This window comes from Lichenihabitans sp. Uapishka_5 (assembly GCF_033947565.1).
In the GTDB taxonomy this organism is placed as follows: domain Bacteria; phylum Pseudomonadota; class Alphaproteobacteria; order Rhizobiales; family Beijerinckiaceae; genus Lichenihabitans.
This window is the reverse complement of sequence record NZ_JARPVX010000009.1, coordinates 1-54856: the sequence shown is the minus strand read 5'-3', so window position 1 is coordinate 54856 and position 54856 is coordinate 1. Positions and strand designations below refer to the sequence as shown.

Here is a 54856-nt window from a genome sequence, read left to right as displayed (position 1 = left end):
CCACCAGGATGTGCCGGGCAGACACCTCGGCTCCGGTGTCGAGCCCGATGCGGTTCGGGCCCAGCACCGTGGCCCGGTTGGCATGGATCGTCACCCCGGCCTTGACCAGGTTGGCGCGGTAGATGTCGGACAAGCGCGACACCTCGGCCTCCTTGCCGGCCACCAGCTTCGGCCAGGAGAACCGCGCGGCCCCGACCTCCCATCCGAAGCCGGCCGCATCCGCGAAATCGTCGGCAAAACGGCTGGCATAAACATAAAGCTTCTTCGGCACGCAGCCGCGGATCACGCAGGTGCCCCCGAGGCGGTAGGATTCCGCCAGCGCCACGCGGGCTCCGTGATTGGCGGCGATGCGCGCCGCACGGACGCCGCCTGAGCCGCCCCCGATCACGAAGAAGTCGACGTCGTGCTCCGCCATACCGCCCTGCCCTCGACCGGAGCCCGGCCCCGCTGCTTCAGAAATCCTGGCCCTTGGCCTTCATCTCGTCGTGCACGCGCTGCATCATGTAGCTCGACAGCGACTGGGTCCAGGTCTGCATCGCGACCACGACCTCGTCCAGCATGGCAGGCTGCACTTCGACGTATTTCATGCCGACCGGCGATTTGAAGAAGGCGGCCGCCTGCTCGAGCTCGTCCTGGCTCATGTGCCGGGCGTAGATCTTGGCCGCGATCTCGGTCATCTCGTCACCCTTCTTGGTGAAGTCGGGCTCGAGCTGCTTCAGCACGATCTGCAGGTTGTCCTTCAGCTCGGGCCGCGTGCGGGTCAGCAGAGGCACGATCTGACCCGACAGCTGCGGCACCATCGGCGTGAACGAGCGCGACATGCCCGAGGCGACCACCAGGGCGCGACCGGCCGCAACAGCGGCGGCTGGCGGCTCGGGCTGCCCGACGTCCGGCACGGTCGGAGCCTGGGCGGCGGGCGGCGGGGCGGCCGCAGGCGCGGTCTGGGCCTGCGCCGAGGCTGCACCGAGCAACAAGGCCACCGCGACGCCGCGGCCCAGGGTGGCGAAAACTGACTGCATCACATCATGTCCCATTCTTGACTGAAGGGTCGATCACCCGCGTTCCGCCCGCCGTCGCGAGCACCACCGCGGTGGCCAGACCGATAAAGAGACCGTGCTCGACGACGCCCGGCACAGCCAGCAAGGCGGCCGCCAGCGCTTCGGGCGCCGGGATGGCGCCAAGCGGAAGATCGAGGATCAGATGGCCGCCGTCGGTGATGAAAGGCCCAGATCCTGTCTTGGCCGGACGCAGGCGGGCCTCGTCGGGCAGCCCGAGACTGCGGCAGACCTCGGCCACGAGGCGGCGCGTGGCGCCGAGCCCGAAAGGATTGACCTCGACCGGCAGAGGAAAGCGGCCGAGGGTTTCGACCTGCTTCGACGCATCGGCCACCACCACCATGCGGTGCGCCGCCGCGGCGACGATCTTCTCACGCAGCAGGGCGCCGCCACCGCCCTTGATGAGCCGCAAGGCGGGGTCGAATTCGTCGGCTCCGTCAACCACGAGGTCGAGTTCCGGCATCGCATCGAGCGTCGTCATCGGAATGCCGGCCGCCCGCGCCTGGGCCTCGGTGGCTTCCGAGGTGGCCACGCAGGTGATTTTCAGCCCTTGACTGACCTTCGTGGCCAGTTGCGCGACAAACAGCGTCGCCGTGGAGCCGGTGCCGAGGCCGAGCCGCATACCGTCCTGAACGAAGTCGAGCGCGCGGGCGGCCGCGAGCGCCTTCAGGTCGTTCTGGTTCGCCTCGGGCATGAAAGGCATCTCATCGGCATCGCGCCAGCGGGTGGTCACGGGGTCCGACCGGTATCGCCTCCCGCCCGAAAAGGCAATTCGCGCCGGCCGGGCTGAAAGCCGCGAGGACGAAGGGGAGATCGCCCTCTCGCCCGATCGGCCAGCCGGCCAACCGGCCAACCGGCCACCGCAGCACGTTCGCCTTTGTCCGGTTGGCGCAGGGCTTCAAAGGCTTCGCGGTGCCTGAACAACAGCCGTCGAACCGCTTCATGTTCCATTCAGCCGCAACGCCTTAGCTTCGGTTTCGTCGAGACCGGCCCGAGCAGACCTCCGGTCCACCTTCATCACCCAAGGGGCGTCCCATGTCCTTCATCAAGACCACCATGGCGGCCGGCATTGCGGCCGCGGTTCTGGCTGCCGGCATCGCAGGCAGCGCAACACCGGCGGCGGCCGGCGGCTGGGGCGGCCCCTTCGCGGGTGGCCTGATCGGCGGCCTCGCGGCCGGAGCTCTGCTGAGCGGCGCGACCCGGCCGGCCTACGCCTCGGGCTACGGCTATGGTTATGCGCCGGCCTATGGCTATGCCCCGGTGCAGGCCTATGCTCCCTGCTACCGCGAACGCACGCCTGTCTACGACGCCTATGGCACCTTTGTCGGCTACCGGCCCGTGCGGGTTTGCGACTGATCTTGCTTTCGCGGTCGCGGCGTCTTCGAGCGGGTGATGGTCCCCGCGCCTAGCAGCCGCATCGCGTCCGAACTTGCGGTCGGGCCACCTGGCTCGACCAAGAGCGAACCCTCCGGTTAGCGCCCCACCGGAGGGTTTTCGCGCGTCCGCCCGGCGTCACTTGGCCGGAGGGGTACACACCACCGATTCATTCAGCACATAGCAGATCGACATGGTGCCGGTGCGCAGGTCGACCCGGAAGACACCACCCTCCCGCTCGTGCCGCGACGCCACCAGCCCATATTCGCTTTGCGCCTGGCTGCCGCCGCCTTCGCCCGGCGGGTAGCACAACGTCGTGCCGACCGCGGCCTTGGCGTCCTTGGCATCGGGACTGGCCTCGGCCGAAAGGCCGTATTGGCAGGCCGACATTTCCCCCGTGGCCTTGTCGACCCGGTACACGCGGTTGAGGTCGGTTTCCGGCGCCGCCAGGAACTCGTAGCTGGCCGCCTGCGCGGCCCCGAGCCCCGCCCCAAGCAGCATCGCGCCCCAAGCCAGCAGGGCGCCCCATCGTTTCAACAGCCTGACACGCATGCGACCGGACCCCTCGAATCAGCGCGATCATTCCGCAAACGCGGCCGCGGTTCAAATCGCGTGTTTCCGGCGCCGCGCTGTGCCATAGGGCGGTCACAACCTGGAACCCCGCATGACCGCTCCCCTGGTGCTCTTCGATCTCGACGGCACGCTGGCCGAAACGGCCGGCGACCTGATGGCGGCGCTGAACGTCGTCCTCGGCCAGGAAGGCGTGCCGCCGCTGCCGGTCGAACAAGCCAGGATGCTGCTCGGTGCCGGCGGCCGTGCCCTGATCAAGCGCGGTTTCGCGACGGCGGGGCGCAGCTTGACGCCCGAGCAGCTCGAGCGGCTTTTCGCCGACTTCCTGCGGGATTACGAAAGCCACATCGCAGCCCGCTCACACCTGTTCCCGGGCGTCGAGGCGGCGCTCGACCGGTTGGAAGCGGTCGGCTACGCCTTCGCGGTCTGCACCAACAAGATGGAGACCACGTCGCTGATGCTGCTCGACGCCCTCGGGGTCACGGGCCGCTTCCGCGCGATCTGTGGGCAGGACAGTTTCGCGTTCCACAAGCCGGACGCCCGAACCCTGCCGGCCGTGATCGCGCAAGCCGGCGGCGCGCCGAACCGCGCCGTGATGGTGGGCGACTCGATCACCGATATCGCGGCCGCCAAGAACGCCGGCATCCCGGTGATCGCGGTGGATTTCGGCTATACCGACGTGCCGGTGCAGGACCTCGGCCCGGACCGGGTGATCTCTCATTTCGATGCGTTGCTCGAGGCCGTGACGGCGCTGCTGCCGCCCGACGCCGTTTCGGCTTGACGGCAACCGCCCTCCCCGCGTAAACGCTCCGCACCGCACATCGGCGCGGGCGCGTAGCTCAGCGGGAGAGCACTCCCTTCACACGGGAGGGGTCACAGGTTCAATCCCTGTCGCGCCCACCATTATTTCAAAACCCATAGATGGACCAAGAGCACGTTGATAGTGCCTCCGCGTGTGTCTGCGCGGATAAAGTCTGGCAAGCTATCGCTCTGTCTATCACGTTGGCAGGTTATGATAAGAAAAACATTTGCAGCTTGCGATTGACGCAAGTCACATTACGACACCTTAAGCTTAGCGTTTTTCAGAACGCAACTCAGACGCGCCAATCACTAGATTGTATTGATTTTTATCATACAACGGCTTTAAGTGTACTGATTTGCAGAGTTTTCTTTAATTAGGTCCTGTTTGATCATCGAGCGCTCATAGCTAAGTCGAAAGAACCCAGTTCAACTGCCACAGTTGACGGGAGAGCAGTTTACTGAAATTTGTTCAGCTAGGTCAGGGGAACTTCGCATTGCGTTTATTTAAACACCCGCTCTTGCGTGATGAACGCGTTCTGATCGCTCTTGCCCTGCTCCTAGGCTTCATAGGCCGCAGCCTCTGGGCGTTGCACTATCACAATGGGATGGGCGAAGCCCAAAATGCCGCTATCGGCCTTGCCACAAATGGCTACATCAGCGACGTATATCGCCCCAAGGGCACAGTTTTTTGGCCAGACGGCCTGCCGTCTGCACATTTACTGCCAATTCCGATTGGGATTGCAGCCGCGGTGTACAAAGTTACAGGCATAGAAACGGCGGCATCTACGGTGCTTTTAACCCTGATTGCAATCGCAACCACTTTCACCGGATATCTGCTGCTCTACCGTTTATTTAAGACATTGGGCCTGACTAAGTTCTTCCGTCTTGGCGCAATGTTAACTCTTTGCCTTGTGTTGTTGAACGCTCATCTCGAAACAGAGGACTTCAGGTTTTGGGAGGGTGGTTATGCGGTCGCTGGCATGGCGGCTTTTCTGTTAATGCTCTATCAAATGGATGGACAGCTTCGCATATCCTGGATGAGCATTGCCGCAGTCGCTCTTCTGAACGCACTTCTTTTTTTCATCAGCCCGCAGTTTGGTATTGGCGGATATGTATGCCTCGCGCTTTTTTCGTTCCGCAGATTAACGAAAGCCCGATGGGCGACGATGGCAGTGGCATGCATCGCTGCCTTAGCTCTGTTCATCGGGCCCTGGGCCCTACGTAACCAACGTGTCATGGGACATCCAATTCTCCTTCGAAGTAACCTCGGCCTCGAGCTTGCGCTGGCCTTCAATGATAATGCGCTCAATCCAGATCAAGGTGAGGGCTTCAAGGATCAGCTTTTCAGCATCCATCCGAATGCAGATGATAACAGCTATGCCCGCATGCGTTTGGCAGGGGGAGAGGTTGCTTATGCAAACCTACTTGGAGCGCAGACCTATGAGTGGGTGAAACAGCACCCTTTTTCGACAGCTAAGCTCGCAGTCCAGCATCTTATAAGCTATGTATTTCCCCAGCCCTGGATGCTCACTATATACTACGCTAGAGGTCCGAATTTTTTCGACTACATCAGAATTGCGATTTTTTGGTTAGTCTCTTTGTTTGGTTTGGCTGGTTTATTTATTTGCCTAGTCCAAGATTGGAGAAAATTTCAATATATTGCTGCTATGATAATAGTGTCTAGCTCCCCCTATGCAATAGTCCAGCCCATACTACGATATCACTATAATCTATTTGGTTTGCTGATTTTCTTTTCGTTCTTTTTATTTGAATCTATCTATTCGAAAATACGCTCATCTCCGCTGAGCTATAGACCGTAGTCTCCTTCACTACTTCACTCTTAGGTTGAGCTGCGTTATTAACGAAATTAATGTGCCTGAAAGATTATGGGAATGGAACAGGCTTGATGACGCCCCACAAAGGCCCGCTTGTGTAAACACGAGGCGCTCAATAGTGACATTCTAAGGAAAGCTCTTGAACACGGATCAGATCGTAGCAGCCATCCTAGCCGCGGCACAAACCGCAGCCGATGGTCACAACCGCGCCGACACCTACGTCACAAATTTTCGCATTATGCTGGCAAAGCTGCGGGAGGGTAATGTCCCGAGCAGCGAGGCAGCGTTGCAGGCCGTCGAGCCCGGTAGCGATTTACCGGCCGAGTGATCGAGTCGGTGACAATCCAAGCTGGATTACTTTCATGCATGTCGTGCTCACAGGGCGGCAACGTCGCCGGCCGCTGGAGCTTCCGCCCGAGGCATTAGTCTTGGGCAAAAGCGCGCGCTATGATCACGGCGAAGCTAATTTAAATCGGTCACCAGAGTGCTCGGTGGACGTGGCGTCATAACCTGCAGCAGCAGGAGCGCGCCGCGCTTTTCTGGCCCGGCCAGCACCTCCCAGGCCATCCAGGAAAGCGGCAGCACCTTCGGGGCCGGCATGCGGTTCGGCTTCTGACGCGCGGGCCTCAGCGCGGCCGATCGCCTTCCTGCATGGCGGCAGCCTTGCACATGAAGACGCCAGGACCTGGCGTGGTCGCCGGCCGGTAGATGTTCGACGCGGTGTCGACCCGCACCACGGCGTCATCCGGACACCGGCGTTGTGCCGCCGCAGCGGTCGAAAACCGCAAGCCTCCATTCACCACGACATCGGCCAGAGGCGAGCGCGGCAGGTCGGCCGCGAAACTGCGCGGCACCGTCGGCGCGATCGGATCGCTGATCATACCGGTGGCCTCGGGCCGGCTGGCTACAGGCGCACAGGCGGCCAGGGCCAAGCCCAGCGCGCCCGCGATGCCGGCTGTCACCACGCGGATCGAGGCGCCGCCGCCGCGCATCAGCTCTTGCGCGCCACCGTGAAGCGCGCCGCCTCGCTCAAAATGGCGGTACGCTCGCCGAGGCCGGTGGCCACCAGCGCCTCCTGGGCCTCGCGGGCCAGCAGGTCGCGGCGCGCCTTGGCGGCTTCGAGGCCGAGGGCCGCCACGAGGGTCGCCTTGTTACGCCCGGCATCCTTGCCGGCCGCCTTGCCGAGCGTGGCGGTGTCGCCTTCCGCGTCGAGGATGTCGTCGGCCACCTGGAAGGCGGCGCCGAGGGCCCGGCCGTAGCGCAGGAGCGCCTCGCGCTGTTCGGGCGTGGCGCCGCCCAGGATGGCGCCCGCCTCGACGGCGAACAGCAGCAGCGCTCCGGTCTTCATGGATTGCATCTGAAGCACGAAGTCCGGGGTGTGCGGTTCCGTGCGGCGCTCGGCCTCGAGGTCGAGCGCCTGGCCGCCCGCCATGCCGCCGAGCCCGGAGGCGCGGGCCAGCGCCAACACCAGATCGGCCCGCACCTGCGGGTCGGGGTGGGTTTCGGGCCCTGCCACGACATCGAACGCATAGGTCAGCAGCGCGTCGCCCGACAAGATCGCGGTCGCCTCGTCGAATGCCTTGTGGGCGGTTGGGCGGCCGCGGCGCAGGTCGTCATCGTCCATGGCCGGCAGATCGTCGTGCACCAGCGAATAACAATGGATCATCTCGAGGGCCGCGCCGGCCCGCAGCGGCCCGACACCCTCGACCCCGAACAGGCGGGCGGTCTCGACCACCAGGAACGGCCGCAGCCGCTTGCCGCCGCCGAGCGTCGAATACCGCATGGCCTCGAGCAGCCGGCCGGGGCGCACCACCTCGCCGGGCAGTCCCGTCGGGGCCAGCAATCCGTCGAGCGTGGTCTCGATGGCGTCGGCCACGGCCGTCAAGCGGGATTGGAACGCGGTGTCGATGCTGTCGGCGGTCATGGACGCTCCTCTTCGGGCGACATGGGAACGCGCCACGCGGGCGTTATTTTCCCCCCGGCCGTCGAGGTCAAGCGGCAGGCGCGCAGCACGAGTGGCCAACCGCCCTGCCCCTTGCTAGAAGCCCCGCAGCGGGAGGCATGAATGCGGCAGGCCACGGTCAAACGGAACACGCGGGAAACCGACATCGCGGTGTCGGTCAACCTCGACGGCACCGGCACGGCCGACACCGAGACCGGCATCGGCTTCTTCGACCACATGCTCGACCAGATCGGCCGCCACGCGCTGATCGACCTCACCGTGCGGGCGCGGGGCGACCTGCAGGTCGACGACCACCACACGGTGGAAGACACCGGCCTCGCGCTCGGCCAGGCGGTGCGCGAAGCGCTGGGCGACAAGCGCGGCATCGTGCGCTATGCCGACGTGCATCTGCCGATGGACGAAACCTTGACCCGGGTGGCGCTCGACTTTTCGGGCCGGCCCTTCCTGGTGTTCCGCACCAGCTTCGACCGGCCGAAGATCGGCAGCTTCGACACCGAGCTCGTCCGCGAGTTCTTCCAGGCCTTCGCCATGCAGGCGCATGCGACCCTGCACATCGAGACGCTTTACGGCTTCAACAACCACCATATCGCCGAATCCTGCTTCAAGGGCCTGGCACGCGCCTTGCGAGTGGCGGTCGCGGTGGACCCGGCGCAGGCCGACCGCATCCCGTCGACAAAGGGCACATTGGGGAGCTGAGCCGATGGCCCTCTACACGGTTCACGTCCCCGAAACGGCCGGCGATGGTTTTGCACGCGGCGAGGCCACGGTGCTGGTGCGCGAAGGTTTTAGCCCAAGCGCTTGTTTGTTTGGATTCTGCTATCTCGTGTGGCACCGGCTATGGGCCGCCATGGTGGCCTATGCGGTCCTTGTGGCGGCGATCGCGGCTTTGGCGATTGTGATGCATCCGCCGTTGATCGGCCTCGTGGCATTGCTGGTCCTGATGCACCTTTATCTCGGCGCCGAGGGGCCGGACCTGCGTCGCTGGGATCTGGCGCGACGCGGCCTCGCCCTGCGCGACATCGTATCGGCACCGGACCTCGAGACGGCCGAACGGTTGTTCTTTACCCGGCAGCCGGCTTGGCCAGCCGCGGTCCCGTCGCGCCCACACCGGGCCGCCTGGCACAACCGTGGCGCCACGCCGGCCGTCATCGGCCTGTTCCCGGAAGGCGACGGCACATGACGGTCGCGATCGTCGATTACGGGTCCGGCAACCTCAACTCGGCCCAGAAGGCTTTCGAGCGCGCCGCCCGCGAGCAAGACGTGCCGCCGGCCGTGGTGGTGACGAGCGACCCTGACGTGCTGCGGCGCGCCGACCGCATCGTGTTGCCGGGCGTTGGCGCCTTTGCGGATTGCATGCGAGGCCTCGATGCCGTGCCGGGCTTGCGCGACGCCATGACCGAAGCCGTGGTGCGCGACGGCAAGCCGTTTCTCGGCATCTGCGTCGGCATGCAGCTTCTGGCGTCGCGCGGGCTCGAACATGTCGAGACGGCCGGGCTCGATTGGATCGCCGGCGACGTGGCCGCACTGCGGCCGGCCGACCCGCACCTCAAGGTGCCCCATATGGGCTGGAACACGATCGAGTCCCGCCGCCCGCATGCGCTGCTGGCCGGCATTCCGACCGGCACCGATGGTCTGCATGCGTATTTCGTGCATTCCTACCAGCTTTACGCGACCCGGCCCGACGACATCGTGGCGGCGGCCGACTATGGTGGTCCCTTGACCGCCTTTGTGGCGCGCCACAACGTTGCGGGCACCCAGTTCCACCCCGAGAAAAGCCAGGCGCTCGGCTTGGCCCTCATCGCCAACTTCCTCCGGTGGGCGCCATGATCTTGTTTCCCGCCATCGACCTGAAGAACGGCGAATGCGTGCGCCTCGTGCAGGGCGACATGGATCAGGCGACGGTGTTCAACGCCGATCCCGCCGCCCAGGCGGCTGATTTCGAAAGCCAAGGTTTTACGCACCTGCATGTGGTCGACCTCGACGGCGCCTTCGCGGGCACGCCCGTCAATGCGGCCGCCGTGGAAGCCATCATCGACCGCGTCCGCATGCCGGTGCAGCTCGGCGGCGGCATCCGGGACATCCGCACGGCCGAGCATTGGCTGCGCCGTGGCATTCGCCGGGTGATCATCGGCACCGCGGCCGTCAAGGACCCGGGCTTCGTGCGCGAAGCCGCGCGCTTGTTCCCGGGCCAGGTGGCGGTCGGGGTCGATGCGCGCGACGGCTTCGTGGCGGTCGATGGCTGGGCCCGTGCCTCGAGCATGAATGCCATCGATCTCGGCCGCCGCTTCGAGGATGCCGGCGTCGAGGCCATCGTCTACACAGACATCGCCCGCGACGGCATGATGAAGGGCCTCAACATCGAGGGGACGATCGCGCTCGCCGAGGCCATCGCGATCCCGGTGATCGCCTCGGGCGGGCTCGCCTCGCTGGCCGACGTGGAGCGTCTGTGCCAGCCCGATTGCGCCCGCATCGCCGGCGCCATCACGGGCCGGGCGCTTTACGACGGGCGGCTCGACCCGAGCGAGGCGCTGGCCACCCTGGCGCGGCACGCGAAAACCGCCCATGCTTAAGGCCCGCGTCATCCCCTGCCTCGACGTCAAGGACGGCCGCGTCGTCAAGGGCGTAAACTTCGTCGACCTGCGCGATGCCGGCGACCCGGTCGAATGCGCGGTCGCCTATGATGCGGCCGGCGCCGACGAACTCTGCTTTCTGGACATCACCGCGAGCCACGAGGACCGCGGCATCCTGCTCGACGTCGTGCGGCGCACGGCCGAACGCTGCTTCATGCCGTTGACGGTCGGCGGCGGCGTCCGCGGCGTGGCCGACATCCGCCAGCTGCTGTTGGCCGGCGCCGACAAGGTCTCGATCATGAGCGCGGCCGTCACCAACCGGGCCTTCGTGACCGAGGCGGCCGAAAAATTCGGCAGTCAATGCGTGGTCGTGGCGATCGACGCCAAGCGCGTGTCCGGTGCCGGCGAGTCGCCGCGTTGGGAGGTGTTCACGCATGGGGGTCGCCGTGCCACCGGCATCGACGCCGTCGGCTATGCCGAAGACGTCGTGGCGCGCGGCGCCGGTGAGTTGCTGCTCACCTCGATGGATCGCGACGGCACCAAGATCGGCTTCGACCTCGCGCTCACCCGTGCGGTCGCAGACCGGGTCGCGGTGCCGGTGATCGCCTCGGGCGGCGTCGGCACGCTCGACCACCTGGTCGAGGGCGTGCGCGACGGGCATGCCACGGCGGTGCTGGCCGCCTCCATCTTCCATTTCGGCACCTTCACGATCCGCGACGCCAAGGCCCATATGGCGGCCGCCGGATTGCCCATGAGGCTCGACGCATGACGGCCCCGGCCCGCTTCACCCTCGACACGCTCATTGCCCTGATCGAGACGCGCGCCCTGTCGGCGGTCGATCGCTCCTATACCCGCCAGCTGCTCGATGCCGGTCCGCCGCGCGTCGCCAAGAAGTTCGGCGAGGAGGCCATCGAGCTCGTCATTGCGACGCTCGGTGGCAAGCGCCCGGAGATCGTCGCCGAAGCCGCCGACGTCATATACCATCTCCTGGTGCTGCTGCAGGCAAGCGGGGTGCATCTCGACCATGTCGTGGAGGAGCTCGGGCGACGCACCCGGCAATCCGGGCTGGACGAGAAAGCTTCGCGCCCGGCCTGACCGTTCCTTCCTCGGCGACGCGTCGCCGTTTCGCTCAGGCCTGATCGGGCTTCGCATGAACCACAGGGTCAAGATCCCGCCGCGGCCGGTCGCCTCGCCGTACCGCAGCTTTTCCAGTGCCGAATGGGCTGCGCTGCGCGCCGACACGCCCCTGACGCTGACGGCAGACGACCTGACGCGGCTGCGCGCCACGAACGACCCCATCTCGCTCGAGGAGGTGGCCGCCATCTACCTGCCGTTGTCGCGGCTGATGGCGCTCTACGTCGCCTCGTCGCAAGGCTTGTTCAAGGCGACCCAGCGGTTTCTCGGGGCCGAGCCGGAAGGCAAGATGCCCTATCTGATCGGCGTGGCGGGCTCGGTGGCGGTCGGCAAGTCGACCACAGCGCGCGTCATGCGGGCCCTGTTGTCGCGCTGGCCCAACACCCCCAAGGTCGATCTCGTCACCACAGACGGCTTCCTGCACCCGAACCGGGTGCTGGAACAAAAGAACATCATGAACCGCAAAGGCTTCCCGGAAAGCTTCGATGCGTCCGCACTGCTGCGCTTCCTGTCGGACGTGAAAGCCGGCATGCGGGCCGTGCGGGCCCCGGTCTACAGCCACCTGACCTATGACATCGTCCCGGACGAATTCGTGGTGGTGGACAGGCCCGACATCCTGATCGTCGAAGGCTTGAACGTGCTGCTGCCCAACCGCGCCGGCACCGACATCCCCTTCGTGTCGGACTTCTTCGACTTCTCGATCTATCTCGACGCCGACGAGGCCCTGCTCGAACGCTGGTATGTCGAGCGCTTCATGCGACTGCGCCAGACGGCCTTCCGCGATCCGCGCTCGTATTTCCGGAAATATGCCGATCTGACCGATGCCAGGGCGACCGAGATCGCCCTGACGATCTGGCGGGACATCAACCTGCGCAACCTCGTCGAACACGTGCGCCCGACGCGCCCCCGGGCGAGCCTGATCCTGACCAAGGGTGCCAGCCATCGCATCGAGGATGTGGCGCTCCGCAAGCTCTGAAGACCCAGTCCCCGAGGCGACCGGCCTAGGACTTCAGGCCACCTCGCGCCCGATCAAAGCCTGGGAGGGTAGTGCGGTTGAACGGGCCGCGGCCTGCTGGCGATGTACCAGATCGAGCTCGAGGCGCGTTTCCTGCAGTTCGCGCCGTAGCTGGGCCGCGTCGGTGCGGGCCTGGCGGGCCGAGGCACGCACCACGCCCTGCGAGATCCAGCTCGCGATGCCGCCGACCAGCACCCCGAGGATCACCATTAACAGGATCACCAGAAACAGCGGCGCGCTCAGGGCGAGCGCCGGGGTATCGCTGTTGAAAGGGTCGAGCGAGATGGTGGTCATCTGGCGGTTGGCGACCGCAAAGACCACGATCAGGAGGGCAATCGGCACCAGCACGATCGCCTTGAGGGCATTCTTCATGAGATCAGACCCGTTCCCATCCTGGTTCCACGAAACGCAGGGTTCAACCGTCTTCGAGGTTCAGGCGTTCCCGCATTTCCTTGCCGGTCTTGAAGAACGGCACCATCTTCTCGTCGACATCCACATGGGCGCCCGTGCGCGGGTTGCGGCCGAGGCGTGCGTCGCGCTTCTTCACCGAAAAGGCCCCGAAGCCGCGTAGCTCCACCCGATTGCCGGTCGTCAGTGCGTTCGTGACCTCGTCCAAGATCGCATTGACGATCTTCTCGATGTCGCGGAGGTAGAGATGCGGATTCTTCTCGGTCAGCCGCTGCACCAATTCCGATTTTATCACGCTCGGGCCCCCGCCTGTGATGTGTGACGCAACGCTGTTCTGCTCCTATTCGCGCGGTGAAGCGATCCAGATCGCCTGCAAGCCATCCATCGGACGAACCGTCTCGAGGCTTGCGGCCAGCCCAAGCACATGCGCGAGCCCGGGCGCGCCTAAGGTTTCCGCCGCCGAGGAGGCAGCGCCGAACAAGCCGAACGCCCTGTCACTGCGGCGCTTCCAGTCCCGCACCGGCAGATCCTTGGCGACGCCCTTGCCTTCCAGCCAGGCGATCGAGTCCTTCTCGGTGCCGAGCTGATCGATCAGCTTCAATGGCACGCTTTGGCGTCCGGTGAAGACACGGCCGTCATCGACGGCGGCGAGTTCGGCATCGCTCATGTGGCGGCGATCCTGCACCAAGCCCTTGAACCAGCCATAGCTGTCGACCACCAGGGCGTCGATGGCGGCGCGGGCGGCGTCGCTCGTCGGCGTAAAGCCATCGGGCTCCGCCTTGAGGGGTGACGATTTGATCTTTTCGACGCTGACCCCGACGGTGTCGAGCAGCTTGGCGAAGTTCGGGAACTCGAACAGCACCCCGATGGAGCCGACCAGCGAATTGCCATAGGCCACGATGTGATCGGCGCCGAGTGCCGCGATATAGGCGCCCGAGGCGCCAAGCGTGTGGATCTCGGCCACGGTGGGCTTTTTGGCCGCGACGGCGCGCAGCGCGTCATACACCCGCTCCGACCCGACCGTGGTGCCGCCGGGGCTGTCGATCACGACGATGACCCCCGTGGCCGCGGAAGCGCCCACGTCGCGGATCAGATCGAGCGTCTTGTCGTCTCCGGTGATGAGGCCCGAGATCTGGATGCGGGCGATATGCGGCACCAGCGTCGCGGCACTGCGCGAGGCGGTGGCCCGGAGTGCCAGCCCGAGCACGATCAGGGCCAGCAGCGCGAAACCGGCCGTGCGCCAGAACAACAGCTTTCGACGCAGACGCCGCCGATCAAGCAGGTAATCGGCAGAACCGGTGGCCATGGACATCGCGTGATCGTTCCTGGAGGCGGTGGCTGCATGCGCCGAGCCGCCCGTCACGACGGACACCATGTCGCACCTTGAGCTCTGCCGTCACGAGTTGCGCCCAACCTAAGCACCGGCTCCGGCCATGGCAAGCCGAACCGTCGCGGCCCTCAGGCCACGCGGGCGCGGTCGGCGGCCACCAGCGCCAAGCCGGAGGCGACCGACTGGAAGGCTTCGCCGACATGGATGCGATCAACGCTGAAGCGGTCCGAGAACAATCGGCGCACGGCCGGCACGTGCGAGGTGCCGCCCGTCATGAACACGGCATCGATATCACCGGGCCCGCAGCCGGCTTGCGTGAGCGCCGCCTCGACCGCCTCGGCGATGCGGCGGAGGTCGTCGGCGATGAAGCTTTCGAAGTCGGCGCGCGTGACGCGTCCGTCGAGGTGGATGCCATGGCTGTCGAAACTGAGTTCGGCTGCGTCAGCGTCCGACAAGCGCGTCTTTACCTTGGACACGGCGCGGTAAAGCTCGAAGCCGAGATCGTAGTCGAGGAAGGCGATCAGCTTCTCGATCGCGTCCGGCGCCTCGCTCATGGCCGCGAGCTCCTTCAGCTCCCGCATCGTCTGCGGCGCCTTCAACCAGGACAGCTGGTGCCAGCGCGCGAAGGCCGCATGCACATAGGCCGGGAACGGCAGGCTTTTGCCGAAGGAGCGGTAATGCGACCCCTTGCCGAGTTGCGGCGCCACGAGGTGGTCGACGAGGCGGTAGTCGAAGGTGTCGCCCGCCACCCCGACGCCCGTATGGGACAGCGCCTCGGAGGACAGGCGACCATTCGCCTGGGTGAAGCGAATGACGGAAAAGTCGCTGGTGCCGCCGCCGAAATCCGCCACCAGCACGGTTTCGTCGCGCTTCAAGGTGCGGGCATACCAATAAGCGGCCCCGAAGGGCTCATAGGCGAGTTCGACCGGACCGAAGCCCGCCATGTCGTAGGCGGCCTTCAAGCGTTCCACCGCAAGCCCCTCGTCCGGGGCCTCGCCGGCGAAGACGACCGGCCGGCCGGCTGCGATCGGCAGGCCCTGCCGAAGCTGCGGGATCGGCGCCGAAAGGTCGCCCAGAAAGGTAGAGACGAGCGCCTCGATGGAGAAGCGCTGCGCGAACAACCGCGTTTCCGAGAAGCTGCGGGTCGCAAGGTAGGTCTTGATCGACTGGATGAAGCGCCCTTCGCCGGTGCCGGCCAGGGCATGGTCGAGCGCCGCCGGCCCTGCGGCCCGGTGAACCTGCACGCGGGGCGGACGGCCCTCGCTCCAGAAATACAGCGCGGTGCGGAAAATATCGACGGCACCGCCGGCCGAAGGCCAGCTGAGGTTGCGGACCTGCCCATCCTGGCCCAGCAGGGCCACGACCGAATTGGTGGTGCCGAAATCGATGCCGAGCGCACGGGTCATTCAGGGTATCCGGGATGGCCAAAACAAAACCGCGCGGAGAAGCTCCGCGCGGTTGCTTGCTTATGGAGGCCGCGGGGTACCCGCGGCCAGGAGATCAGCTCTGCTGGTCGCGCTTCTTCATGGCGGCGCTCAGGATGTCGCCGAGCGACGCACCCGAGTCGGCGGAGCCGAACTGAGCGATCGCTTCCTTTTCTTCGGCCATCTCCAGCGCCTTGACCGACACGGCGATCTTGTTCGCCTTGCGATCCAGCATGGTGATGCGGGCATCGACCTTTTCGCCGACCGCGAAGCGATCGGGGCGCTGGTCGTTGCGGTCGCGGGCCAGTTCGGCGCGCTTGACGAAGGTGGTGAACTCGCTGCCGGCGATCTTCACCTCGACGCCACCGTCCTTCACCTCGATGATCTCGCAGGTGACGACCTGACCCTTGCGAAGCCCGTCGGTCGGAGCCGGACCATCTTCACCGGGCTTGGTGATGAAGGCTTCGGTGCCGACCTGCTTGATGCCGAGCGAGATGCGCTCCTTCTCGACGTCTACGTCGAGAACCTGCGCCTTCACGACGTCGCCCTTCTTGTAGTCCTCCATGGCCTGCTCGCCCGGACGGTTCCAGTCGAGGTCGCTGAGGTGGACCATGCCGTCCACATCGCCCTCGAGGCCGATGAACAAGCCGAACTCGGTCTTGTTCTTGACCTCGCCCTCGACCACCGAACCGACGGGGAAGTTCTCGGAGAAGCTTTCCCAGGGGTTCGACAGGGTCTGCTTGAGGCCGAGCGAGATGCGACGCTTGATCGGGTCGACCTCGAGGACCTGCACTTCGACTTCCTGGCTGGTGGCCACGATCTTGCCGGGGTGCACGTTCTTCTTGGTCCACGACATCTCGGAAACGTGGATGAGGCCTTCGATGCCTGGCTCCAGCTCCACAAAGGCGCCGTAGTCGGTGATGTTGGTGACACGGCCCGAGAGCTTGGCCTGGATCGGGTACTTGGCCTCGATGCCCTGCCACGGATCGTCGAGCAGCTGCTTCATGCCCAGCGAGATGCGGTGCGTCTCGTGGTTGATCTTGATGATCTTGACCTTGACGGTCTGGCCGATGGTCAGCACCTCGGTCGGGTGGTTGACGCGGCGCCAGGCGATGTCGGTCACATGCAACAGGCCGTCGATACCGCCGAGGTCCACGAACGCACCGTAATCGGTGATGTTCTTGACCGTCCCGTCGATGACCTGGCCCTCTTCGAGGTTGGCCACGATCTCGTGACGCTGCTCGGCGCGGCTTTCCTCGAGCACGGTGCGGCGCGACACGACGATGTTGCCGCGGCGACGATCCATCTTGAGGATCTGGAACGGCTGCGGCACGCCCATGAGGGGGCTGACGTCGCGCACGGGCCGGATGTCGACCTGGGAGCGCGGCAGGAACGCCACGGCGCCATCGAGGTCGACCGTGAAGCCGCCCTTGACCTGATTGAAGATGATGCCTTCGACCTTTTCCTGCTTTTCGAAGGCGCGCTCGAGCTTGACCCAGCTTTCTTCGCGACGGGCCTTGTCGCGCGAGATCACGGCCTCGCCGAGCGCATTCTCGACACGCTCGAGATACACTTCGACGAAGTCGCCGATCTGCGGCGCGGCTTCACGGCCCTGGCTGGTGAATTCCTTCAGCGGCACGCGGCCTTCGGTCTTCAGACCGATGTCGATGACGGCCACGTCCTTTTCGATGCCGACGATGGTGCCGCGAACCACGGACCCTTCGAAAGCCTCGCTCTTGCCGTAGCTCTCTTCGAGCATAGCGGCGAAATCATCGCGCGTCGGAGCGCGTTCAGCATAAACTGCGGACATTGATTCTCCTGGGTGCCCTTTCGGGCGGCGCCGGCGGCTGGTGTGAACGGATTCCCGGGGGCCGATGGATGTAGGCGTGATGCCGACACCCTCCGCCTTGCGGGCGGGCCGGCGCGAACCGGCACACGGGAATTTCGGTGAACGAAGCGATGGGCTCGAAACGAACCTCATTGCAGACGCCGCGCATAGCAGATCACGCAAAGGCCGACAAGTCGGCGCCCGCAATTCTGGGCCCCACCGAGGCCTCACACGGACCGAGAGCGCGAGCCGACACAACCACCGAGGCCACGTAGGCTGACCCTGAGTTGCTCGAGTGCCGTCAAGCGATGCCGTGCCGAAGCCGAGGCGGCTATGGCGCACAGACGCGATCGCCCCCTTGCAAGCCTGCGGCCGACCTTTCTGATGCGGGAGCAGATTTCCTGAAGCTTAGAACAATAGTAACCATTATGCGACACCACTCGTTAAGTGGCCGAGGCCGGTTCGGCGTCGCATGATCGTCCCAGTGTCGCCCCAATGTGGCGTCAGTCGACGATCCACATTGGATTTGACGGGTGCGTGGCACCCAAACACTTAAGCGAGACACACGCGATGCGCGTCGCTAGGACGGATCTACCAGCGCCACTTTCGGCATCGCCCGTCCCCGTGGCCCGGCATCGCCCGCTCATCATGGCCGGGTTCGCCGCCGCGATGGCTTTGGCGCTTGGCGGCTGCGAGACCGTCGGTTCGCTCGAAACGCCTGGCCGCGGCATCGCCGAAGTGCAGGCAGCCAGCAAGGATACGTCCGTCAACATCGCGTCGCTGAGCGATGTGATCAAGCGCAACCCCAACGACTCCGACGCCTATAACACCCGTGGCACCGCCTATGCCCGCACGGGCGACTTTTCGAATGCTATCGGCGACTTCACCAAGGCCGTACAGCTCAACCCCGGCAATGCGGCGGCCTTCACCAACCGTGCGCTCGCTTATCGGCAGACCCGCCACGACGATCTGGCGCTCGCCGATTTCAACCAGGCCATCCAGGCCAATCCGAACCACGCACCGGCCTATCTCGGACGCGGCAACCTGCTGCGCTCGCAAGGGCACCTCGATCAGGCGATGGCGGACCTCAACACCGCGATCCGGCTCTACCCGGAAGGGGCGCAGGCGTTCCATGCGCGCGGCCTCATCCACCAGAAGCAGGGTGAACAAGCCTTGGCGCTGAGCGACTTCGACAATGCGATCGACCGCGACCCGTTCGCGGCAGCGCCCTACGAGGCGCGGGCGCAGAGCCTGACCGCGACGGGCAAATATGCGGCCGCCATCGAGGACTATAATGCGGCCCTGAACGTCAACACCAAGAATGCGATGGCCTGGGCAGGGCTTGGGTTCTGCTACGAAAAGACCGGCAACGCCAACAAGGCGCGAGAGTCGTTCGCGCACGCGAAGGCACTCGACCCGAGCAACCAGGCGGCCGCCGATGGGCTCGCGCGCTTGTCCTGACGCGACAGCGGACGCCTCAAACAACAAAAAGGGCGAAGTGACTAGCACTTCGCCCTTTTTGTTGAACGGCGCCTACCGGCACCCCCTCGAAACACATCCTGGACACTCCGCTCGGTCTGGTTTTCTCCAAACCTTGCAGGATGAGACCCGGCTCTACCCTCTATGCAGCATGCCCGATTGCGGACGCGACCTAAGCTATAGGCGCGTCCTCTTGATCAAAGCCGATCAGGCGGCCGTCGCGGTCTTTACGGTCTTCGGGCGACCCCGGCCCTTCTTCGGCTCGGCCGGCGCGAGATCATCGACGGGCGACAAGGGCGGGCGCACCGCCAAGGCCTTCTTCCGCTGCTGGCCGAGGCCCATTTCCTTGGCAAGGGCGGAGCGGGCGCGCGCGTAGTTGGGCGCCACCATGGGATAGTCGCCGCTCAGGCCCCACTTCTCACGATATTCAGCGGGTGACATGTTGTATTGCGTGCGCAGGTGTCGCTTTAGCGACTTGAACTTCTTTCCATCCTCGAGACAGATCAGGTAATCGTCGGCGACCGATTTCTTGATCGGCACCGCAGGCGCCTTCACCTGCTCGACCGGCTCTTCAACCTTGGTGCCGGCGATTTTCTGCAAAGCAAGATGCACGGAGTGGATCAGGCTCGGCAGTTCGCCGGCCGGAACCGAATTGTGGCTTACGAAGGCGGATACGATATCGGCCGCCATCCCGATGAATTCGATATCCGCATTGCTTTCCGTCATGATGCTCTCCGCAGTTCGGCAAGTAGATAGAGCCGATCGATATTTTCTGCAAGCGGCCTACTAGTGTGAAATCAAGTACGAGCAACAGATTTGAGGAAAAGCCCGGCCTCGACCGGTCGTGCTTCAGTATCCGTAGCGCATCCAAGCAGGACGATGTTGAAGCAGCGAAGCGAAAGAACATCGGCGCTACAGCAAGACGATCGAGCGAGGGGGTCCTCAATCCGGCTGTCTTGACAGGGCGGGTCGATGATCTTGCCGGGGTACGCCATCGGCTCCAGCGCGCCAAGGGACCTGCCAAGACGCAGGCCCGCTCAGGGGCAACGATGATCAGCATGGAAGCGGAAAACCTGCAGGAAGATGGTACCACCACCCCGGCTCGAACGGGGGACCTCTAGATCCACAATCTAGCGCTCTAACCAACTGAGCTATGGCGGCCTGCTTCGCAGAGGTTCGTACCTAGAGGCATCCGGACTGGAATGCAAGCCCGCTCCACAGCCGGGCGGGCCATTGCCTGATGAGTGCGCGGGGGGCAGCCGATCCGCGTCACCGCCACCGTTCAGCGCAAGCGGACCGAAGCAAGCCGGCCCCTTGTCGCCGGCCGCAGCGACACTCCAGCGGCCGGCGTCGTGATGGGGTTCAGCTCAGGCGGCTTCCGTTCGGCACCGCGGCATCTGCCCCGATGAGGCGGATGCCGCCAGAGCCGTCCGCGAGACCAAGCGTCAGCACGTCCGATCGAAACGGGCCGATCTGGCGCGGTGGAAAATTGACGACGGCGCAAACCTGCCGACCCACCAGCGTCGAGGGCTGGTAATGGGTCGTGATCTGCGCCGAAGATTTGCGGATGCCGATCACAGGACCAAAGTCGATCGTCAGCTTGAAGGCAGGTTTGCGGGCCTCGGGAAACGCCTCGGCCGCCACGATGGTACCGGCCCGGATATCGATGCGCTCGAAATCCGCCAGCGTCGCCAAATCGGCCGCATCCTCCGTCATGGTGTCGGCGCCACATCCGCGTCGAAGCCCTTACCGGCCTCCGTTGCACCGCCCCGAGCCCGCTTGCCGACGCTCATCAGACCTTCGGCCAACAGGCGCAACGGCGTCGCCAGCCGCTCGAGGTCGTCGACCCGGCTGGCCAGGGTTTCGCCGCGGGTCAGCTCCCGATCGAGCGCCGCCATGGTGGCGGCCAATCCGGGATCTTCGTCGCGCAGCCAGACCGACACGACCCGGCTCCAGGCCAGCACCAGCCCTTGGGTCTTCAGCGTCCCGGCCTGACCTTCGGTGTTGATGCCCGACGCCTCGAGCATGAACCGCATGGAGTTGAGGGCCGGCCGGTTCATCGCCGCCGCCGCGACCGGATCGCGACGCAGCCAGTCGGCGACGCCCTGCAGTCCGAGCCGGTAGGGTGCCATCGCGTCGAGCCGGCGCATCAGCACGTCGAACAAACGCTCCTTCGGGGTCTCGTCCTTCAGGTCGTTGGTGTTCTGCCGCAGCACGGCTTGATCGATCTTGCGCGAGAAGCCGCCGAGGACGGCGCCCTTGGACGGAAACGCATCGCGGAAGTCGGCCAGCGACAGATTGGCCCGCTCGGCGATCTGCGACACCGAGATGTCCTTCCATTCCCGTTCGGCCGCGAGCTCGAACAGGGCCTCGATGATGGCATCACGGGGCGACGGACGGGGGGCGCTGGCGACCGGAGCCGGATCGTCGTTGACGATCGCTGAGGTATCCGTCGTCTCGTTACGCTGATCGGACATGAGGTCGCTTTCCGGAGGAGTCACTCCGTCGAACTTGAGCCGAACGTCACGGCACATCAAGAGCCATGCCGCCGCAAGGTCAGCGCGACAGTGCGGTCGCCCTTTGCTTGGCGGCCGCCACGGCACGCTCCATCAAGGGATGCAGACCGGCCTCGCCGGTCAGAACCGCCAAGGCCGCGGCCGTTGTGCCGCCCGGCGAAGTGACGTTGCGGCGCAGCAGCTCGGGTTCGGACTCGGGTCGTGCCGCCATCAAGGCTGCGGCACCCTCGACGGTGGCCCGGGCCAGGCGGGCCGCCGTCGGCGCATCGAGCCCCGCCGCGACCCCGGCCTCGGCCAAACACTCGGCCAGCAGAAACACATAAGCGGGGCCCGACCCGGACACGGCCGTCACGGCGTCGATCAGGTCTTCGCGCGGCAGCCATTCGACGCGGCCGACGGCTTCGAGCAGCGCCTGCACGACCGCCCGTTGCCGGACATCCGCATGGGCCTCCGCCGCGACCCCGGTGATGCCCTGCCGGATCGCCGCGGGCGTGTTGGGCATCGCCCGCACCACCAGGGCAGCGCCCGGCAAGGATTGCCGCAGGTCAGCGATCGTCCTGCCAGCCACGACCGACACCAGGATGGTGTTCGGGCCGACGAAGGGACGAAGCGCCAGGGCCGCCGCATCGACCTGTTGGGGTTTGATGGCCAGCACCAGAAGACCCGCCGGCCCGACATCGCGCGCATTGAGCCGCACGCCATGGGCCGTGAGTTCCGCCGCCCGCGTTTCCCCGATCCCGGGATCCACCACGACGATCCGGTCGGCTGGCGCACCCGAATCGAGCCAACCTGCCAGGAGCGCGCCGCCCATATGCCCTGCCCCGACCAGGACCACAGGGCCATCGAGGTCCGCCAGAAGCGAGCCGATCATCGAGCTCAGGCCTCGCCTTCGGTCTCGAACATGACGCTGTCGAGGGCCTCGCGCGCCGGCTTGCCGGCCCAGATGACGAATTGAAACGCTTGATAATAACGATCGCAGGCCGTCACGGCCATCTTCAGAATGGCCTCGCATTGCCGCCCGTCCGGGTCCGCGCCGCCGGCCATCAGCAGGGAATGGCGAAACATCACGACATCTTCGCCCGACCACAGATCGAAATGTCCGATCCACAGGTGTTCGTTGATGGCGGAGATCAGCAGCAGGATTTCGGCGCGCCGCCGGTCAGGCACCTTCAGGTCGAAGGCACACCCGACATGCAGGGCCTCGAGATCCGGCAGCCAGGTGAAGGCCACATGCAGGTCCGACAGTTTACCCGCGACGGAAATGGAGATCTCGTCGCGATCGTCCCGATCGAAGTTCCAGTCGTGCATGGCGGCGATCCGCTCGACCACATCGACGGGATGCTCGGTGCGCTCGGATTCGAAGTGATGCAGCGACATAAACAAGGGATCCGAACTTAAGCGCCGACGCACAGGCCCCAAGCCGGCGTATGGACCCAGGATCGCAAAACCCAGAAATCGCACACATAAACCTGGGACTGACTTGCAAATCGCCCTTTTATCTTTGGCGGATCTGCGAATCACACGTGTTCGACTATAGACCCAACTTCGCGGCGATTGCACGGCTGCGATCATGTCGGGCGGTCCGCGCTTGTGGACAGAGGTCGCAGCAACGGTCGCGCGGACATCGGAACTTGTGGGTTGGGCTGACGTTTGGCTAACGCGGGCGGGACGATGTATTCCCCTCCCATCTTCCAGACCGCGCCAAAGAGCCCGTGACGGCAGCCCCTAGCCGTCGCGGGCTTTTGCTCGAGCAGGCGGCGTGAAGTCCCGGCAAAAGGGAACCACAGCGAGGCCTCTTCGGTCAAAGCAGCGATGACGTCGCCTGGCTCGGATACGAAAAGACGCGGTAAGGATCGGCAGGCGGATGAAGATCACGCCTGGGCACGCTCAGACTGCGACCATCCCGATATCCGGCGGGACAGCGCCCGCCGGAGAAGACGCATGTCAGGCCGAAAGGGCGCTCGACGGGCCACGACGCCGGCTCTTGCGATCGAAAAACAGCACCTGGCTGATCACGGCACGCAAAGTGTCCACGCTGAACGGCTTGGCGATCAGGAAGGCCGGCTCGGGGGGCGCACCGGTGAGGAACCGCTCCGGATAGGCGGTGATGAACACCACCGGCACCTCGAAGCTTTCCAGAATCTCGTTGACGGCCTCCAACCCGGAACTGCCATCGGCGAGCTGGATATCGGCCAAGATCAGGCCCGGCTGGGCTTGGGTCTGGATCGCCGCCAGCGCCTCGCGGTGGGTTCGAGCCACGTCGATGACGCGGTGGCCGAGCTCTTCCACGAGGTTCTGCAAGTCGAGCGCAATCAGCGGCTCATCCTCGATGATCAGCACATCGGTGGCGATCTGAGCGGCGATTTCCGAATTGGCGCGATCGAGATAACCCTTGAGATCGCTGGGCGCGCATTCGAGGGCCTTGGCGGCCTGCTCGACCGAGAAACCCTCGAGGGCGGTGAGCAGCAGCGCAATGCGGGGGCGAAGCGAGATCGCCTCGAGCCGCCGCCCCGTACCTCCATCGTCGGCCGCATCGGCGCCGGAATCCGGGGCGCTGTTCACCGCCACGGCACCCCAAAGTTTCAAAAACAGCCGGTACAGCGCCGTGCGCGGATCGTCGCCAGCCTCGAAGCCTTCAGGATCGGCGACGATCGCCTCCAGGGTTTCGACCACATAGGCGTCGCCACTCCGCTGACTTCCGGTGAGCGCACGCGCAAAGCGGCGCAGATGCGGCAGATGGGGCGCAATCGCCTGCGATATCGACATCAACAACTCTCTCGGAGGTAAAACTACCCCTGACCCAACGAAAAACGACAGAAGAGGTTCCAAACGCGGAACTCTCTTTTTAGCGCTGCGTTGAACAAGCATCGACGCGAGCGGTCTTCCGTCACCACCGTTCGCGTCAGGTCGCAGGATAGGTCATGGACGGCGTCGTCGCAAGGTTCGGCGCGGGTCGGTTTGGAGCAGGTTGGAATGAGGGATAACAACGAGGGCGGATCGCAGGAAGGCGGGTTTGCCAATCAGCAAGCCGCGGATGCTTCTGCCACCGGCTCGACCCCGACCCTTCCGACCGTCGCCGGCACGGGCACTTCCGATGATGCGCCGACCGAGTTGAGGCCGGTCTCGGCCGACATGCATCAGTTTATCGGCCGTCAGCTGAGGGCGGTGTTCGACGATGTGGCCAAGCAGCCCGTGCCTGACCGGTTCCTCGAACTGATGAAGCAGCTCGACGGTAAGACCAGCGCCGGCTGATCGATCGCCTACTGTCGCAGTCTCGGTGCCGCGTCCGGCTCGACCGGGCGGCAGGCCGCCACCGCGGCGCCGATCTTCGAGGCATCGAGCATTATTCGGGTCGTCTGGGCTGCAGTCAGGGCCCGCGTCAGGACGCAGTGGCATGTCGATAGGCACAGTGCGGCATCGCCGCCCGTGAGGCCGCATTGGCGGCGGCACTGCTGGAGAAACGCCGCGGCGTCGGCGGGATCGCGCAGGGGATCGACCGGGGTCGACGGCCATCCCGTTCCCAACCCCAGCATCAGGGCCCCGACCAGCACGGGTTGATGCACGAGGTAGAGCCCAAGCGAGTGCCGGCCGCTCCAACGGAGCGCGCCACCGACCCATGCAGGCCTGTCAGGCACGCGCGCCAGCACGGCAGCGAGGCGCCAAGGCCAACGGGAGCGGCCCACCGCCAGTCCGGCCAGGACGACCCCGAGCCAAGGCAGTGTCGGGCGGAAATCGAGGCTCGCCGGAAGGTTGGCCGTGAGACCCGTCCAGGCCCAGCCGGTTCCGAGCGGAAGCCGGACCAGCAGAGGCGCCAGCGTGGCCACTCCGGCCAACCCCAGCAGCACGGGGGTGCGCATCCGGATCGCCATAAGGGCGCACAGGCTGGTGACGGCGATGCAATGCAGGATGCCGAACCAGACCGGCGCCGACGGCGACAGAACCAGGGTGGCGCCCGTGACCAACAGTGCGCAAACCCCGACCCGGGCGAGGCGCGACGCCATTCGGCCCATCGTCACGCCCCGCAGCCGAGCGACGCCGAGACTGATGCCCGACACCAGCAGAAAGGCACCCGCTACGCCGTGACCCAGAATGCGCCAGGGCAGCGCGGCGCCGGGATCGAGGGCCAGAAGCCCGAAAGCGTGCAGGTCCCATGCGGCGTGATAGGCCAGCATACCCAGCAGGGCACAGCCACGTGCGGCGTCGAGCCAGGGGAGGCGTCCGGCCCCTGCCCCAGGGTCGCCTTGGGATTGACACGTCTCCCCCGCAGGGAGGCGCGTCCTGTCAACATGGCTCGCCGTCACGGTCGAGCCGCAGCCAGGATGCGAAGGGTCGCGACGGGCGCGGCCGCAGGATCGACGGGTCGGGCCCCATGCGCCGTATCGGAATTGTCGCAGCCATCCTCGCCTTGGCGGCCGCGGTCTGGATCTGGCCCTATCTGGGCGCTTATTCGCTGGCCCAGGCGGCCTTGCGGCACGACACGACCGCGGTGGCGGCGCGCCTGAATGAGCCCGCGCTGAAGCGCTCCCTGGCCCGTCAGATCGTTGCTGCCTATCTGGCGAAAAGCGGGCGCGGCGACCACATGGGCGGCTTTCAGCGCGGCCTCGCGACGGCGGTCGGCGCCTCGGTGGCATCGCCCTACCTCGATCAGTTGCTGACCCCGGACGCGATCGCAACGCTGCTCGGGCAGGGACGCATCGGCGCGCTGACGATCGGCGACCGGCAGATCGCCATCAATCGCGAGGTGCCGAGCTTGTCGGCGCTCTACGATGGGCATCTGGCCGATGTGGTTCTCCATTCCTTCTACGACGGGCTGTTGAGTTTCCGCCTGTCGGTGCCGGCGACGGCGGGGTCCGACGGCGCCTATGGCATCCATCTCCGCCTGAGCGGCCTCACCTGGCAATTGTCGGGCCTCGACCTGCCGGGAGACGTGCTCGACCGCATCGCCACCGACGCGATCGCGGCGGAACACGGCGCCGCTCAAACCAGCCCCTGAACTCACACCGGAACGCGGACGCTCGCCCGCAAGCCGCCGAGCGGCGACTCGCCCAACTGGATGTCGCCCCCGTGCGACCGGGCGATGTCGCGCGCGATGGCAAGCCCGAGGCCCGTGCCGCCGGCATCCTGGTTGCGGGCCTCGTCGAGGCGGAAGAACGGGCGGAACACGTCGTCGCGCTTGTCGAGCGGGATGCCGGGACCGTCGTCGTCGACATGGATCGTCAGGAAGCGGGCGTCGCGCACCGCCCGCATGGCGACGCGCCCTCCATAGCGTTGGGCGTTGCCGACAAGGTTCGCGAGGCAGCGCTTGAAGGCGTCGGGCCGCACCGCCACGGCGCTTTCCCCGAGGATCTCGAGCTGCACGCTGCGGCCATGGCGCCCGGCATCCTGACGCAGATCCTCGAGCAGGGCCGCGATGTCGACCATCGTCGAGCTTTCCCCGGCATCGCCGCGCGCAAAGGCCAGATAAGCGCCCAACATGCGGTTCATCTCGGCGACGTCGGCCTCCATGTCGGCCGTGTCAGGGCCCTGGCCGATCAAGGCCAACGACAGCTTGAAGCGCGTCAGGATGGTGCGCAGATCATGGCTCACCCCGTTCAGCATGGTGGTGCGCTGTTCCATCGACCGCTCGAGGCGCCGCTTCATCTCCAGAAACGCATAGCCGGCGCGCCGCACCTCGAGCGCGCCGCTCGGCCGGAACTCGACCATGCGGCCCTTGCCGAGGTTCTCGGCCGCGGCGGCCAACCGCAGGATCGGCTTGATCTGGTTGCGCAGGAAGGCGATCGCGATCGTCAACAATACGATCGAGGTGGCCAGCATCCAAAGCAGGAAGATGTGGGAGTTCGACGCATAAGCGGCGCTGCGCCGCGCCATGACGCGCAACACCGCATCGTCCATCTGGATGCGGATCTCGATCATTGAGGAACGGCCAACCGTGTCGATCCAGAACGGCAGCCCGATCTGCTTGCGAATCTCGGCCGAAAGCGAGTTGTCGAGCAGCGAAAAGAACGGTTTCGGCAGCGGCGGCGGCAAGGGCTGCTTCGGCAGCACATCGACGTCGAGCCCCAGGCGTTCGAAGGCGATGCGCTCCAGGGTGTCGTCGGTGCCGTCGGCCGGCAGGCTGCGGTGCAGGTCGACCAGCGCCGCAATGTCCTGCGTAAGGGCAACCGACAGCCGGTAGGTGACGGCCTGCCAATGCCGTTCCATGAAGAAATAGGCGATCACGCATTGCAGCAGCACCACCGGGATCACGACGATCAACAGCGCCCGGGAATAAAGCCTCTTCGGCATCCAGTCGGCGAAGCGACGCTTGGCGGAGGTCCAGCCCCGCCACAGGTCGCGCAGCAGCAGCCGGGACATGCGCCGTGGGCGGGCCTCAGAGGTCGACAACGAGGCGATAGCCCATCCCCCTCACAGTCTGCAGCAACAAGGGCTCGGCGGGATCGCGCTCGATCTTGCGGCGCAGCCGGTTGATCTGCACGTCGATCGTGCGTTCGTTGGCGGATTCGCCGGAGGCCCCCAGCGCTTCGCGCGAAACGGTGTCGCCACGAGCCGCCGCCAGCACGGTCAGGATTTCGCGCTCGCGCTCGCTGATCCGCACGCCGGCGTCGCCCTGCCGCAACTCGCCCCGCTCGACCTCGAACACGAAATCACCGAACCGCACCGCCTGGCCGTTGGCACGCGGCGCGGCGCGGGGCACGGCGCGACGCAGGATCGAGGCGATGCGCAGCAGCAGCTCGCGCGGCTCGTAGGGCTTCGTCAGGTAGTCGTCGACGCCCGCCTCGAAGCCCCGCACCTTGTCGTCCGCCTCGGCCCTGGCGGTCAGCATCAGGATCGGCACATCCGAGGCGCGGCGCAGTTCGGTCGCGAAATCGAAGCCGTTCTGCCCGGGCATCATGGCGTCGAGCACGATCAGGTCGAAGGCGAAATGTTTCAGATGGCTCCAGGCCTCGTCGGCATTGCCGGCGAGCGTCACCCGATAGCCGTCCTTGGCCACGAAACGGGCCAGCAATTCGCGGATGCGGCGGTCGTCGTCGACCAGCAGAAGGTGCTGGGCGTCGTCCCGCAGCGCCGCTGCGGCGATGTCCGGCTCGGGGCCGCTCACGAACGGCCGACCTGGGCCACCGTGGCCAACTCGGGCCACACGGTGGCCGCGACCTCGGCCCGGGCGTCGCGGTCCACCAGCGCCAGCAAAAACTCGATGGCGCGCTGATGCGCATCATCGGGCAGGTCGCGCAGGGCCGAGCGGAACCGTTCGGATTGCAGGCGCGCCAGATCGTCCGCCAGCGCCCGACCGCTCGGGGTCACGAACAACAACCGCTGCCGCCGATCCGTCGGCCCGGCATAGGTCGACACGAAGCCGCCATCGACGAGGTCCTTCATCACCCTGGCCAGGCTCTGCTTGGTGATACGCAACAGGTCAAGCAGCGCCGCCACCGTCATGCCGGGTTGGCGGCTGACAAAATGCAGCACCCGGTGATGGGCCCGGCCAAACCCGTAGGTCTCGAGCAGGCGATCCGCATCGCCGACGAAATCCCGGTATGCGAAGAACAACAGTTCGATCAGGTCGTAGAGCGGACGCTCTTCGGACACCTGAGTCTCCGTCCGCAACTGGACAACGTCGCTCAACACATCCGCCTCGCCCATGTCGATGAGCCGGCATTCTGATCGCCGAATGTGGCATTCATAGCCGTGAAGCGGCCGCAAGGTCGAGCCCGGGATTTAGCGGCTTCCGAGGACGCCGCAAAGAACCGACCGATCCGGAGCGATCATCAATACAACCACAAGGTGCTGTTAGGAGATCGGCGCCAGGATCATCCCGTCCAGGGAGGGTCGCCACGTGCTTTTGATTTTCCACCGATCCCGACACGGCAGCATGGCGGTCGAATTCGCCTTCATGGCGCCGGTGTTGATGCTTTTCGTGTTCGGCACCGTCGGCTTCGGCATCGAGCTGGCGATCGCGAGCGGGCTGCAGCAGCTCGCCGCCGAGGCTGCCCGGGCTTCCGTCGGCGGCCTCAGCGACAGCGAGCGGGCGAACATCGTCCAAAGCTTCGTCGCCAGCCACGTGGCTGCCTACCCGTTCCTCGACGTGCGACAGCTTTCGGTCACGACGGCGCCGCTGACGGCACCCGTGGCGGCCTATCAGGTGTCGCTCAGCTACGACCTGTCGTCTCAGGTGGTCGGCCAGTTCAACCGCCTGATCCCGGCGCTGCCGACGCGGCTGCTGCGCTCGGCCGTGGTGATGACCAGCAATGGCCTTTAGCGCCCCCTTCCCGCCCCGCGCCCTGCTGAACCGGCTTCGCGGGCACCTCGGCGCCTTCGGGCCCGACCGCAACGCCGCCGCCGCAATCCTGATGGCGCTCCTCAGCATGGTGTTGATCGGCACCACCGCCATCAGCCTGGACGGCGGAACCGTCTTTCTCGCCAAGCGCAAGCAACAGGCCGCAACCGACATGGCCGCCATGGCGGCCGCCGCCACACCCGGGCGCGCCGCCGCCAGCGCCACCGCCCTGCTGACCGCCAACGGCTACGCGACCGCTTCCCTGCAGGTCGAGACGGGACGCTTCGTGGCCGATAGCAGCCTCGCCGCCGCGGCCCGCTTCCAGCCGGACGTGAGCGCCGCCGCCACCGCGGTGCGCATCACCACCAGCACCGTGCAGCCCCTCATCTTCGGCAGCGCCCTTCGGGCCCTGGCCGGCACCGGGGATCGCAGCGACGGCTTCACGATCCGCACCGCCGCGATCGCCCGCAAGCAGGACCTCGCCGCCTTTACGCTCGGGAGCGGCGTGGCCGACCTCGACGCCGGATTGTTGAACGCGCTGCTCGGCAGCCTTCTCGGCACTCACGTGTCCTTGTCGCTTCTCGACTATCAGTCGCTGGCGGCCGCCAAGCTCGATCTGTTCGACTTCAGCGATGGCCTGGCGACCCGGATCGGCGTGACGGGGGCAAGCTACGGCACGCTCGCGACGCAGGTCGTCACCCGCTCGGCGGGGCTGGCCGCCCTGGCCGACACGCTGTCGGGCAATGCCGGCGCGGCCGCGGTGATCCGCAACGTGGCGGCCGCGACTCCGGCCGGTGGCGGCGTTCTCGACCGCATCATCGATTTCGGGGCGGCCAGCAGCGTGACGGTGGGCGCGAGCCATCCCGTCACGGCCCGCGTTTCGGCGCTCGATCTGTTGACCGCGCTGGCCCGGCTCGGCGGCGACGGGCAGTTGATGAGCCTCGATCTCGGCGCCAGCTTGCCGGGCCTCGGCAGCACGCAACTCATGTTCGCCCTCGGTCAGCCGACGCAGAGCACAGGCCTCGTCGCCGTCGGGTCCGAGGGGGCGATCCTGCGCACGGCGCAGATCCGGCTCGCTTTGACGACGCAGCTCGCAGCCCCGGGCCTGCCGGGCAATCTGCTGAACGTGTCGGTCGTTCTCGACGGCGCCCCCGCCGTCGCCAGCCTGGACGCGATCAGCTGCGCCCAGGGGGCCGCCCAGGCCAGCGTCACCCTAGGGGTCACACCCGGCCTGGCCAGCGTGCGGATCGGGTCGATCGCGGCGGCCGACGTGTCGCGCCTCGCCGTGACGCCCACGCTCGATCCTGCCCTGGTGTTGAACGTTCCCGGTCTTGTCAGCGTCGGCGCGAGCGGTCAGGCCGCCATGGCGGCCATCAGCCCCATCCCGGTCGCCTTCACGGCCGCCGACATCCTGGCCGGAACCCGCAAAACCGTGGCGACGCCCGTCAGCCTGGCCGACACCCTGGCCGGAGCGATGCGCAACACCAGCCTGACCGTCAGCCTGCTGGGCGCGAAGCTGCCGATCCCCGGGTTGAACACCGCCGTGCAGGCAGCCCTAGTGGCCGCCGCGACGCCGATCGACCTGGCCCTGGAGCGCATCCTGGCGCTGATGGGGGTGTCGGTCGGCACCGCAACGACCTCGGTCACCGGGGTGCGCTGCGGGCAAGGCCTGCTGGTGCAATAAGGGGCGCTGCCGCCCATCAAGGCGCCGACTGCCCCGGAAGAGGGATCAGCAGGCCGCGCGCGGCTTCCGCCAACGCAGCCAGCGCCGCCACGGCGAAATCGTCCTGCACCCGCCGTCGGCTCGAACCGGCGATCGCCGTGGCGCTTCGACGCGCGACGGCCAGCACGGCCTCGATGCCCTGGTTATAGGCCAGCGCCTCGGCATGGGTCATGGCCTCCAGCGAGGGGGTCGCGTTCATCCTGCCATCCTTTCAGCCCGGTGTTTCGATCCCGCGGCTTGAATCGACATGCGGCGATATTGCGGCGCAAACTTTTCCCGTTTGGCGCGTTGGCGGTCGGGTAAGCGTGAGCATAGCCTTACGCGGCACAGTCGATCCGAAGGGGACAGAATGAATATGATGATCCGTGAGCGCGGTCTGCAAGAAGGCTCTCCGCATCCTCACGGCGCCCTTTGGGATGGCCGTGGCACCAATTTCACGCTGTTCTCGGCGCATGCCACCAAGGTCGAGTTGTGTCTCTTCGACAGCACCGGCAAGACGGAAACGGCCCGCATCGCCCTGCCGGAATATACCGACCAGATCTTCCATGGCTATCTGCCGGAGGTGAAGCCCGGCCAGCTCTACGGTTACCGGGTCCACGGCGCCTACGAGCCCGCGCAGGGGCACCGCTTCAACCCGAACAAGCTGCTGCTCGACCCCTACGCCCGCGCCCATTTCGGCGACCTCGTCTGGGATGCGGCCTTGTTCGGCTACAATATGGAATCGGGCGACGACCTGAGCTTCGATGAGCGCGACAGCGCGCCTTTCATGCCGAAGTGCATCGTGGCCGACACCCATCAGGCGGGCGAATGGCAACGCAAGAACCCGCGTCACAAGTGGTCCGACACCGTTATCTACGAAACCCACGTGCGTGGTTTCACCAAGCTGAACACAGGCGTTCCGGAAGAGCTGCGCGGCACCTATGAAGGGCTCGCCAGCAAGGAATCGATCCGCCACATCAAGGACCTCGGCGTCACGGCGGTCGAGCTGCTGCCGATCCATACCTTCGTCACCGACAAGTTCCTGACCGACAAGAACCTCACCAACTTCTGGGGCTACAACACGATCGGCTTCTTCGCGCCCGATCCGCGCTATTCGGCCGACCCGCTGAGCAGCGTGCAGGAATTCAAGAACATGGTGGCCCGCTTCCACGACGCGGGCCTCGAGGTGATCCTCGACGTCGTCTACAACCACACGGCGGAAGGCAACGAGCGCGGACCGACCTTGTCGTTTAAGGGCATCGACAACGTGTCCTACTACCATCTGCAGCCCGACAACCCGCGCTACTACAACAACGACACCGGCACCGGGAACACCTTCAACCTCGCCCATCCGCGCGTCATGGGCATGGTGGTGGATTCGCTCCGCTACTGGGTGCAGGAGATGCACATCGACGGCTTCCGCTTCGATCTCGCCTCGAGCCTGGCCCGCGGCCCGCAGGGCTTCGACAAGCGCAGCGCCTTTTTGCAGGTGTGCTCGACCGACCCGGTGCTTTCCACCGCCAAGCTGATCGCGGAGCCCTGGGATATCGGGCCGGGTGGCTATCAGGTCGGCAACTTCCCGCCGGGCTGGGCGGAGTGGACCGATCGGTTCCGCGACGACGTGCGCGATTTTTGGCGCGGCCAGGCTTCGATCGGCTCCATCACGTCGCGGTTGTGCGCCTCGGAGGACACATTCAATAACGACGGCCGCCGGCCCTGGTCGTGCATCAACTTCGTGTCGGCCCACGACGGCTTCACCATGAAGGACGTCGTCACCTATAACGAGAAGCACAACGAGGCCAACGGCGAGAACAGCCAGGACGGCAACAGCGACAACCGCTCGTGGAACTGCGGCGTCGAGGGCCCGACCGAAGACGAGGCCATCCTCGAGCTGCGGTCACGCCAGAATCGCAACCTGATGGCGACGCTGTTGTTCTCGCAGGGCACGCCGATGATCCTGGCCGGCGATGAGTTCGGACGCTCGTCGCTCGGCAACAACAATGCTTATTGCCAGGACAACGAGATTTCCTGGGTCAATTGGGATATTGGTGATTACGGTGATAAGCTGCTCACCTTCACCAAGCGCTGCGTGGCGCTGCGGCACAAATATCCTGTGCTGCGCCGCAATCGCTTCTACACGGGCGAGCTCGACCAAGAGCACGGCGTCCACGACGTGCGCTGGATCCGGCCCGACGGCGAGGACGAACGGCAGGAAGACTGGACCGATTACGCCAAATGTGTCGGCATGCTGATGGACGGCCGGGCCCAGATTCATTCGGTGCCGCAGCAGGGCGATCATGCGACAGTGCTGCTGCTGCTCAACGCCCATTTCGAAGAGATCGACTTCACGCTGCCCGATGAGCCGGATGGCAAGGAGTGGACCCTGCTGCTCGACACAAACGACCCAGAGGAAAAGCGCGAAAAGTTCAAGATCGGCGCTACCTACGAGCTTGGCCCGCGCACCCTGTCGCTCTTCGTGCTCAACACGCGCCATCCGGCGCCCGAGCCCGATCCGAAGCGCAAGACCGTCGAAGAATAGGACATACGATGACCAACGCGACCGCGCCGCAGAGCGCGGCGCCCCACGGCGTGGAATGGCGGCCCGGCGAGGGCACGCTGTTTCGACTTTGGGCGCCGAAACACGACTCGATCGACCTGGTGATCGAAGGGGCTGGCGCATCGCGCCACCCCATGTCGGTCAAGGCCGAAGGCTGGAAGGAAGTGCTGGTGCCCGAGGCCGGGCCCGGCACGCGTTACCGTTTCGGCCTGCCTGACGGCCTGCTGGTGCCGGACCCCGCGTCCCGGTTCCAGCCGGATGACGTGCATGGCGCCAGCGAGGTCGTCGACCCCGCTGCCTTTGTCTGGTCCGACCGCGACTGGGCGGGGCGCGATTGGCACGAGGTGGTGCTTTATGAGCTCCACATCGGTACCTTCACGCCGGAGGGGACCTTCCAGGCCGCGATCGGCAAGCTCGACCATCTGGCGGCCCTCGGAGTCACGGCGGTCGAGGTGATGCCGGTGTCGGATTTCCCGGGCCTGCGCAATTGGGGCTACGACGGGGTTCTGCCTTACGCGCCCGACGCCACCTACGGCCGGCCGGAAGACTTCAAGGCCTTCGTGTCGGCCGCTCACGGGCGCGGCATCGCGGTGATCCTCGACGTGGTGTACAACCACTTCGGGCCGGACGGAAATTACCTCGGGGCCTATGCGCCGGGGTTCTTCACCGAGCGGCACCACACGCCCTGGGGCGCCGCCGTCAACGTCGATGGCGACCATAGCGGGCCGGTGCGCGACTATTTCATCGGCAACGCCCTGTATTGGCTGACGGAGTTCCACCTCGACGGCCTCCGCTTCGACGCCGTGCATGCCATTTTGGACGACAGCGACCTGCACCTGCTGCGCGAGCTGGTCGAAACCGTACGAAACAGCGTCACCGAACGGCCGATCCACCTCCTCCTCGAGAACGAGGACAACGTGGCGAGCCGCCTCAAGCGGGACCACGACGGCAGCCTCGGCCGCTACACGGCGCAATGGAACGACGACGTCCATCACGTGTTGCATGTTGCCGCGACCGGCGAGGACCGCGGCTATTATGAGGCCTATGCGAACAAGACCGAGCTGCTCGGCCGGGCGCTGGCGGAGGGTTTTGCCTATCAGGGCGAGTTCATGCCCTATCGAGACAGCGAACGCGGCGAGCCGAGCGCCGGCCTGCCGCCCGGCGCCTTTGTGGCCTTCCTGCAGAACCATGACCAGATCGGCAACCGCGCCTTCGGCGAACGCATCGGCGCCGTGGCGAAGCCGGGTGCCCTGCGGGCCGTGTCGGCCGTCGCTTTTCTGCTGCCGCAGATCCCGATGCTGTTCATGGGAGAGGAATGGGGGGCTTCGACGCCGTTCCTGTTCTTCTGCGACTTCGAGGGCGAGCTTGCCGAAGCGGTGCGGACCGGACGGCGCGAAGAATTCAAGCGCTTCCCGGAATTCCAGGATCCCGCCATGCGGGAACGCATCCCGGACCCGGAAGCCGCCGAAACCTTCGTGGCCTCCAAGCTGAAATGGGACGAGATCGATCAGGCGCCACACCACGACCAGCTCGCCTGGACCCGGCGCATCCTTGCGGTGCGCCGCACCTCTATGGTGCCCCTGACGCGCAGCATGGATGGCCATGCGGCGACCTTCCGGACGCTGGGCCCTGGCGCCGTCGCGGTGACCTGGACCACCCGGGACGGCACGCGCCTCCACCTCGACGCCAACTTGAAGGCAGACCCGCAGGACGGTTTCGAGGCGCCATCTGGCACGGAGCTGTGGCTCGAAGGCCAGGCCGAAGCCCGACGCCTCGGACCCTGGTCGGTACGCTGGACCGTGCAGCAGCCGACCCGGTAGACAAAGGGCGCGCGCCCGCGCCCGCCCACCACGCTTCGACGCGCCGCCGACATCTGCGGCGCGTGTTCCATGTCAAGGCCCGCTTCGGTTCGGACCCCGTTCCACCGACGCCCGGAGGTTCCCCCCCATGACGCCGCGCGCCACATACCGTTTCCAGTTCACGCCCGACTTCGGCTTCGACGATGCCGCCAAGCTCGCGCCCTATCTGGCCAAGCTCGGCATCAGCCATCTGTACGCCTCGCCCTACCTGAAGGCGCGGCCGGGTTCGACCCACGGCTACGACATCACCGACCACAACGCCCTCAACCCGGAACTTGGCGGCGAGGCGGCGTTCGAGCGCATGCATGAGGCCCTGAAGGCGGCCGGCCTCAACCAGGTGCTCGACTTCGTGCCGAACCACATGGGCGTTGGCGGTGCCGACAGCCCTGTCTGGCTCGATGTGCTGGAATGGGGTCCCGATGCGGTGCATGCGGGCTGGTTCGACATCGAGTGGAACCCTGACCGCCCTGACCTGAAGAACAGCGTGCTCGTGCCGTTCCTGGGTCAGCAATACGGGGCCGAACTCGAAGCCGGCCAGTTGATGCTGAAATACGACGCCGACACGGGCAGCTTCGCGGTCTGGGCCTATGACAACCACAAGCTGCCGGTGTCGCCGCTGCATTACGCCACGATCCTGGGCGCCGGCAGCCGGGGCCTCGAGCGGCTCGGCGACGAATTTTCGGCGTTGCCGAACTGGCGCCCGCAACAGCGCGAACGCGCCGAAGAGCTGAAAGGCATTCTGGCCAAGGCCACGCAGGAGCGCCCGGCGGCCCGCAAGTCCGTCGAAGACGCCGTGGCGCTGTTCAACGGCAAGCCTGGCGAAGCCGGCACCTGGGCGCGGCTCGACGCCCTGATCCGGCAGCAGCATTGGCGCCCGGCGCATTTCCGCGTCGCGGCCGACGACATCAACTACCGGCGCTTCTTCAACATCGCCGAACTGGCAGGCCTGCGCATGGAGGTGCCGGTCGTGTTCGACGATTCGCACCGCCTCGTCTTCGACCTGCTCCGCCGCGGCATCATCGATGGCCTGCGCATCGACCACATCGACGGCCTGCTCGACCCCAAGGGCTACCTCGACCGTCTGCGTGAAAAGGCGCCGCCGTCCCCCGACGGGCAGCCCTTCTATCTGGTGGTCGAGAAGATTCTGGCCGACCATGAAAAGCTGCAACCGGAATGGCCCATCCAGGGCACAACCGGCTACGAGGTGACGAACCTGCTGCTTGGCGTCATGCTGGACGCCCGCAACGAAGGGGCCTTCAGCCGCATCTACGCGAATTTCACGGGCGAAACCAAGGGCTTCAACCGCATCCTGCGCGAGTGCAAGAAGCGCATCATGGACAATGAGATGGCGGGCGAGCTGAACGGGCTCGCCAAGGCCGCCGTGGCGATCGCGCTGCAGAAGCCCGCCACCGCCGACTTCACCCGCAACATCCTGCGGCGCGCCATCCGTGAGGTGGTGGCAAGCTTCCCGGTCTACCGCACCTATCTCGACTTCGAAGGCGAGCCGACCTGGTTCGATCGCTTCACGGTGGATCAGGCCGTCAGCCAGGCCCGCAAATACGAAGGCTCGATCGACCCTTCGGTCTACAGCTTCGTCACTGCGATCCTGACCGGCGACCTCGTGGCGCAGCCGGGCTCCGGCTATAGCCGCAGCGCCGTGCTGCGCTGTGCCATGAAGCTGCAGCAATATAGCGGCCCGGTGATGGCCAAGGGTCTCGAGGATACGGCCTTCTACCGCTACAACCGCTTCATCGCGCTGAACGAGGTCGGCGGCCACCCGCAGAAGTTCGAAACGTCGCTCGACGATTTCCACAAGGCCAATGCAGAGCGCGCCAAACACTGGCCGAACGCCATGCTGGGCACCTCGACCCACGACACGAAGCGCGGCGAGGACACGCGCGCCCGTCTCGCCGTGCTGTCCGAGATCCCCGACGAATGGGCGACGCAGTTGCCGACCTGGAGCCGCGTGCTCGGCATCGAGGAAAGCCAGGCAGACCCCGATGCGGCGCCCGACCGCAACGACATCTACGCCATCCTGCAGACGCTTGTCGGCACATGGCCGCCGGAACTGCTCGATCGGCCGCAGCCCGAGGCCGTGCAGGCCTATGCGGAGCGCCTGAAGGGCGCCATGACGAAAAGCATGCGCGAAGCGAAGCTGCATTCGTCCTGGGCGGCCCCCAACGAGGATTATGAAGGCAAGACCCTCGCCTTCATCGACGAAGCGTTGACGGGATCGCGGTCGGCCGAGTTCCTGCCGGCCTTCCTGCCATTCGCGGCGCGCGTGGCGGAACTCGGGGTGGCCAACAGCCTGATCCAGACGACCCTGAAGCTGACCCTGCCGGGCGTGCCCGACATCTACCAGGGCACCGAATTGTGGGACCTGTCGATGGTCGACCCGGACAACCGGCGCTCGGTCGATTTCGAGGCCCGGGCGGCCCTGCTCGACGCTGTGGCGGCGACGCCCATCGGCGATCTGCTGCCGCGCTGGCTCGACGGCGGCATCAAGCTGGCCGTGCTGACCCGCCTTCTGCACCTGCGTGCCCAGCACCCGGGGCTGTTTGCCGCAGGCGATTACCAGCCCCTGCACGCATCGTCGGACGACACCGTCGCCTTCGAGCGCCGGCATGACGGTGACGCGCTCGTGGTGGCGGTGGCCCGCTTTCCGGCGCGGCACCGGTCGCATGGCGGCCCCTCGGGCAGGATCCAGCTGCATGGCGCCGGTGGCGCGACATGGCGCGACGTGCTGACCGACCGTCAATTGACGTCGGACGGCACCACCCTTCAGGCCGCGGAGCTTTTCGCCACCGTGCCGATCGCGGTCCTCCTGCGCGACCGCTGACGACGCTGCGCCGCCGCTCTGCTAACATGATGGCGAGCGGGGGGGTGGAATGAACGGCATTGCAACTGTGGCTGCGGCCGCGATCTCCTTCGTGGGATCGCATTTCGTTCTGTCGCACCCGCTGCGCCGGCCGCTCGTGGCCCGGATCGGCGAGACCGGCTTCAGCATCCTGTATTCGGTTGTGGCCATCGCGACGCTGGGCTGGCTGTCCAAGGCCGCCCAAGCCGCCCCGGCGACCGATTTCCTCTGGCCGGTCGGCGATGGGATCTGGGCACTGGCGACGGTGCTGATGCTGGTGGCGTCCGTCCTGCTGATGGGCTCGCTCATCGGCAACCCGGCCCTGCCGGGTCCGGCCGGCGCCCTCCCGGAGCAGGCACGCGGCGTTTTCGCGATCACCCGGCATCCGATGATGTGGTCCTTCGCGCTGTGGGGCTTCTGCCACATCCTGGTGTATCCGCAGGCCGCCACGATCGTGGTGGCGCTGGCCATCATCGTGCTGGCGCTCGTCGGCGCCGCCCTGCAGGATCGCAAGAAGGAGCGGCTGCAGCCTGAGCGCTGGCCGACCTGGGAAGCCCGCACGAGTTTCTGGCCGCTTGCGGCGGTGGCGTCCGGCCGGGCGCAGCTCACCGGGCTCAAGCCCCACACCTGGCTCGGGGGCGTCGTGGTCTGGCTCGCGGCCACCTGGGCTCATATCCCGCTGGCGGGCTGGCCAGCCGGCATCTGGCGCTGGATCGGCTGACCGGGATGGTCGCGGCGGTGGCCAAACCGGTGTCGAGCCGCTAGGGCTCAGGCGGTCCTTCGCAACAGAGGCCCGGCAACAAGCGGAACACGGATGGTCACCACGCTTCTGACGACGCGGCGCTTCGCGCCGCTCTTCGCCTGCCAGTTCCTGTCGGCCTTTAACGACAACTTCCTCAAGAACGCCCTGGTGCTGCTCATCCTGTATCGGCTGGGCGGCTCGGGCGCCGAGACGCTGGTGACGCTCGCGGGCGGCATCTTCATCGCGCCGTTCTTCTTCCTGTCGGGGCTCGGCGGCCAACTGGCCGATCGCTACGACAAGGCCAAGGTGGCGCAATGGCTGAAGCTCGCCGAGATTGGCGCCGCCGCCTTGTCGGTTGCGGGCTTCTGGCTTCACTCAATTCCCGTCCTGTTCGCGGCGCTGGCCCTGTTTGGCGTCATCGCGGCGCTGTTCGGCCCGGTGAAATACGGCATCCTGCCCGACCATCTGCGGCCGGAGGAGCTCGGCACCGGCAACGCCCTGGTCGAGGGCGCGACCTTCCTGGCCATCCTGTTCGGCACCGTCGCGGGCGGCCTCGCCACCACGGTGGCGAGCGACGCCGTCTGGCTCAGCGCGCTGGTGATGATCTTCGCGGTGTTGTGCTGGCTGTCGGCCCGGCTGATCCCCTCCACCCGGCAGGCGGCGCCCGACCTGCCCGTGCAGGCCAACATCTTCGCCTCGACGGGCGCCCTGCTGCGCGACCTGTGGAGCGACGGCCGCTTGTGGCGCTGCGCCGTTTATTCGAGCTGGTTCTGGCTCGTCGGGGCCGCCGTTCTGGCGCTGCTGCCGTCGCTGGTGAAGACCACCTTCAACGGCGACGAGCATGTGGTGACGTTGCTGCTGGCGCTGTTCGCGATCGGCATCGCGATCGGCTCGGGCGTGGCGGCCTGGGTGGCCGGCGGGCGTGTCGTGCTGCTGCCGGTGGTGATCGGCGCCGTGCTGATGGGGCTGTTCGGCTTCGATGTCGGCTGGACCAGCTTCGGCTATGCGCCGGGCGTGGCGCCCCTCGGCGTGAGCCAGTTCCTGCACCAGGGCACCACCCTCAGGGCCGGCATCGACTTCTTCGTCATGGCAATGGCGGGCGGCCTGTTCATCGTGCCGGCCTTCACGGCCCTTCAGGCCTGGAGCGACGAGCGGCGCCGCGCCCGCACGATCGCAGCCGTCAACGTGCTCAATGCCGCCTTCATGGTGGGCGGCACGCTGGTGCTGGCCTTGCTGCAGGCGGCGGGGCTGCACGTCCCTGCCCTGTTCTGCCTCATCGGCCTGTGCAACCTCGTGGCCGCCGTCGTGGTGTTGCGCACCCTGCCAACGCGGCCGTTCCGCGACCTGTTGCACCTCGTCTACCGCGTCGCTTTCCGGCTGGAGGTGCGCGGCACCGACAACATCGCCAAGGCCGGTCCGAACTGCATCGTGGCGATGAACCACGTCAGCTTCCTCGATGCCGGCCTCGCGCTGGCGCTGCTCGACCATGACCCGGTCTTCGCCATCGACAGCGGCATCGCGCAGCGCTGGTGGGTCAAACCCTTCCTGCATCTCACCCGGGCGATGCCGCTCGATCCGCTGAAGCCGCTCGCCACCCGGACGCTGATCAACGCCGTCAAGGGTGGCGACACGCTGGTGATCTTTCCCGAAGGCCGCATCAGCGTCACGGGCGCCCTGATGAAGGTCTACGACGGGGTCGGGCTCATCGCCGACCGGACAGCCGCGCCGGTGCTGCCGGTGCGCATCGACGGCCTCGAGCAGACGCCGTTCTCGCGCCTCTCGGGTCGGGAGATCAGCCGCCATTGGTGGCCCAAGGTGGTGGTGACGATCCTGGAACCGGTGCGCCTTCAGGTCGACGAGGCGCTCGTCGGCCGCCGCCGCCGGCAGGCCGCGGGCGCGGCGCTCTACACCGTCATGTCGGATCTCGTGTTCCGCACCAGCCCCGTCGACCACAGCGTGCCGCAGGCGCTGATGCGCGCGGCCCGCAAGCACGGCATGCGTCGCATGTGCCTGGAAGACCCGCTGAGCGGGCCGATGACCTCGGGCCGCCTGCTGCTCGGCATGGCGATCCTCGGCCGCAAGCTGATGCCCCTCGCACCGGAAGGCCACGCGCTCGGCGTCATGCTGCCCAACGTCAACGGCACGGTGGTGACCGTCTTCGCGCTGATGTCGGCCGGTCGCGTGCCGGCGATGATCAATTTCTCGGCTGGGCTCGATGCCGTTCTGTCGGCCTGCCGCACCGCCGAGGTGACGACGGTGCTGACCTCGCGCGCCTTTCTGGAGAAGGGCAAGCTCGAGAAGCTCGCCGACGGGATGACCAGGGCAGGCCTCAGCCTCGTGTTCCTGGACGATGTGCGCAACACGATCGGCACTTCCGACAAGCTGCGCGGCATCTTCGATCGCGGTCGTCCACTGGTGGCCCGCAAGGCCGACGACCCGGCCGCGATTTTGTTCACCTCGGGTTCAGAGGGCACCCCGAAGGGCGTGGTGCTGAGCCATCGCAACATGCTCAGCAATGTCGCCCAGGTGGCGGCCCGCATCGATTTCGGGCGCGCCGACAAGGTCTTCGACGTGCTGCCGATGTTTCATTCCTTCGGGCTTACGGCCGCGCTGGTGCTGCCGCTCGTTTCGGGTGCGCAGGTCTACCTGTACCCGTCGCCACTGCACTACCGCATGATCCCCGAGCTGATCTACAGCACCAACGCGACGGTGATGTTCGGCACCGACACGTTCCTGGCCGGCTATGCGCGCTTCGCCAACAGCTACGACCTGCGCTCGCTGCGCTACCTCGTGGCGGGCGCCGAGCCCGTCAAGGAGGCGACGCGGCGGCTCTACCTGGAAAAATTCGGCCTGCGCATCCTTGAGGGCTACGGCGTCACCGAGACGGGGCCGGTGCTGGCCGTCAACACGCCGATGTTCAACCGCTTCGGCAGCGTCGGCCGGGTGCTGCCCGGCATCGAGACGCGGCTCGACCCGGTGCCCGGCATCGAGGCGGGGGGCCGGTTGCAGGTGCGCGGCCCCAACGTGATGCTGGGCTATCTGAAGGCCGATCGGCCCGGCGAACTGCAACCGCCCGAGGGCGGCTGGCACGACACGGGCGACATCGTCGAGATCGACGACCAGAAGTTCGTGACGATCAAGGGGCGCGCCAAGCGCTTCGCCAAGGTGGGCGGCGAAATGGTGTCCCTGGCCGCCATCGAGGTCGTGGCGGCGGCGCTGTGGACCGAGGCGCGCTCGGTCGCCGCCACGGTGCCCGATCCCCGCAAGGGCGAGCGCATCGTGCTGGTGACCGAACAGCCCGGCGCCGACCGCGCCGCTTTCCTGGGCTTCGCCAAATCGCGTCACCTGCCCGAAATCGCGATGCCGTCCGAAATCGTGGGGGTCACCAAGCTGCCGGAACTCGGCGGCGGCAAGCTCGACCTTATGGGCGTGCAGGCCATGGTGCGGGCCCGGGCGGAGGGCGGCGAAGCGGCCTGACGGGCGATCGCTGCGGAGGCTCGCACGCAATACTGCATTAATGCTATGCAGGCGCCAGACGGAGACGCGGCTCGACCATGCAGCCCGCGCTCCAGCTCCGGGGGGAGACTGTACGATGCTCGAGACCGGCAACCGCGCCAACCGGCCTATCGACCAGCTGCGCCCGGGTCTGATCGGGGCCATCCTGCACCGCTTGTATGCGTTGAACGCGAACACGCGATTGCTGCTTCAACTGCTCGAGGAACAGGACTGGCACGACATCGGCGCCCGTGCGTTCCGTCATCTCGGCAAACGCCTCGTCCACTGACGAGGCGTCCGTCGCGTCCCGGCTCGCAGCCGATGCCCCACCGGCCGGCGGGCCGGAGCTTGGCGGCACACCGGCTCGGGACGAGATTCAGCCGCTGGTCTTGTCGTCGCGGCTGCCGTATTTGGCATCGAGGCCGTCGAGCGCCTTCACGTTGCTGGCCGACGAACCCTTGGGGTCGAAGTCCGAAGCCAGAAAGGTGTCGACGATCGATTTCGCAAGCTCCGGCCCGACCACACGGGCGCCGAGCGTGATGATCTGCGCATTGTTGCTCTTGGCGGCGCGCTCGGCCGAATAAGTGTCGTGCGCCTGAGCGGCCCGGATACCCGGAACCTTGTTGGCCGCGATGCAGACCCCGATGCCGGTGCCGCAGAACAGGATGGCCCGGTCGAACTTGCCTTCCACGACGGCGCTGGCGGCCCGCTCGGACGTGTGGGCATAGAATTCGGGCTCACCCTCCTTCGGGGCCGTCATGTCGGTCACCTCGATACCGGGCTTGTTCGCCAGGTGCTTGCCGATCACCTCGCACAACGGCGCGCCGGCGCTGTCGCCTGCAATCACAACCTTCATGGCTCGCTCCTTTGATGCCTGCCAGAGATCAACATGCAGGGCGGAAATGCCAGCGTGCAAAATTTTTGGCAGTTGCAAAAATTTTACAGCCGGGCTTCTCTTCCCGCAAGCGCCGCCGAGACGGTTCCGAGCCCGGGAAGGATCATGAGTTTCACGCTGTCGCTCAGCACGAATCCCTTCGTCAATCGCTACGCCGAGCCCGAAGACCTGATCCGCACCCTGGGCCAGGAGGTCGGCATCGGCCACATCCAGCTGACCCACGAGTTCATCAACCCGTCCTGGGACAAGGGGACGATCGCGCGGCTGACGGCCCGCATGGCGAAGGTTTGCGCGGCCGAAGGCGTGCAGGTGACCTCGCTGATGACCGGCCCCTATGGCCGGCTCAACCATTTCGGCCATCCCGACCCTGAGGTGCGCCGCTATTACGTCGAATGGTTCAAGACCCTGGCCGATATCGCGGCCGATCTCGGCTGCCCGGCGGTCGGCACGCAATACGCCATCCTGACCTTCAAGGATTGGGACGATGCAGACCGCCGGACGAAGATGACCGGCATCGCGCTCGACTGTTGGCGCGCGGTGGCCGAGCATGCCGGGCGGCGCGGCCTCGCCTACCTGTTCTGGGAGCCCATGTCGGTCGGCCGCGAATACGGCCATACGATCGCCGAAACCCATCGGCTGCAGGATTGGATCGAGACGCACGACCTGCCCATCCCGTTGAAGCCGATGGTCGACATCGACCATGGCGACGTGTCGTCGCCCGACCCGGCCGATGTCGATCCCTTCGCCTGGGCCGAACACTTCGCGACGCGCTCGCCGATCATCCACATCAAGCAAAGCTCGATGAACAAGGGCGGCCATTGGCCCTTCACGGCCGCCTACAACAAGGATGGCCGCATCCAGCCCGAAACGCTGATCGCGGCCGTGCGGGCCGGCGGCGGCACCGATAACGAGCTCTGTCTCGAACTCGCGTTCCGGGAGCGTGAGCCGGCCGACCGGACCGTGGTGGCGGCGATGCGGGAATCGGTCGAATTCTGGTCCGCCCACGCCAGGACGGGCCGCATGGAGGCAGCGCAGGCATGACTAAGACGCCCTGGATCGGCACCAGCTGGAAGATGAACAAGCTGCGGGCCGACACCCGCGCCTTCTGCGACACCCTGAAGGCTTCGCCGATGGTGCAAGGCACGGCGGCGAAGCTCTTTGTCATCCCGCCCTTCCCCTATATCGCGGAGGCGGCCGACCTGTTGCGCGGCACCCGGGTGACGGTCGGGGCCCAGAACATGCACTGGGCCGATGGTGGCGCCTGGACGGGCGAAGTCTCGGCCCCGATGGTCAAGGATTGCGGCGCCACCCTGGTCGAGATCGGCCACAGCGAGCGGCGCGAGTTCTTCGGCGAAACCGACGACACCGTGGCCCTGAAGGTAGCGCAGGCCGTCCGGCACGGGCTGACGGCACTCGTCTGCGTCGGCGACACCCACGCGGAATTCACCGCCAAACGCACCAGCGAGGCGCTGCGCCGCCAAGTGTCGGCGGCGCTGTCGAAGGTCGAGCGCAGCGCCCGCGACACGGTGGTGATCGCCTATGAGCCGGTCTGGTCGATCGGCGAGAACGGCACCCCGGCCGAGCCCGAGTTCGTCGACGAACAGCATCGCCTCCTGAAGACGCTGACGGCCGAGCTGATGGGCGCGCCGCTGCCGATCCTCTACGGCGGCAGCGTCAACCCGGACAACTGCGTGGCGCTCGCCACCCGCCCGACCATCGACGGGCTGTTCATCGGCCGCTCGGCCTGGGCGGCGGAGGGTTACCTCGGCATCGTTGACAGCGTCACGCGGGCCCTGGCCGCGGCCTGAGCCGCCGGCGTTCAACCGGGCCCGGGCAGGTCCACCAGGGCCCGGGCGGTGCGCTCGTCGGTCAACAGGCCGTGCAGGAGCCGGCTTTCCAGCACGGCCCGGATGGCGGCAGGCTTCAAGGCGCCTCCCGCCACCGCCACCATCTTACCGGTGCGCAATTCCTCGATGTCGAGCGACATCAGCCGCGACGACAGCTCGGTCTCGATGCGCCGTCCCCGCGCATCGAAGAAATGACCCAGCACCTCGCCGCAGCCACCAGCCTGCTGGATTTCGGCCAACTCCGCCGGCTCGATCATATGTGAGGCCGCCAGCGAGGCATCCTGGCCCAGCACGGTGCCGATGCCGACGATCCTGAGGCTGGCACGGCGGGCGAGGTCATAAACCTCGTCGATGCCGCGCTGCGCCAGCAGCACAGCTCGGTCTTCGGCCGAGTTCAGGCAGAACGGCACCGGCATCACGTAAGCCTCGACCCCGGCCCGGTCGGCGATCAGGTTGATGACGTCGAACGGGTTGGCGGCGAACTTCCGCGTGAAACCGCCCAACAGCGACACGAATTTGATCTCCGGATATGAGGCGCGCGGCAGCCGGCTGACACAGGACGCGAGGGTGCGCCCATGGCCGAGGCCGATCACCGACTCGGCGCCACCCTCGCAGGCCTGCCGCAGGAACCGGGCCCCGACCGTGCCGAGGGCCCGCAACGGCAGCGGCCCTTCGTTGAGGTCCGGCGCCACCTCGCAATGGCTCAACCCGAACCGGTCGCGCAGCTGCTCCTCGAGCGCCACACAGGACCCTATGGTTCCGTCGATGAACACCTGCACGAGGCCGGCCCGGTTGGCGCGCGCGATCAGCCGATGCGCCTTGCCGGCCGGCACGTTGAGGCGGCCCGCGACCTCGCCCTGCGTCAGGCCACCGACGAAATGCAGCCAGGCCGCTCGTGCCGACAGGCTGTCCTCGTCATCGTCGGGAAGGATCGAAACCGCGATGACGAACATCCCTGGGTGTTGGAACCGCCCAAGAATGTCCATGCCGGCTCCGGCGCGTCAACGAACTTCGGCGCGGCCTGGGCGCAAATCGCGCCGCAACAGGCGGCGGTTCTCATTTGCGGCGAAAGCCGTTAAGGTGTCTGGGCAGTCTGGCCGAACCCCTGCAAGGATGATGGATCGACACGACCCGGATAATGCGTGCGACGTGAGCGATCGGATCGAGCCTTCGTTGAGCCCTGAGCCCCCTTCGCGGCCTCGCACGGTGTTCATCAAGTCCTACGGCTGCCAGATGAACGCCTATGACGCCGGCCGCATGGCGGATGCGCTGGCGCCCGAAGGCTACCGCGAGGTGGGCGCCCCCGAGGCGGCCGACCTCGTGATCCTGAACACCTGCCATATCCGCGAGCGCGCCACCGAGAAGGTCTTTTCCGAGCTCGGCCGCCTGCGCGACCTCAAGGAAGCCCGGGCTGCGGCCGGCGCGGCGCCGCTGACCCTTGCGGTCGCGGGTTGCGTCGCCCAGGCCGAGGGGGCCGAGATCGTGCGGCGCCAGAAGGCCGTCGACGTGGTGGTCGGCCCGCAAAGCTACCATCGCCTGCCGGAGCTGCTGCGTCAGGCACGGCGCGGCAGCGCCGTCGACACCGAGTTTCCGCTCGAGGACAAGCTCGACCACATCGCGCTGCCGACGCCGCGAAAGATCCTGGCGCGCGGCTTGTCGGCCTTTGTCACCATCCAGGAAGGCTGCGACAAGTTCTGTTCCTTCTGCGTGGTGCCCTACACGCGCGGCTCTGAGGTGTCGCGGCCGCCCGAAAAGGTGCTGGCCGAGATCGAGGCCCTGGTGGCCGCCGGGGTGCGCGAGGTGACGCTGCTGGGGCAGAACGTCAACGCCTATCACGGCGTCGATGCTGCCGGCGGCGACTGGACGCTCGGCCGGCTGGTGCGGCGGCTCGACACCCTGCCGGACCTGCTGCGGGTTCGCTACACGACGAGCCATCCCAACGACATGGCCGACGATCTGATCGCGGCCCATCGCGACCTGCCGAGCCTGATGCCCTTTTTGCACCTGCCGGTGCAATCGGGGTCCGACCGCATCCTGCAGGCGATGAACCGCCGCCATCGCGCCGACCATTATCGCGATCTCGTGCGGCGCATCCGCGCGGCCCGGCCCGACATCGCGCTGTCGTCCGACTTCATCGTCGGCTTCCCGGGCGAGACCGAGGCCGATTTCCAGGCGACGCTCGACCTCGTCGCCGACGTCACCTTCGCGTCGACCTTCTTCTTTCAATATTCGCCGCGTCACGGCACACCGGGCGCGGCGCTGCCGGATCAGGTCGAGGAGACCGTCAAGCGCGATCGGCTCGCCCGGCTTGGCGCCCTGGTGGAAGCACAGCGACACGCCTTCAACGCCGCCACGGTGGGCCGCACGGTGCCGGTGTTGTTCGAAAAGGCGGGGCGCCGTTCAGGCCAGCTGGTCGGCAAGAGCCCCTACGGACAGCCCGTCCATGTTGACGGGCCGGCGCAGTGGATCGGCACGGTTCACGATGTCGCCATTGATTCCGTCGAAGCCAATTCCCTATTTGGACAGACCAAGGGGCGTGCCATTGCGCCCGAGGAGCGAGAGCTTGCATGAGACCACCTGATCGCGTTCCGTCGCCGGGTCGCCGCAGCATCAGGGACATGCCGACGCCGACATTGCTTCCAGGCGCGTCGCCGCGCGATGGCGGGGAAGCGGCCGACGTCAGCCTGACATTCGACGACAACCGCCTGACCCAGCTAGTGCTCGGGCAGTTCGATCAGAACCTTGCCAAGATTGAGCGGCGCCTCAGCGTGCGCGCCACCGCGAACGGCAATCACATCACCCTGAAGGGCACGCCCGAAGCGTGCGAACAAGCCCGCCGGGTGCTCGAGGTGCTGTATGCGCGCGTCCAGCAAGGGGCCAGCCCGGGGCTCGGCGATGTCGATGGCGCCATCGAGGAAGGCGCCATGCAGGGCTCGCTCTTCCCGAAGCCGCTCGAACAGGCCGAACGCACCACCTTTGACGAGGTGCGCACCCGCAAGCGCGGTGGCGTGAAGGCCCGCACGGCCGCCCAGGACAGCTATCTGCGGGCGCTGAAGACGCATGAGCTCGTCTTCGCCGAGGGTCCGGCCGGTACCGGCAAGACCTGGCTCGCAGTCGGCCACGCGGTGTCGCTGCTCGAGCGCGGCCTCGTCGAGCGGCTGATCCTCTCGCGACCGGCCGTCGAAGCGGGCGAACGGCTCGGCTTTCTGCCGGGCGACATGAAGGACAAGGTCGACCCTTACCTCCGTCCCATCTACGACGCCCTTTACGACTTCATGGATGCCCGCATGGTCGAGCGCGGCCTGCTGACCGGCATGATCGAGATCGCGCCGCTCGCCTTCATGCGTGGCCGCACCCTGACCAATGCCATCGTGCTGCTCGACGAGGCCCAGAACGCCACCTCGATGCAGATGAAGATGTTTCTGACCCGTCTCGGCGAAGGATCGCGGATGATCATCACCGGCGACCCCACCCAGACCGACCTGCCGGCCGGACAAAAGTCGGGCCTCAGCGAGGCCGTGAAGCTGCTCGGCGGGGTCGAGGGGATCGGGCACGTCACCTTCCGGGATGTCGACGTGGTGCGCCACGACCTCGTGCGCCGCATCGTGGCCGCCTATGAGGCGAGCGGCAGGGCGCAGGCCGAGGCTGCGGGGCACACCCGATGAGCATCGCCATCGACCTCGCGGTCGAACAGGACGCGTGGGACGCGGTGCCCGACCTCGATGGCCTGATCCGGCGCGCCGTGGATGCGGCCGCGGCCGGCTGCGGCATCACCCTGGCGCCCGAGGCTGAAGTGTCGATCCTCTTGTGCGACGACGCCGCGATCCAGCCGCTCAACCGGGACTGGCGCGGCTTCGACAAGCCCACCAACGTCCTGTCGTTTCCGGCCTTTTCGCCGCTCGGACTCGATCGCAAGCCCCTGCTGGGCGACCTCGCGGTGGCGCTCGAGACCGTGCGGCGCGAAGCCGACCAGGACAACAAGACGGTGCCCGACCACCTGAGCCACCTGATCGTGCACGGCTTCCTCCACCTCGTCGGCTACGACCATGAGGCCGAGGCCGAGGCCGAGGCCATGGAGGCGCTGGAAACCCGCATCCTCGCGGGACTCGGCATCGCCGATCCTTACGCCGAGACGGACCTCGTGGAGGCCGTGGCCCGATGAGCCCGCGCGACCCGTCCGACGGGCGATCCGAGCGCGACGCGCCGTCCCTGCTCGACCGCATGCGGTCGCTGTTCGGCGGCGGCACGGCCAGCATCCGCGACGATATCGAAGAGGCGCTCGACGAGCCCGACCCCGACGCGGTGTTCTCGTCGCAGGAGCGCACGATGCTGCGCAACGTGCTCAACCTGCACGAGATCCGGGTCGAGGACATCATGGTGCCGCGCGCCGACATGATCGCGGTGTGCGACGACGCCAGCCTGCGGGCCGTGCTGGCCGTGTTCCGGGAAGCCTCGCACTCGCGGCTGCCGGTGCATGGCGAAACGCTCGACGATCCGAAGGGCATGGTGCACATCCGCGACTTCGTGGACGTCATCACCGCGAGCGAGGATGCGCCGACGCTGCAGATCGACATGGGCCGCAGCCTCGCCGATGCCGGCATCCTGCGACCGGTGTTGTTTGTGCCGCACTCGATGCTGGCACTCGAATTGCTCGTCCGCATGCAGGCGACCCACACCCACATGGCGCTGGTGATCGACGAATACGGCGGCACCGATGGCCTCGTGACCATCGAGGACATCGTCGAGGTGATCGTCGGCGACATCGCCGACGAGCATGACGTGGACGAACATCCGTCCGTGACCCGCGAGGCCGACGGCACCTTCCTGGCCGAAGCGCGCGCCGACCTCGACACCGTGGCCGAGGTCGTCGGCAGTCCGGTGGCCACCGACGAGGAGGCCGAGGACGTCGATACGCTCGGTGGCCTGGTGACGTCGCTGGCCGGTCGCGTGCCGGCGATCGGCGAGGTGGTGTCGGGGGACGGACCGCTCAGCTTCGAGGTGCTCGACGCCGACCCGCGTCGTGTCAAGCGGGTGCGCATCCGCCACAAGCCGGCGCCGCAAGCCGAAGCCGCAACCGGCACGCCCGTCCAGGGGGCGTCGGCGGACCCATAAGGTCGACCGGGCTGCGGTTTGTGATCCGCAGCCGGCATCGCGACACCCATCCGGCGACAAATCCGACAGGGCATGCGAAGCGCCACACCTGTGCCGGGCCCGGGTGATTCGCGGCGGCCTCGCGCATCACCGGACTGGGGTGGATGTTCGATTTCGCGCAATGGGTGGTGTTGTCGGCCGGCTGGCCGCGTCGGCTCGCGGCCGCCCTGGCGGGCGCCGTCGGCGCCCTGGCGTTGGCGCCGGTCGATGTCATGCCGGCGATGCTGGTGCCCATGGTGGCGGCGGTCTGGCTGATCGATGGCGCGGCCCGCCGCGAGACAGGGCTCGGGCGCGTGCTTGGCTGGCGGTCCTGCATGGCGGCGGCGGTTGTCGGGTGGTGGTGGGGTTTCGGCTATTTCCTGGCCGGGTTGTGGTGGCTCGGGGCCGCCTTCCTGGTCGAGCCCGACCGTTACCTTTGGGCGCTGCCGTTCGGCGTGGTGGCGGTGCCGGCCGGTTTGGCGCTGTTCCCAGCCTTCGGATTCGGGGTGGCGCGCTTGCTCTGGTCGTCCGGTCCGGGCCGGCTCTTCGCGCTGACCGCGGGGCTCGGCACGAGCGAGTGGCTGCGCAGTTGGCTGTTCACCGGATTCCCGTGGAACGCCTACGGCATGGCGTTTGGCGGCACGCTGACGCTTGCCCAGGGTGCCAGCGCCTTCGGGCTCGAAGGGCTGACGCTGCTGACGATCCTGCTCTGCGCCGCTCCTGCGACGCTGGCCGACCCTGTCGGCTCCCGCCTGCGCCGCCTCGCGCCAACGGTGCTGGCCGCCGTGGCGATGCTGGTGCTCCTCGGTTTCGGGGCGCATCGGCTCGACCGTGGGCCCACCCGGGACGTGCCGAACGTTCGCCTGCGCCTGATGCAGCCCGACACGCCGGAGGACGGCTCCTTTTCCTATGCCAACAAGGACAAGATCCTGGCCGGCTATCTGGCGCTGTCGAACCGCGCCACGGGACCGGACCCCGACGGCCTGAAGACCGTCACCCACCTGATCTGGCCGGAATCGCCCTTCCCGTTCATCCTGTCGCGCGACCCGGACGCGCTTGGCACGATCGCAGCGGCGATGCCGGACAGCACCGTCCTCGTGACCGGCGCCGCGCGCGCCGAACGCGACGCCGAGATCAACCCCGGCCAGCCCGGGCGAACGCATTACTTCAACGCCATCCAGGTGGTCGGCCCCGGCGGCACGGTGCTGGACAGCTACGACAAGGTGCATCTGGTGCCGTTTGGCGAATACCTGCCGTTCGATGCGCTGCTGCGGGCCGTCGGCCTGACGAACTTCGTGCATGTGCCGGGCGGTTTCGACGCCGGCACGCGGCGACGCCTGCTCGACGTGCCCGGCCTGCCGCCCGTGGCGCCGCAGATCTGCTACGAGGCGATCTTCCCCGGCGCGGTGCTGCCCGAAGGGCCTGAGGCCGGCAAGGCCGGGGTGATGTTGAACGTCACCAACGACGGCTGGTTCGGCACCACGGCCGGGCCCTATCAGCACCTGGCTCAGGCGCGCCTGCGTGCCGTCGAGGAAGGGCTGCCGTTGATCCGCGCCGCCAACACCGGCGTCTCGGCCATCGTCGATCCTTATGGCCGCATCACGGCCAGCCTGCCGCTCGATACGGTGGGGGTTCTCGACGGCACTTTGCCGCAGCGCATTGCACCAACCTTGTTTGCCCGGCACTGGGGGACGCTCCAGCCGGCGCTCTACCTCGCGGCTTTCGGGTTTGCTTTGCTGAGTGCGATCCGGCGCCGAGGCTAGAACGCTTCTGAAGATGCGACCGGCCCGCCATAGCGGACCATAGCGTTCTTTATGCCGAACGAATTTCCGATATAAAGCTTGACGGTTTCGCGAAGGCCTGAGCAAGTTCGCCGCCATTCCGCGGCACTGCGCGGCCCGTGATCCCGTTTTGCCGGGGCCGGACGCGCCATGGAGGACTTGGGTTTTGGCGCGCGACAGCTATCTCTTCACCAGCGAGTCGGTGTCCGAAGGACATCCCGACAAGGTGTGCGACCGCATCTCGGACGAGGTGGTGGACCTGTTCTTCCGCGAAGGCGCCAAGGCCGGGCTCGACCCCTATCAGATCCGCGTCGCCTGCGAGACCCTCGCGACCACCAACCGCGTCGTGATCGCGGGCGAGGTGCGCGGCCCGGAGATTCCGTTCTCGGTCATCGAGGCGACGGCCCGGGAGGCCATCAAGGACATCGGCTACGAGCAGGACGGCTTCCATTGGCAGAAGGCCAAGGTCGAGGTGCTGCTGCACGCCCAATCGGCAGACATCGCCCAGGGCGTCGATTCGGCCGGCAACAAGGATGAAGGCGCGGGCGACCAGGGCATCATGTTCGGTTATGCCTGCCGCGAAACGCCGGACCTGATGCCGGCCCCGGTGCATTATGCCCACCGCATCCTGCAGGCTCTGTCAGAGGCGCGCCGCTCGGGAGCCGAGAAGGCGCTCGGCCCGGATGCCAAGAGCCAGGTGACGGTGCGCTATGAGAATGGCGTCCCGGTCGCGGCCACGCAGATCGTCGTGTCGCACCAGCACGTCGACGAAAGCCTCACCTCCGAGGACATGCGGGCGCTGATCGAGCCCTATGTCACGAAGGCGCTGCCGGACGGCTGGATCTCCAAACAGACCGTGTGGCACATCAACCCGACCGGCAAGTTCTTCATCGGCGGGCCCGACGGCGATTGCGGTCTGACGGGCCGCAAGATCATCGTCGACACCTACGGCGGCGCGGCCCCGCATGGCGGCGGCGCTTTTTCGGGCAAGGATCCCACCAAGGTGGACCGCTCGGCCGCCTATGCGGCGCGCTATCTCGCGAAGAACGTCGTCGAGGCGGGCCTCGCCGATCGCTGCACGCTGCAGTTGTCCTATGCGATCGGCGTCGCCAAGCCGTTGTCGATCTATGCCGACCTGCACGGCACCGGCCACATCGATGCCGGCAAGCTCGAGGCGGTGCTGATGGAGGCCATGAACCTGTCGCCGCGCGGCATCCGCGAGCACCTGCACCTCAACAAGCCGATCTACGCCCGCACATCGGCCTACGGCCATTTCGGCCGCGCCCCGGAGGCCGACGGCGGCTTCTCGTGGGAGACCACCGATCTCGCGGCGAAGCTGCGGTCGCACTTCGCCTGACCATGAGCGGATCCGACAGCCAGGAGGCGGGACTTCCGCGTCCGGGCCACGGCGGCGTCTTCGGGCGCCGCATGGGGCGCCCCCTGCGGCTCGGCCAGACGGCCTTGATGCAGGACGCGCTGCCCCGGCTGGAACTGCCGGCCGACGGCGCCCTGTTACTCACCGCACTGTTCCCCGAGGCGGCCGAACTGCGGCTCGAGATCGGCTTTGGCGGCGGCGAGCACCTGGCCGACCATGCGGCGCGGCGTCCTCACGCCGGCTTCATCGGCTGCGAGCCGTTCCGCAACGGCGTCGCCAAATTCCTCGAACAGGCCGAAGCGCGGGCGCTCACCAACGTGCGGGTGTGGTCGGGCGATGCCGGCCTGGTGATCGACCGCCTGCCCGAGGCGAGCCTCGCCGGGGCGGATCTGTTCTATCCCGACCCCTGGCCGAAACGGCGGCAGCGCAAGCGGCGCTTCGTGTCGGACGACACCTTGCTGCGGCTGGCCCGCGTGCTGCAGCCCGGCGCCGCCCTGCGGTTCGCCACCGATATCGACGACTATGCCGGCTGGACGCTCGCCCGGGTGCTGCGCTCACCGCATTACGCGTGGGTGGCCACAAAGGCCGACGACTGGCGCCTGCCCTGGGCCGACTGGCCCTCGACCCGCTACGAGGCCAAGGCGATCCGCGAAGGGCGTCCGCCCGCCTATCTCACGATCCTGCGCACGGATCGGCCGGCTTGAGCGGAACAGCCGGCGCGCCGTAATGGTGCAGCTTCGCCCCGTGCTGCCGCAGCCACGCCTCCGCTTCGTCGATCTGCGGCGCCAGTTCGCGGGCCAGAGCCCAGAACCGATCGGAATGGTTCATGTGCACGAGATGCGCCACCTCGTGGGCCGCGAGATAATCCAGCACGCCGGGCGGCGCCAGGATCAAGCGCCAAGAGAAGTTCAGGCGGCCGCGTGCCGTGCAGGAGCCCCAGCGTGAGCGCGTGTCCCGCAACGTCAGCCCGGCCACCGGCCGCTTGACGCGCGCCGCGTGGCGGTCGGTCGCCTCGACCAGCGCCCGCCGGGCTTCCTCC

57 protein-coding genes and 2 tRNA genes (1 of these 59 cut by a window edge) are annotated in these 54856 nt (G+C 66.8%); 32 read left to right on the top strand and 27 right to left on the bottom strand.

Annotated features, from left to right (window positions below):
* The 3 genes in view from gor to rpiA are tightly spaced (at most 37 nt apart) and all read right to left on the bottom strand, a layout consistent with a single transcriptional unit that may run on beyond the window.
* Nucleotides 1-415: the start of a glutathione-disulfide reductase gene (gene gor, locus P7D22_RS06050; protein WP_319933318.1), read on the bottom strand. The gene continues 974 nt to the left of window position 1, outside the view; 415 of the gene's 1389 nt are visible here — the first part of the coding sequence; the start codon lies at nucleotides 413-415; its stop codon lies beyond the left edge, outside the window.
* A gap of 37 nt (nucleotides 416-452) precedes the next feature.
* Nucleotides 453-1019, bottom strand: a complete 567-nt coding sequence (locus P7D22_RS06045) for a DUF2059 domain-containing protein (RefSeq protein ID WP_319933317.1) — start codon at nucleotides 1017-1019, stop codon at nucleotides 453-455.
* Between the two features lie 4 nt (nucleotides 1020-1023).
* Nucleotides 1024-1749, bottom strand: coding sequence for a ribose-5-phosphate isomerase RpiA (gene rpiA, locus P7D22_RS06040; RefSeq protein ID WP_319933316.1), 726 nt, complete (start codon nucleotides 1747-1749; stop codon nucleotides 1024-1026).
* Between the two features lie 341 nt (nucleotides 1750-2090).
* Here rpiA and P7D22_RS06035 point away from each other — a divergent pair, with 341 nt between their 5' ends.
* Nucleotides 2091-2411, top strand: coding sequence for a hypothetical protein (locus P7D22_RS06035; protein WP_319933315.1), 321 nt, complete (start codon nucleotides 2091-2093; stop codon nucleotides 2409-2411).
* A 156-nt stretch (nucleotides 2412-2567) separates the two neighbouring features.
* Here P7D22_RS06035 and P7D22_RS06030 read toward each other — a convergent pair whose 3' ends face one another.
* Nucleotides 2568-2981, bottom strand: coding sequence for a hypothetical protein (locus tag P7D22_RS06030; protein ID WP_442916035.1), 414 nt, complete (start codon nucleotides 2979-2981; stop codon nucleotides 2568-2570).
* A 112-nt stretch (nucleotides 2982-3093) separates the two neighbouring features.
* Here P7D22_RS06030 and P7D22_RS06025 point away from each other — a divergent pair, with 112 nt between their 5' ends.
* From P7D22_RS06025 to P7D22_RS06010, 4 genes are all read left to right on the top strand, one after another.
* Nucleotides 3094-3780 carry an HAD family hydrolase gene (locus tag P7D22_RS06025; protein WP_319933314.1) on the top strand — a complete coding sequence of 229 codons (687 nt, stop codon included), beginning with the start codon at nucleotides 3094-3096 and terminating at the stop codon, nucleotides 3778-3780.
* Between the two features lie 47 nt (nucleotides 3781-3827).
* A tRNA-Val gene (locus P7D22_RS06020) sits at nucleotides 3828-3902 on the top strand.
* Nucleotides 3903-4294: 392 nt separating this feature from the next.
* On the top strand, nucleotides 4295-5620 hold the full coding sequence (locus P7D22_RS06015; RefSeq protein WP_319933313.1) for a hypothetical protein: 1326 nt from the start codon (nucleotides 4295-4297) through the stop codon (nucleotides 5618-5620).
* A 154-nt stretch (nucleotides 5621-5774) separates the two neighbouring features.
* Complete coding sequence (locus P7D22_RS06010; RefSeq protein ID WP_319933312.1) at nucleotides 5775-5963, top strand: hypothetical protein; 189 nt, start codon at nucleotides 5775-5777, stop codon at nucleotides 5961-5963.
* A gap of 134 nt (nucleotides 5964-6097) precedes the next feature.
* Here the strand turns inward: P7D22_RS06010 and P7D22_RS06005 are convergent, their stop codons facing one another.
* Genes P7D22_RS06005 through P7D22_RS05995 form a run of 3 tightly spaced genes read right to left on the bottom strand, consistent with a single transcriptional unit; the run spans nucleotide 6098 to nucleotide 7559 of the window.
* A complete protein-coding gene (locus tag P7D22_RS06005; RefSeq protein WP_319933311.1) occupies nucleotides 6098-6235 on the bottom strand; it encodes a hypothetical protein in 138 nt (45 codons plus the stop codon).
* Nucleotides 6236-6261: 26 nt separating this feature from the next.
* Nucleotides 6262-6627 (bottom strand): hypothetical protein, encoded by a 366-nt coding sequence (locus P7D22_RS06000; RefSeq protein ID WP_319933310.1) that lies wholly within the window; start codon nucleotides 6625-6627, stop codon nucleotides 6262-6264.
* Nucleotides 6627-7559 (bottom strand): polyprenyl synthetase family protein, encoded by a 933-nt coding sequence (locus P7D22_RS05995; RefSeq protein WP_319933309.1) that lies wholly within the window; start codon nucleotides 7557-7559, stop codon nucleotides 6627-6629. The genes P7D22_RS06000 and P7D22_RS05995 overlap by 1 nt, the downstream gene beginning before the upstream one ends.
* 141 nt (nucleotides 7560-7700) lie before the next feature.
* Here P7D22_RS05995 and hisB point away from each other — a divergent pair, with 141 nt between their 5' ends.
* Genes hisB through coaA form a run of 7 tightly spaced genes read left to right on the top strand, consistent with a single transcriptional unit; the run spans nucleotide 7701 to nucleotide 12278 of the window.
* Nucleotides 7701-8294, top strand: coding sequence for an imidazoleglycerol-phosphate dehydratase HisB (gene hisB / locus P7D22_RS05990; protein ID WP_319933308.1), 594 nt, complete (start codon nucleotides 7701-7703; stop codon nucleotides 8292-8294).
* A gap of 4 nt (nucleotides 8295-8298) precedes the next feature.
* Nucleotides 8299-8778 (top strand): DUF2628 domain-containing protein, encoded by a 480-nt coding sequence (locus P7D22_RS05985; RefSeq protein ID WP_319933307.1) that lies wholly within the window; start codon nucleotides 8299-8301, stop codon nucleotides 8776-8778.
* Nucleotides 8775-9425, top strand: a complete 651-nt coding sequence (gene hisH, locus P7D22_RS05980; RefSeq protein WP_319933306.1) for an imidazole glycerol phosphate synthase subunit HisH — start codon at nucleotides 8775-8777, stop codon at nucleotides 9423-9425. The genes P7D22_RS05985 and hisH overlap by 4 nt, the downstream gene beginning before the upstream one ends.
* Nucleotides 9422-10168: a 1-(5-phosphoribosyl)-5-[(5-phosphoribosylamino)methylideneamino]imidazole-4-carboxamide isomerase gene (hisA, locus tag P7D22_RS05975; protein ID WP_319933305.1), complete on the top strand. Its 747-nt coding sequence runs from the start codon at nucleotides 9422-9424 to the stop codon at nucleotides 10166-10168. Before hisH ends, hisA begins: the two co-directional genes overlap by 4 nt.
* Nucleotides 10161-10937 (top strand): imidazole glycerol phosphate synthase subunit HisF, encoded by a 777-nt coding sequence (gene hisF / locus P7D22_RS05970; RefSeq protein ID WP_319933304.1) that lies wholly within the window; start codon nucleotides 10161-10163, stop codon nucleotides 10935-10937. The genes hisA and hisF overlap by 8 nt, the downstream gene beginning before the upstream one ends.
* Nucleotides 10934-11263 carry a phosphoribosyl-ATP diphosphatase gene (locus P7D22_RS05965; RefSeq protein ID WP_319933303.1) on the top strand — a complete coding sequence of 110 codons (330 nt, stop codon included), beginning with the start codon at nucleotides 10934-10936 and terminating at the stop codon, nucleotides 11261-11263. The genes hisF and P7D22_RS05965 overlap by 4 nt, the downstream gene beginning before the upstream one ends.
* Nucleotides 11264-11318: 55 nt before the next feature.
* Nucleotides 11319-12278, top strand: coding sequence for a type I pantothenate kinase (gene coaA / locus P7D22_RS05960; protein WP_319933302.1), 960 nt, complete (start codon nucleotides 11319-11321; stop codon nucleotides 12276-12278).
* A 33-nt stretch (nucleotides 12279-12311) separates the two neighbouring features.
* Here the strand turns inward: coaA and P7D22_RS05955 are convergent, their stop codons facing one another.
* The 5 genes from P7D22_RS05955 to rpsA form a co-directional block, all read right to left on the bottom strand.
* Nucleotides 12312-12689, bottom strand: a complete 378-nt coding sequence (locus P7D22_RS05955; RefSeq protein ID WP_319933301.1) for a LapA family protein — start codon at nucleotides 12687-12689, stop codon at nucleotides 12312-12314.
* A gap of 43 nt (nucleotides 12690-12732) precedes the next feature.
* A complete protein-coding gene (locus P7D22_RS05950; RefSeq protein WP_319933300.1) occupies nucleotides 12733-13020 on the bottom strand; it encodes an integration host factor subunit beta in 288 nt (95 codons plus the stop codon).
* A 45-nt stretch (nucleotides 13021-13065) separates the two neighbouring features.
* Nucleotides 13066-14037, bottom strand: coding sequence for a signal peptide peptidase SppA (sppA, locus tag P7D22_RS05945; RefSeq protein ID WP_319933299.1), 972 nt, complete (start codon nucleotides 14035-14037; stop codon nucleotides 13066-13068).
* 146 nt (nucleotides 14038-14183) lie between these two features.
* Entirely contained in the window at nucleotides 14184-15461 is a 1278-nt protein-coding gene (locus tag P7D22_RS05940) for an Hsp70 family protein (protein ID WP_319933298.1), read from the bottom strand.
* A gap of 94 nt (nucleotides 15462-15555) precedes the next feature.
* On the bottom strand, nucleotides 15556-17289 hold the full coding sequence (gene rpsA / locus P7D22_RS05935) for a 30S ribosomal protein S1 (RefSeq protein ID WP_319933297.1): 1734 nt from the start codon (nucleotides 17287-17289) through the stop codon (nucleotides 15556-15558).
* A gap of 666 nt (nucleotides 17290-17955) precedes the next feature.
* Between rpsA and P7D22_RS05930 the strand changes: the two genes are divergently transcribed.
* The gene (locus P7D22_RS05930) at nucleotides 17956-18768 is read left to right on the top strand and encodes a tetratricopeptide repeat protein (protein ID WP_319933296.1); all 813 of its coding nucleotides are present in this window, start codon (nucleotides 17956-17958) and stop codon (nucleotides 18766-18768) included.
* A 225-nt stretch (nucleotides 18769-18993) separates the two neighbouring features.
* Here the strand turns inward: P7D22_RS05930 and P7D22_RS05925 are convergent, their stop codons facing one another.
* The 7 genes from P7D22_RS05925 to P7D22_RS05895 all read right to left on the bottom strand — a co-directional run bounded on the left by P7D22_RS05925 (nucleotide 18994) and on the right by P7D22_RS05895 (nucleotide 24068).
* Nucleotides 18994-19512: a MucR family transcriptional regulator gene (locus P7D22_RS05925; RefSeq protein ID WP_319933295.1), complete on the bottom strand. Its 519-nt coding sequence runs from the start codon at nucleotides 19510-19512 to the stop codon at nucleotides 18994-18996.
* 358 nt (nucleotides 19513-19870) lie between these two features.
* Nucleotides 19871-19947: transfer RNA gene (locus tag P7D22_RS05920), tRNA-His, on the bottom strand.
* A gap of 201 nt (nucleotides 19948-20148) precedes the next feature.
* Nucleotides 20149-20502: a tRNA-binding protein gene (locus tag P7D22_RS05915; protein ID WP_319933294.1), complete on the bottom strand. Its 354-nt coding sequence runs from the start codon at nucleotides 20500-20502 to the stop codon at nucleotides 20149-20151.
* Nucleotides 20499-21263 carry a TetR/AcrR family transcriptional regulator gene (locus P7D22_RS05910; RefSeq protein WP_319933293.1) on the bottom strand — a complete coding sequence of 255 codons (765 nt, stop codon included), beginning with the start codon at nucleotides 21261-21263 and terminating at the stop codon, nucleotides 20499-20501. Before P7D22_RS05910 ends, P7D22_RS05915 begins: the two co-directional genes overlap by 4 nt.
* Before the next feature lie 79 nt (nucleotides 21264-21342).
* The gene (gene proC, locus P7D22_RS05905; RefSeq protein ID WP_319933292.1) at nucleotides 21343-22173 is read right to left on the bottom strand and encodes a pyrroline-5-carboxylate reductase; all 831 of its coding nucleotides are present in this window, start codon (nucleotides 22171-22173) and stop codon (nucleotides 21343-21345) included.
* Between the two features lie 5 nt (nucleotides 22174-22178).
* Complete coding sequence (locus P7D22_RS05900; protein WP_319933359.1) at nucleotides 22179-22679, bottom strand: YbjN domain-containing protein; 501 nt, start codon at nucleotides 22677-22679, stop codon at nucleotides 22179-22181.
* Between the two features lie 567 nt (nucleotides 22680-23246).
* A complete protein-coding gene (locus P7D22_RS05895) occupies nucleotides 23247-24068 on the bottom strand; it encodes a response regulator (RefSeq protein ID WP_319933358.1) in 822 nt (273 codons plus the stop codon).
* 207 nt (nucleotides 24069-24275) lie between these two features.
* On the opposite strand from P7D22_RS05895, the gene P7D22_RS05890 reads away from it, so the two are divergent.
* Complete coding sequence (locus P7D22_RS05890) at nucleotides 24276-24554, top strand: NepR family anti-sigma factor (RefSeq protein WP_319933291.1); 279 nt, start codon at nucleotides 24276-24278, stop codon at nucleotides 24552-24554.
* Nucleotides 24555-24562: 8 nt separating this feature from the next.
* On the opposite strand, the gene P7D22_RS05885 is transcribed toward P7D22_RS05890, so the two are convergent.
* Complete coding sequence (locus P7D22_RS05885) at nucleotides 24563-25603, bottom strand: DUF1624 domain-containing protein (protein WP_319933290.1); 1041 nt, start codon at nucleotides 25601-25603, stop codon at nucleotides 24563-24565.
* 68 nt (nucleotides 25604-25671) lie between these two features.
* On the opposite strand from P7D22_RS05885, the gene P7D22_RS05880 reads away from it, so the two are divergent.
* Entirely contained in the window at nucleotides 25672-26295 is a 624-nt protein-coding gene (locus tag P7D22_RS05880; protein ID WP_319933289.1) for a DUF2939 domain-containing protein, read from the top strand.
* Nucleotides 26296-26297: 2 nt separating this feature from the next.
* Here P7D22_RS05880 and P7D22_RS05875 read toward each other — a convergent pair whose 3' ends face one another.
* Genes P7D22_RS05875 through P7D22_RS05865 form a run of 3 tightly spaced genes read right to left on the bottom strand, consistent with a single transcriptional unit; the run spans nucleotide 26298 to nucleotide 28943 of the window.
* The gene (locus P7D22_RS05875; RefSeq protein ID WP_319933288.1) at nucleotides 26298-27656 is read right to left on the bottom strand and encodes an ATP-binding protein; all 1359 of its coding nucleotides are present in this window, start codon (nucleotides 27654-27656) and stop codon (nucleotides 26298-26300) included.
* Between the two features lie 16 nt (nucleotides 27657-27672).
* Nucleotides 27673-28401: a response regulator transcription factor gene (locus P7D22_RS05870; protein ID WP_319933287.1), complete on the bottom strand. Its 729-nt coding sequence runs from the start codon at nucleotides 28399-28401 to the stop codon at nucleotides 27673-27675.
* Nucleotides 28398-28943, bottom strand: a complete 546-nt coding sequence (locus P7D22_RS05865; protein ID WP_442916034.1) for a MarR family winged helix-turn-helix transcriptional regulator — start codon at nucleotides 28941-28943, stop codon at nucleotides 28398-28400. The genes P7D22_RS05870 and P7D22_RS05865 overlap by 4 nt, the downstream gene beginning before the upstream one ends.
* A gap of 193 nt (nucleotides 28944-29136) precedes the next feature.
* Between P7D22_RS05865 and P7D22_RS05860 the strand changes: the two genes are divergently transcribed.
* Together P7D22_RS05860 and P7D22_RS05855 are read left to right on the top strand one after the other, a co-directional pair.
* Complete coding sequence (locus P7D22_RS05860; protein WP_319933285.1) at nucleotides 29137-29559, top strand: TadE/TadG family type IV pilus assembly protein; 423 nt, start codon at nucleotides 29137-29139, stop codon at nucleotides 29557-29559.
* Nucleotides 29549-31261: a pilus assembly protein TadG-related protein gene (locus tag P7D22_RS05855; RefSeq protein WP_319933284.1), complete on the top strand. Its 1713-nt coding sequence runs from the start codon at nucleotides 29549-29551 to the stop codon at nucleotides 31259-31261. Before P7D22_RS05860 ends, P7D22_RS05855 begins: the two co-directional genes overlap by 11 nt.
* 16 nt (nucleotides 31262-31277) lie before the next feature.
* On the opposite strand, the gene P7D22_RS05850 is transcribed toward P7D22_RS05855, so the two are convergent.
* A complete protein-coding gene (locus P7D22_RS05850; protein ID WP_319933283.1) occupies nucleotides 31278-31499 on the bottom strand; it encodes a hypothetical protein in 222 nt (73 codons plus the stop codon).
* A gap of 150 nt (nucleotides 31500-31649) precedes the next feature.
* On the opposite strand from P7D22_RS05850, the gene glgX reads away from it, so the two are divergent.
* The 6 genes from glgX to P7D22_RS05820 all read left to right on the top strand — a co-directional run bounded on the left by glgX (nucleotide 31650) and on the right by P7D22_RS05820 (nucleotide 43078).
* Entirely contained in the window at nucleotides 31650-33818 is a 2169-nt protein-coding gene (gene glgX, locus P7D22_RS05845; RefSeq protein WP_319933282.1) for a glycogen debranching protein GlgX, read from the top strand.
* An 8-nt stretch (nucleotides 33819-33826) separates the two neighbouring features.
* Entirely contained in the window at nucleotides 33827-35656 is a 1830-nt protein-coding gene (gene treZ / locus P7D22_RS05840; RefSeq protein ID WP_319933281.1) for a malto-oligosyltrehalose trehalohydrolase, read from the top strand.
* A gap of 127 nt (nucleotides 35657-35783) precedes the next feature.
* Nucleotides 35784-38534 (top strand): malto-oligosyltrehalose synthase, encoded by a 2751-nt coding sequence (gene treY / locus P7D22_RS05835; protein ID WP_319933280.1) that lies wholly within the window; start codon nucleotides 35784-35786, stop codon nucleotides 38532-38534.
* Nucleotides 38535-38583: 49 nt separating this feature from the next.
* On the top strand, nucleotides 38584-39273 hold the full coding sequence (locus P7D22_RS05830; protein WP_319933279.1) for an NnrU family protein: 690 nt from the start codon (nucleotides 38584-38586) through the stop codon (nucleotides 39271-39273).
* A gap of 93 nt (nucleotides 39274-39366) precedes the next feature.
* The gene (locus tag P7D22_RS05825; RefSeq protein WP_319933278.1) at nucleotides 39367-42771 is read left to right on the top strand and encodes an acyl-[ACP]--phospholipid O-acyltransferase; all 3405 of its coding nucleotides are present in this window, start codon (nucleotides 39367-39369) and stop codon (nucleotides 42769-42771) included.
* A 115-nt stretch (nucleotides 42772-42886) separates the two neighbouring features.
* Nucleotides 42887-43078: a hypothetical protein gene (locus tag P7D22_RS05820; protein WP_319933277.1), complete on the top strand. Its 192-nt coding sequence runs from the start codon at nucleotides 42887-42889 to the stop codon at nucleotides 43076-43078.
* Nucleotides 43079-43165: 87 nt separating this feature from the next.
* On the opposite strand, the gene derI is transcribed toward P7D22_RS05820, so the two are convergent.
* The gene (gene derI, locus P7D22_RS05815; protein ID WP_319933276.1) at nucleotides 43166-43645 is read right to left on the bottom strand and encodes a D-erythrulose-4-phosphate isomerase; all 480 of its coding nucleotides are present in this window, start codon (nucleotides 43643-43645) and stop codon (nucleotides 43166-43168) included.
* 144 nt (nucleotides 43646-43789) lie between these two features.
* Here derI and P7D22_RS05810 point away from each other — a divergent pair, with 144 nt between their 5' ends.
* Both P7D22_RS05810 and P7D22_RS05805 read left to right on the top strand, forming a co-directional pair.
* The gene (locus tag P7D22_RS05810) at nucleotides 43790-44725 is read left to right on the top strand and encodes a sugar phosphate isomerase/epimerase family protein (protein WP_319933275.1); all 936 of its coding nucleotides are present in this window, start codon (nucleotides 43790-43792) and stop codon (nucleotides 44723-44725) included.
* Complete coding sequence (locus tag P7D22_RS05805; protein ID WP_319933274.1) at nucleotides 44722-45492, top strand: triose-phosphate isomerase; 771 nt, start codon at nucleotides 44722-44724, stop codon at nucleotides 45490-45492. The genes P7D22_RS05810 and P7D22_RS05805 overlap by 4 nt, the downstream gene beginning before the upstream one ends.
* An 11-nt stretch (nucleotides 45493-45503) precedes the next feature.
* On the opposite strand, the gene P7D22_RS05800 is transcribed toward P7D22_RS05805, so the two are convergent.
* Complete coding sequence (locus P7D22_RS05800; RefSeq protein WP_319933357.1) at nucleotides 45504-46484, bottom strand: sugar-binding transcriptional regulator; 981 nt, start codon at nucleotides 46482-46484, stop codon at nucleotides 45504-45506.
* Between the two features lie 163 nt (nucleotides 46485-46647).
* On the opposite strand from P7D22_RS05800, the gene miaB reads away from it, so the two are divergent.
* The 7 genes from miaB (at nucleotide 46648) to trmB (ending at nucleotide 54521) form a co-directional block, all read left to right on the top strand.
* Complete coding sequence (miaB, locus tag P7D22_RS05795) at nucleotides 46648-48102, top strand: tRNA (N6-isopentenyl adenosine(37)-C2)-methylthiotransferase MiaB (protein WP_442916033.1); 1455 nt, start codon at nucleotides 46648-46650, stop codon at nucleotides 48100-48102.
* A gap of 47 nt (nucleotides 48103-48149) precedes the next feature.
* On the top strand, nucleotides 48150-49196 hold the full coding sequence (locus P7D22_RS05790) for a PhoH family protein (protein WP_319933273.1): 1047 nt from the start codon (nucleotides 48150-48152) through the stop codon (nucleotides 49194-49196).
* Nucleotides 49193-49693 (top strand): rRNA maturation RNase YbeY, encoded by a 501-nt coding sequence (gene ybeY, locus P7D22_RS05785; RefSeq protein ID WP_319933272.1) that lies wholly within the window; start codon nucleotides 49193-49195, stop codon nucleotides 49691-49693. Before P7D22_RS05790 ends, ybeY begins: the two co-directional genes overlap by 4 nt.
* Nucleotides 49690-50643, top strand: coding sequence for a hemolysin family protein (locus P7D22_RS05780; protein ID WP_319933271.1), 954 nt, complete (start codon nucleotides 49690-49692; stop codon nucleotides 50641-50643). Before ybeY ends, P7D22_RS05780 begins: the two co-directional genes overlap by 4 nt.
* A gap of 143 nt (nucleotides 50644-50786) precedes the next feature.
* Entirely contained in the window at nucleotides 50787-52424 is a 1638-nt protein-coding gene (lnt, locus tag P7D22_RS05775) for an apolipoprotein N-acyltransferase (protein WP_319933270.1), read from the top strand.
* Between the two features lie 184 nt (nucleotides 52425-52608).
* On the top strand, nucleotides 52609-53799 hold the full coding sequence (gene metK, locus P7D22_RS05770) for a methionine adenosyltransferase (RefSeq protein WP_319933269.1): 1191 nt from the start codon (nucleotides 52609-52611) through the stop codon (nucleotides 53797-53799).
* Between the two features lie 2 nt (nucleotides 53800-53801).
* Complete coding sequence (gene trmB, locus P7D22_RS05765) at nucleotides 53802-54521, top strand: tRNA (guanine(46)-N(7))-methyltransferase TrmB (protein ID WP_319933268.1); 720 nt, start codon at nucleotides 53802-53804, stop codon at nucleotides 54519-54521.
* Here the strand turns inward: trmB and P7D22_RS05760 are convergent.
* Nucleotides 54490-54856 (bottom strand): M48 family metallopeptidase (locus P7D22_RS05760; RefSeq protein ID WP_319933267.1); only part of this gene is annotated, 367 nt, incomplete at its 5' end. The genes trmB and P7D22_RS05760 overlap by 32 nt on opposite strands.

What these genes read in the sequence shown, in the direction of transcription:
- P7D22_RS06005 (WP_319933311.1), bottom strand. Translation starts at nt 6,235, where the DNA reads ATGCCGGCCCCGAAGGTGCTGCCGCTTTCCTGGATGGCCTGGGAGGTG.
- lnt (WP_319933270.1), top strand. Translation starts at nt 50,787, where the DNA reads ATGTTCGATTTCGCGCAATGGGTGGTGTTGTCGGCCGGCTGGCCGCGT.
- P7D22_RS05800 (WP_319933357.1), bottom strand. Translation starts at nt 46,484, where the DNA reads ATGTTCGTCATCGCGGTTTCGATCCTTCCCGACGATGACGAGGACAGC.
- hisF (WP_319933304.1), top strand. Translation starts at nt 10,161, where the DNA reads ATGCTTAAGGCCCGCGTCATCCCCTGCCTCGACGTCAAGGACGGCCGC.
- proC (WP_319933292.1), bottom strand. Translation starts at nt 22,173, where the DNA reads ATGATCGGCTCGCTTCTGGCGGACCTCGATGGCCCTGTGGTCCTGGTC.
- P7D22_RS05830 (WP_319933279.1), top strand. Translation starts at nt 38,584, where the DNA reads ATGAACGGCATTGCAACTGTGGCTGCGGCCGCGATCTCCTTCGTGGGA.
- P7D22_RS05925 (WP_319933295.1), bottom strand. Translation starts at nt 19,512, where the DNA reads ATGACGGAAAGCAATGCGGATATCGAATTCATCGGGATGGCGGCCGAT.
- rpsA (WP_319933297.1), bottom strand. Translation starts at nt 17,289, where the DNA reads ATGTCCGCAGTTTATGCTGAACGCGCTCCGACGCGCGATGATTTCGCC.
- P7D22_RS06030 (WP_442916035.1), bottom strand. Translation starts at nt 2,981, where the DNA reads ATGCGTGTCAGGCTGTTGAAACGATGGGGCGCCCTGCTGGCTTGGGGC.
- P7D22_RS05940 (WP_319933298.1), bottom strand. Translation starts at nt 15,461, where the DNA reads ATGACCCGTGCGCTCGGCATCGATTTCGGCACCACCAATTCGGTCGTG.
- hisB (WP_319933308.1), top strand. Translation starts at nt 7,701, where the DNA reads ATGCGGCAGGCCACGGTCAAACGGAACACGCGGGAAACCGACATCGCG.
- P7D22_RS05985 (WP_319933307.1), top strand. Translation starts at nt 8,299, where the DNA reads ATGGCCCTCTACACGGTTCACGTCCCCGAAACGGCCGGCGATGGTTTT.
- P7D22_RS05895 (WP_319933358.1), bottom strand. Translation starts at nt 24,068, where the DNA reads ATGTCGATATCGCAGGCGATTGCGCCCCATCTGCCGCATCTGCGCCGC.
- P7D22_RS05995 (WP_319933309.1), bottom strand. Translation starts at nt 7,559, where the DNA reads ATGACCGCCGACAGCATCGACACCGCGTTCCAATCCCGCTTGACGGCC.
- P7D22_RS06035 (WP_319933315.1), top strand. Translation starts at nt 2,091, where the DNA reads ATGTCCTTCATCAAGACCACCATGGCGGCCGGCATTGCGGCCGCGGTT.
- treY (WP_319933280.1), top strand. Translation starts at nt 35,784, where the DNA reads ATGACGCCGCGCGCCACATACCGTTTCCAGTTCACGCCCGACTTCGGC.
- P7D22_RS05810 (WP_319933275.1), top strand. Translation starts at nt 43,790, where the DNA reads ATGAGTTTCACGCTGTCGCTCAGCACGAATCCCTTCGTCAATCGCTAC.
- P7D22_RS05900 (WP_319933359.1), bottom strand. Translation starts at nt 22,679, where the DNA reads ATGTCGCTGCATCACTTCGAATCCGAGCGCACCGAGCATCCCGTCGAT.
- P7D22_RS05965 (WP_319933303.1), top strand. Translation starts at nt 10,934, where the DNA reads ATGACGGCCCCGGCCCGCTTCACCCTCGACACGCTCATTGCCCTGATC.
- P7D22_RS05780 (WP_319933271.1), top strand. Translation starts at nt 49,690, where the DNA reads ATGAGCCCGCGCGACCCGTCCGACGGGCGATCCGAGCGCGACGCGCCG.
- rpiA (WP_319933316.1), bottom strand. Translation starts at nt 1,749, where the DNA reads ATGCCCGAGGCGAACCAGAACGACCTGAAGGCGCTCGCGGCCGCCCGC.
- P7D22_RS05805 (WP_319933274.1), top strand. Translation starts at nt 44,722, where the DNA reads ATGACTAAGACGCCCTGGATCGGCACCAGCTGGAAGATGAACAAGCTG.
- P7D22_RS05855 (WP_319933284.1), top strand. Translation starts at nt 29,549, where the DNA reads ATGGCCTTTAGCGCCCCCTTCCCGCCCCGCGCCCTGCTGAACCGGCTT.
- P7D22_RS05865 (WP_442916034.1), bottom strand. Translation starts at nt 28,943, where the DNA reads ATGGGCGAGGCGGATGTGTTGAGCGACGTTGTCCAGTTGCGGACGGAG.
- P7D22_RS06025 (WP_319933314.1), top strand. Translation starts at nt 3,094, where the DNA reads ATGACCGCTCCCCTGGTGCTCTTCGATCTCGACGGCACGCTGGCCGAA.
- P7D22_RS05875 (WP_319933288.1), bottom strand. Translation starts at nt 27,656, where the DNA reads ATGTCCCGGCTGCTGCTGCGCGACCTGTGGCGGGGCTGGACCTCCGCC.
- P7D22_RS06045 (WP_319933317.1), bottom strand. Translation starts at nt 1,019, where the DNA reads ATGCAGTCAGTTTTCGCCACCCTGGGCCGCGGCGTCGCGGTGGCCTTG.
- P7D22_RS06000 (WP_319933310.1), bottom strand. Translation starts at nt 6,627, where the DNA reads ATGCGCGGCGGCGGCGCCTCGATCCGCGTGGTGACAGCCGGCATCGCG.
- P7D22_RS05825 (WP_319933278.1), top strand. Translation starts at nt 39,367, where the DNA reads ATGGTCACCACGCTTCTGACGACGCGGCGCTTCGCGCCGCTCTTCGCC.
- hisH (WP_319933306.1), top strand. Translation starts at nt 8,775, where the DNA reads ATGACGGTCGCGATCGTCGATTACGGGTCCGGCAACCTCAACTCGGCC.
- P7D22_RS05880 (WP_319933289.1), top strand. Translation starts at nt 25,672, where the DNA reads ATGCGCCGTATCGGAATTGTCGCAGCCATCCTCGCCTTGGCGGCCGCG.
- trmB (WP_319933268.1), top strand. Translation starts at nt 53,802, where the DNA reads ATGAGCGGATCCGACAGCCAGGAGGCGGGACTTCCGCGTCCGGGCCAC.
- derI (WP_319933276.1), bottom strand. Translation starts at nt 43,645, where the DNA reads ATGAAGGTTGTGATTGCAGGCGACAGCGCCGGCGCGCCGTTGTGCGAG.
- P7D22_RS05820 (WP_319933277.1), top strand. Translation starts at nt 42,887, where the DNA reads ATGCTCGAGACCGGCAACCGCGCCAACCGGCCTATCGACCAGCTGCGC.
- P7D22_RS05915 (WP_319933294.1), bottom strand. Translation starts at nt 20,502, where the DNA reads ATGACGGAGGATGCGGCCGATTTGGCGACGCTGGCGGATTTCGAGCGC.
- miaB (WP_442916033.1), top strand. Translation starts at nt 46,648, where the DNA reads ATGGATCGACACGACCCGGATAATGCGTGCGACGTGAGCGATCGGATC.
- P7D22_RS05790 (WP_319933273.1), top strand. Translation starts at nt 48,150, where the DNA reads ATGCCGACGCCGACATTGCTTCCAGGCGCGTCGCCGCGCGATGGCGGG.
- P7D22_RS05910 (WP_319933293.1), bottom strand. Translation starts at nt 21,263, where the DNA reads ATGTCCGATCAGCGTAACGAGACGACGGATACCTCAGCGATCGTCAAC.
- ybeY (WP_319933272.1), top strand. Translation starts at nt 49,193, where the DNA reads ATGAGCATCGCCATCGACCTCGCGGTCGAACAGGACGCGTGGGACGCG.
- hisA (WP_319933305.1), top strand. Translation starts at nt 9,422, where the DNA reads ATGATCTTGTTTCCCGCCATCGACCTGAAGAACGGCGAATGCGTGCGC.
- P7D22_RS05850 (WP_319933283.1), bottom strand. Translation starts at nt 31,499, where the DNA reads ATGAACGCGACCCCCTCGCTGGAGGCCATGACCCATGCCGAGGCGCTG.
- P7D22_RS05930 (WP_319933296.1), top strand. Translation starts at nt 17,956, where the DNA reads ATGGCCGGGTTCGCCGCCGCGATGGCTTTGGCGCTTGGCGGCTGCGAG.
- glgX (WP_319933282.1), top strand. Translation starts at nt 31,650, where the DNA reads ATGAATATGATGATCCGTGAGCGCGGTCTGCAAGAAGGCTCTCCGCAT.
- P7D22_RS05955 (WP_319933301.1), bottom strand. Translation starts at nt 12,689, where the DNA reads ATGAAGAATGCCCTCAAGGCGATCGTGCTGGTGCCGATTGCCCTCCTG.
- sppA (WP_319933299.1), bottom strand. Translation starts at nt 14,037, where the DNA reads ATGTCCATGGCCACCGGTTCTGCCGATTACCTGCTTGATCGGCGGCGT.
- P7D22_RS05890 (WP_319933291.1), top strand. Translation starts at nt 24,276, where the DNA reads ATGAGGGATAACAACGAGGGCGGATCGCAGGAAGGCGGGTTTGCCAAT.
- treZ (WP_319933281.1), top strand. Translation starts at nt 33,827, where the DNA reads ATGACCAACGCGACCGCGCCGCAGAGCGCGGCGCCCCACGGCGTGGAA.
- coaA (WP_319933302.1), top strand. Translation starts at nt 11,319, where the DNA reads ATGAACCACAGGGTCAAGATCCCGCCGCGGCCGGTCGCCTCGCCGTAC.